At 69.3% G+C, this 42,870-nt stretch carries 31 protein-coding genes and 1 pseudogene; 16 read left to right on the forward strand and 16 right to left on the reverse strand.

Annotation, left to right across the window (positions count from 1 at the left end):
• Window positions 1-211: 211 nt before the first annotated feature.
• From ACGFY9_RS48030 to ACGFY9_RS48040, 3 genes are all read left to right on the forward strand, one after another.
• Window positions 212-2,965, forward strand: coding sequence for an ABC transporter substrate-binding protein (locus ACGFY9_RS48030; protein ID WP_393765361.1), 2,754 nt, complete (start codon window positions 212-214; stop codon window positions 2,963-2,965).
• Between the two features lie 110 nt (window positions 2,966-3,075).
• Window positions 3,076-4,068, forward strand: coding sequence for a porphobilinogen synthase (gene hemB, locus ACGFY9_RS48035; RefSeq protein WP_393765363.1), 993 nt, complete (start codon window positions 3,076-3,078; stop codon window positions 4,066-4,068).
• 273 nt (window positions 4,069-4,341) lie between these two features.
• Window positions 4,342-4,710: a DUF805 domain-containing protein gene (locus ACGFY9_RS48040; RefSeq protein WP_393765365.1), complete on the forward strand. Its 369-nt coding sequence runs from the start codon at window positions 4,342-4,344 to the stop codon at window positions 4,708-4,710.
• A 22-nt stretch (window positions 4,711-4,732) separates the two neighbouring features.
• On the opposite strand, the gene ACGFY9_RS48045 is transcribed toward ACGFY9_RS48040, so the two are convergent.
• Complete coding sequence (locus tag ACGFY9_RS48045; protein WP_393765367.1) at window positions 4,733-4,900, reverse strand: hypothetical protein; 168 nt, start codon at window positions 4,898-4,900, stop codon at window positions 4,733-4,735.
• Window positions 4,901-5,171: 271 nt separating this feature from the next.
• Between ACGFY9_RS48045 and ACGFY9_RS48050 the strand changes: the two genes are divergently transcribed.
• From ACGFY9_RS48050 to ACGFY9_RS48065, 4 genes are all read left to right on the forward strand, one after another.
• Entirely contained in the window at window positions 5,172-6,074 is a 903-nt protein-coding gene (locus tag ACGFY9_RS48050; protein WP_393765369.1) for an SAM-dependent methyltransferase, read from the forward strand.
• A 104-nt stretch (window positions 6,075-6,178) separates the two neighbouring features.
• On the forward strand, window positions 6,179-7,390 hold the full coding sequence (locus ACGFY9_RS48055; RefSeq protein WP_393765371.1) for a PLP-dependent aminotransferase family protein: 1,212 nt from the start codon (window positions 6,179-6,181) through the stop codon (window positions 7,388-7,390).
• 128 nt (window positions 7,391-7,518) lie between these two features.
• Entirely contained in the window at window positions 7,519-9,423 is a 1,905-nt protein-coding gene (locus ACGFY9_RS48060) for an FHA domain-containing protein (protein WP_393765373.1), read from the forward strand.
• Between the two features lie 41 nt (window positions 9,424-9,464).
• Window positions 9,465-10,307, forward strand: a complete 843-nt coding sequence (locus ACGFY9_RS48065) for an arylamine N-acetyltransferase (protein ID WP_393765375.1) — start codon at window positions 9,465-9,467, stop codon at window positions 10,305-10,307.
• 24 nt (window positions 10,308-10,331) lie between these two features.
• Here ACGFY9_RS48065 and ACGFY9_RS48070 read toward each other — a convergent pair whose 3' ends face one another.
• Entirely contained in the window at window positions 10,332-11,225 is an 894-nt protein-coding gene (locus ACGFY9_RS48070; RefSeq protein ID WP_393765377.1) for a DUF4253 domain-containing protein, read from the reverse strand.
• A 268-nt stretch (window positions 11,226-11,493) separates the two neighbouring features.
• Window positions 11,494-12,087 carry a TetR/AcrR family transcriptional regulator gene (locus ACGFY9_RS48075; protein WP_393765379.1) on the reverse strand — a complete coding sequence of 198 codons (594 nt, stop codon included), beginning with the start codon at window positions 12,085-12,087 and terminating at the stop codon, window positions 11,494-11,496.
• A gap of 107 nt (window positions 12,088-12,194) precedes the next feature.
• Between ACGFY9_RS48075 and ACGFY9_RS48080 the strand changes: the two genes are divergently transcribed.
• The gene (locus ACGFY9_RS48080) at window positions 12,195-13,010 is read left to right on the forward strand and encodes a class I SAM-dependent methyltransferase (RefSeq protein ID WP_393765381.1); all 816 of its coding nucleotides are present in this window, start codon (window positions 12,195-12,197) and stop codon (window positions 13,008-13,010) included.
• Here the strand turns inward: ACGFY9_RS48080 and ACGFY9_RS48085 are convergent.
• Both ACGFY9_RS48085 and ACGFY9_RS48090 read right to left on the reverse strand, forming a co-directional pair.
• A complete protein-coding gene (locus ACGFY9_RS48085; RefSeq protein ID WP_393765383.1) occupies window positions 12,985-13,233 on the reverse strand; it encodes a DUF397 domain-containing protein in 249 nt (82 codons plus the stop codon). The genes ACGFY9_RS48080 and ACGFY9_RS48085 overlap by 26 nt on opposite strands.
• Window positions 13,230-14,042 (reverse strand): Scr1 family TA system antitoxin-like transcriptional regulator, encoded by an 813-nt coding sequence (locus tag ACGFY9_RS48090; RefSeq protein WP_393765385.1) that lies wholly within the window; start codon window positions 14,040-14,042, stop codon window positions 13,230-13,232. The genes ACGFY9_RS48085 and ACGFY9_RS48090 overlap by 4 nt, the downstream gene beginning before the upstream one ends.
• Before the next feature lie 122 nt (window positions 14,043-14,164).
• Here ACGFY9_RS48090 and ACGFY9_RS48095 point away from each other — a divergent pair, with 122 nt between their 5' ends.
• Window positions 14,165-14,587 carry an ATP-binding protein gene (locus ACGFY9_RS48095; protein ID WP_393765387.1) on the forward strand — a complete coding sequence of 141 codons (423 nt, stop codon included), beginning with the start codon at window positions 14,165-14,167 and terminating at the stop codon, window positions 14,585-14,587.
• Window positions 14,588-14,664: 77 nt separating this feature from the next.
• On the opposite strand, the gene ACGFY9_RS48100 is transcribed toward ACGFY9_RS48095, so the two are convergent.
• Window positions 14,665-18,219, reverse strand: a complete 3,555-nt coding sequence (locus ACGFY9_RS48100; protein ID WP_393765389.1) for an FG-GAP repeat domain-containing protein — start codon at window positions 18,217-18,219, stop codon at window positions 14,665-14,667.
• A gap of 394 nt (window positions 18,220-18,613) precedes the next feature.
• Between ACGFY9_RS48100 and ACGFY9_RS48105 the strand changes: the two genes are divergently transcribed.
• The 3 genes from ACGFY9_RS48105 (at window position 18,614) to ACGFY9_RS48115 (ending at window position 27,315) form a co-directional block, all read left to right on the forward strand.
• Window positions 18,614-26,200, forward strand: coding sequence for a ricin-type beta-trefoil lectin domain protein (locus ACGFY9_RS48105; protein ID WP_393765391.1), 7,587 nt, complete (start codon window positions 18,614-18,616; stop codon window positions 26,198-26,200).
• A 75-nt stretch (window positions 26,201-26,275) separates the two neighbouring features.
• The gene (locus ACGFY9_RS48110) at window positions 26,276-26,605 is read left to right on the forward strand and encodes a hypothetical protein (protein ID WP_393765393.1); all 330 of its coding nucleotides are present in this window, start codon (window positions 26,276-26,278) and stop codon (window positions 26,603-26,605) included.
• A 374-nt stretch (window positions 26,606-26,979) separates the two neighbouring features.
• Window positions 26,980-27,315 (forward strand): DUF2283 domain-containing protein, encoded by a 336-nt coding sequence (locus ACGFY9_RS48115; RefSeq protein ID WP_393765395.1) that lies wholly within the window; start codon window positions 26,980-26,982, stop codon window positions 27,313-27,315.
• A gap of 102 nt (window positions 27,316-27,417) precedes the next feature.
• Here ACGFY9_RS48115 and ACGFY9_RS48120 read toward each other — a convergent pair whose 3' ends face one another.
• From ACGFY9_RS48120 to ACGFY9_RS48140, 5 genes are all read right to left on the reverse strand, one after another.
• On the reverse strand, window positions 27,418-28,131 hold the full coding sequence (locus tag ACGFY9_RS48120; RefSeq protein ID WP_393765397.1) for a hypothetical protein: 714 nt from the start codon (window positions 28,129-28,131) through the stop codon (window positions 27,418-27,420).
• Window positions 28,128-28,676, reverse strand: coding sequence for a SigE family RNA polymerase sigma factor (locus tag ACGFY9_RS48125; protein WP_393765399.1), 549 nt, complete (start codon window positions 28,674-28,676; stop codon window positions 28,128-28,130). The genes ACGFY9_RS48120 and ACGFY9_RS48125 overlap by 4 nt, the downstream gene beginning before the upstream one ends.
• 132 nt (window positions 28,677-28,808) lie before the next feature.
• On the reverse strand, window positions 28,809-30,743 hold the full coding sequence (locus ACGFY9_RS48130) for a glycosyltransferase family 2 protein (RefSeq protein ID WP_393765401.1): 1,935 nt from the start codon (window positions 30,741-30,743) through the stop codon (window positions 28,809-28,811).
• 17 nt (window positions 30,744-30,760) lie between these two features.
• On the reverse strand, window positions 30,761-31,606 hold the full coding sequence (locus tag ACGFY9_RS48135; RefSeq protein ID WP_393765403.1) for a helix-turn-helix domain-containing protein: 846 nt from the start codon (window positions 31,604-31,606) through the stop codon (window positions 30,761-30,763).
• Entirely contained in the window at window positions 31,603-32,406 is an 804-nt protein-coding gene (locus ACGFY9_RS48140) for a peptidoglycan-binding protein (protein WP_393765405.1), read from the reverse strand. The genes ACGFY9_RS48135 and ACGFY9_RS48140 overlap by 4 nt, the downstream gene beginning before the upstream one ends.
• A 294-nt stretch (window positions 32,407-32,700) precedes the next feature.
• Between ACGFY9_RS48140 and ACGFY9_RS48145 the strand changes: the two genes are divergently transcribed.
• Window positions 32,701-33,153 (forward strand): peptidoglycan-binding protein, encoded by a 453-nt coding sequence (locus ACGFY9_RS48145; RefSeq protein ID WP_393765407.1) that lies wholly within the window; start codon window positions 32,701-32,703, stop codon window positions 33,151-33,153.
• A 106-nt stretch (window positions 33,154-33,259) separates the two neighbouring features.
• Window positions 33,260-33,709, forward strand: coding sequence for a peptidoglycan-binding protein (locus tag ACGFY9_RS48150; RefSeq protein WP_393765409.1), 450 nt, complete (start codon window positions 33,260-33,262; stop codon window positions 33,707-33,709).
• A gap of 28 nt (window positions 33,710-33,737) precedes the next feature.
• On the opposite strand, the gene argS is transcribed toward ACGFY9_RS48150, so the two are convergent.
• Window positions 33,738-35,507, reverse strand: a complete 1,770-nt coding sequence (argS, locus tag ACGFY9_RS48155; RefSeq protein ID WP_393765411.1) for an arginine--tRNA ligase — start codon at window positions 35,505-35,507, stop codon at window positions 33,738-33,740.
• A gap of 347 nt (window positions 35,508-35,854) precedes the next feature.
• Here argS and lysS point away from each other — a divergent pair, with 347 nt between their 5' ends.
• Complete coding sequence (lysS, locus tag ACGFY9_RS48160; protein WP_393765413.1) at window positions 35,855-37,603, forward strand: lysine--tRNA ligase; 1,749 nt, start codon at window positions 35,855-35,857, stop codon at window positions 37,601-37,603.
• A gap of 103 nt (window positions 37,604-37,706) precedes the next feature.
• Here lysS and ACGFY9_RS48165 read toward each other — a convergent pair whose 3' ends face one another.
• From ACGFY9_RS48165 to ACGFY9_RS48175, 3 genes are all read right to left on the reverse strand, one after another.
• Window positions 37,707-39,038 (reverse strand): DUF2637 domain-containing protein, encoded by a 1,332-nt coding sequence (locus ACGFY9_RS48165; protein WP_393765419.1) that lies wholly within the window; start codon window positions 39,036-39,038, stop codon window positions 37,707-37,709.
• Between the two features lie 199 nt (window positions 39,039-39,237).
• Window positions 39,238-40,185 carry a DUF3558 domain-containing protein gene (locus tag ACGFY9_RS48170; RefSeq protein ID WP_393765415.1) on the reverse strand — a complete coding sequence of 316 codons (948 nt, stop codon included), beginning with the start codon at window positions 40,183-40,185 and terminating at the stop codon, window positions 39,238-39,240.
• 133 nt (window positions 40,186-40,318) lie between these two features.
• Window positions 40,319-41,185, reverse strand: a complete 867-nt coding sequence (locus tag ACGFY9_RS48175) for a DUF3558 domain-containing protein (protein ID WP_393765417.1) — start codon at window positions 41,183-41,185, stop codon at window positions 40,319-40,321.
• A 250-nt stretch (window positions 41,186-41,435) separates the two neighbouring features.
• On the opposite strand from ACGFY9_RS48175, the gene ACGFY9_RS48180 reads away from it, so the two are divergent.
• Window positions 41,436-42,629 carry an RtcB family protein gene (locus ACGFY9_RS48180; protein WP_393765421.1) on the forward strand — a complete coding sequence of 398 codons (1,194 nt, stop codon included), beginning with the start codon at window positions 41,436-41,438 and terminating at the stop codon, window positions 42,627-42,629.
• A 155-nt stretch (window positions 42,630-42,784) separates the two neighbouring features.
• On the opposite strand, the pseudogene ACGFY9_RS48185 reads toward ACGFY9_RS48180, so the two are convergent.
• Window positions 42,785-42,870: pseudogene (locus ACGFY9_RS48185) on the reverse strand (IS5/IS1182 family transposase); the annotation flags it as partial.

Consider the following 42,870-nt stretch of genomic DNA (forward strand, 5'->3'; position numbering starts at 1 on the left):
CCATGCTCAAACACCGCGCCGCCTACCAGCCGACACACGAACAAGCCGCCTGACCAAGCCCGCAGACCTTGACCGAACAGATAAGAGCACCCCCCGGGCGTGTAAAGGCTTTGTGACCCTCGCCAAAGCGATGTCCCCGGTCACTAGGGTGATGCCCCAATTCCGGTGACTACGGACGCACCGGGCGATCACCAGGTCATGGGGGAGCTCCGTGGAACCCGTCTTCGAACACGGCGACAGACTCTTCGGCTTATTGGGCCGACTCGTATCCAGGCCGAGGAAGGGCGAGGCGCCCGGCGAGGTGCCCGGGCGGGACGGCCTTCCCATACTCAGCCTGCTCGGCGATCACCAGGACGGCCTCGCCGAGCAGGTCGGACAGGCACTGCGGGCGGCCCTGCCCCGGTCCGTCCCCCACGAATCCGTCGACATGGACAGGATCTGGGACAAGGTCGTCGCCGAGCGGGGAGATCCGTCCGCTCCGAACCTGCTGCCTCCCGAGTGGCAACGTGCCGAAATGTACCGGCGCATTCTCGTCGAGCTGGCCGCGGAGTTCTCCTCCGCGCGCTATGGGCACGACCGGAGCGTGCGGTTCAAACGGCTGGGGCTCGTCAACTGGCTGCTGGAGATGACGGACACGGCGGAGCAGCCGAACAGCCAGCACGGGCAGATCGTGCTGCGGCGTCTGCGTGACCGCGAACTTGAGCGCAGATGGCTGTTCGGGTTCATGCGCAGCCCCAGCACCGAGGTCGCGCTCCAGGGACACGTGCCCTGGTGGGGGTATCTCCTCGGACTGCACCTGCTGCCGGTCATCTGGTTCCGGGTCTGGCGCGGTGTGGGCAGCGAATACCGCTGGCTGCTGCGCCAGCCGTACATGGCGCCGGGAGATCCGGGCACCTTCATCGGGTTCGCCGTACGGCTCACCCAGCCCCGGTGGGGGCGTGAAGACCCGCGGCAGATCAGCAAGTTGATGATCAACGCCTTTCTGGAGGATCTGCGGGTCGCCTACCGGCGCCGGCCGTGGCGGCGCCGCGCCCACCGGCGTACGGCCTACTGCGTGGCGCTCCTGAAAGGAGTGAGCGAGCCCAACGGAGGACAGGAACTGGTCCGGCTCCTCGCCGAAGTGCGCAACGACCAGGGTGCCTTCGATCCGCTGCTTCTGGTGACGAGCCGCCGCGAGGATCTGCTCGAACCCGTGCGGGTCCGTCAGCTGACGAGCGACCCCGGCCCCTACGACGCCTGGTGCCAGCGGTTGCGGGACGCCGGAGGCGATCGGGACGCCGAGTTCTGGTACCTGCCGGTGCGGGTTCCGGCACCGCTCCGGGACGATCACCCCGATCTGGACACACAGAGCGAACGCACCTCTATAGCGCGCCGTTTGACGGTGCCCAGCACGCCCGTCTGGGCGGGGCGCGCCATGACCGTCGTGGTCGCGGGCACCACTCTCGCGCTGCTCGCCGCCGGGGTCGCCGTCGGGGTCGCCAACGAGTGGGACTGGCAGCGGCAGCACTGCGGACTGAGCCGTTCCGACCCCGACGCGCGGACCGTGCGGTGGCAGTCGGCCGCGCAGCAGTGTGTCGGTGTCGCCCCGCACGGTTTCGCGTTCGGCTCCACCGATCCGAGCGTCCGGAAAACCCTCGCCACCATCGCGCGGCAGAACGAACAGGCCGAACGGCAGCACGCCGCGGACCCCTCCCGGCCGCTCGTGACGCTCGTCCACCTCTCCGCCCTGCTCAGCACCCGCAAAGGGCAGTCGTCCGACACACTGTCGTACGCGCGCGAGCAGTTGCAGGGCGCGGCGAGCGCGCAGTACCGGCAGCTCAAGAAGAACGGGGAGGACAACGCACCCCTGCTGCGCGTCTTCCCGGCCAGCGCCGGTATCGGCATGGGATCCGGAGCCGATGTCGCGCGCCTGATCAAGGGCATGATGCGGACCGACCCGACCATTGTCGGGGTCACCGGACTCGACCAGAGCCGCAAGGCCACGATCACGACGATCCACGAACTCACCCGGGCCGGGCTGCCGATGGTCGCCACGACCCTGTCCGCGGACGCCCTCCCCGACGAGTCGGCGCTGTACTACCAGGTCTCGCCGCAGAACCGGCGCGAGGCGACGGTCGCCGCCGCGTACGCGGACCACCTCGCCGACGTGCGAAAGCTGAAGCAGCGCACCGTACGGGTCGTGTACTCCCTGGACCGGAGCGACGAGTACAGCGCGAACCTGCGCGCGGACGCCGTCGCGTCGTTCAAGGCGGCGGGCTTCGGAGTGGAGGCGCGGGGCTACATGCCCGACTCGGCGCTCTCCGGGACCTCTTCGGGCACCGGTGCGCGCACCATCGGCGAAGAGGCGTGCGGCTACCAGGGGATGATCTTCTTCGCGGGGCGCAGCGAGGACTTCGAGACGGTCCTGGGAGCCACCAACGACACCTGCGGCTCGAACCCGCCCTGGTTCCTGGGCGGCGACGACGTGGCCCGCCTCGGCGCCGACCCGGACCGGCGCAAGGCGTACCCCCGCGTCCCCTACGAGTTCCTCGACTTCACCGTCGGCCCGGCCTCCTGCGACGGCCGCAGCGATCTGTACAGCACGATGAAGGAGTTGTTCCGCGACGAGTGCCGGCAGGTCGAGGACACCTCGCTGGACGGGCACGCCTCCCTTGCCTTCGACGCGGTGAACCTCTACCTCAAGGCCATCGCCCGCCTCCAGGACACCGCCCCCGACATTCCCCTGACCCCGGCGGCCGTCTGGTACGCCCTCAGCGGTATCCACGGCGCCGCCGCGCTGGACGGGGAGAGCGGCCGTATCGACTTCGGTGGAACGGTGGACCGGCAGGTCCCGCTCGACAAGCTCATCTCCGTCCAGCGGGTGGAGGGGGCGGCCCGGCCGGAGCAGATGGGGTTGTGCGGGCGTCATGGAAGCGGCGAGGGGGCGGCGTGGTGCCCGCCGTCGGAGGCCGGGGCGGCGGGGTGACGTCCGATACGGGCCTCGTCCTCGTACGCCGGACAGGTTGGTTCCGTGCGCCCTGATCACCGACTCACCGTCGGCAAAGGTGTCCCTGAGGCGGGCGTAGCGTAGATGGCATGACGACGTACGGATCCTTTCCCGGCTCCCGGCCCCGGCGGCTTCGGACCAGCCCCGTCATGCGGCGGATGGTTGCCGAGACGCGGTTGCACCCGGCTGACTTCATTCTTCCGGCGTTTGTGCGGGAGGGCGTCAGTGAGCCGGTGCCGATCGGGGCGATGCCTGGGGTGGTGCAGCACACTCGGGACAGTCTGAAGAAGGCTGCCGCTGAGGCTGTTGCCGCCGGGATCTCCGGGATCATGCTCTTCGGGGTGCCTGAGGAGTCCAAGAAGGACGCCCTGGGGACGGCTGGGACCGATCCTGACGGGATTCTGCAGGTCGCGCTGCGGGATGTGCGGGCCGAGGTCGGGGACGAGTTGCTCGTCATGTCCGATCTGTGTCTGGACGAGACCACCGACCATGGGCACTGCGGCGTGCTCGACGAGCACGGGCGCGTCGACAATGACGCGACCCTTGAGCGGTATGCCGAGATGGCTCAGGTACAGGCCGATGCCGGGGCCCATGTCGTCGGGCCCAGCGGGATGATGGACGGGCAGATCGGGGTCGTCCGGGACGCGCTCGACCAGATCGGGCGGGAGGATGTCGCCATCCTCGCCTACACCGTCAAGTACGCGTCCGCGTTCTTCGGGCCGTTCCGTGAGGCCGTGGGTTCCTCGCTCAAGGGGGACCGCAAGACGTACCAGCAGGACCCGGCCAACGCACGGGAGTCCATGCGGGAGTTGGCGCTCGACCTGGAGGAGGGTGCCGACATGGTGATGGTCAAGCCGGCGGGGCCCTACCTCGACATCCTGGCCAAGGTCGCCGAGGTCTCGGACGTGCCCGTCGCCGCCTATCAGATCTCCGGCGAGTACTCGATGATCGAGGCCGCCGCCGAGAAGGGCTGGATCGACCGGGACAAGGCGATCTTCGAGGCGCTCACCGGGATCAAGCGGGCCGGGGCGCAGAACATCCTTACGTACTGGGCGGTGGAGGCGGCGCAGAAGCTGCGCTGACCCGACCGTCGAACGTCCTGACCGTCGAACGCCCGCTGAACATCCGTCAATTGGCAACGCTTGGAGATCGTTCCGGCGTCGGGGCGATCTCGGTCAGGCGGCGGGGGGATGTCCTGGCGTGAAATCGACGGCCGTTGTGGGTGGATGTGACCCCAAATAAGCTTCGGTGTCCCGCACTTATGCGGATTTGACGCGTCCGCATCAGTGTCCTTACCTTCTGCGCCTGGCCTGATCCGTTCCGGACGGTCTGGACGTCGATCCCTGGGGGACACCATGAGCTGGTTCATCGAGGTACTGAAGAAGTACGCGGTATTCAGTGGGCGCGCGCGTCGCAAGGAGTACTGGATGTACGCGCTGTTCGTCGGGATCATCTACGTCGTGCTGGCCGCCATCGCCGTCGGCACCAAGGCGCCGGCCCTCTTCGCCGTCCTGGGCATCTTCTACGTCGGGATCCTGCTGCCCAGCCTGGCTGTCGGCGTCCGCCGGCTGCACGACACGGGCCGCTCCGGCTGGTGGCTGCTCTTCGGTATCGTGCCGCTCGCCGGCCCCATCACCCTGCTGGTCTTCGCCTGCACGGACAGCCAGCCGGGTGCGAACGAGTACGGCCCGAACCCGAAGGAAGCGGTTCCGGCGTACGTCTGATCGCACGCGGTGCGAGGGCCCGTCAGGGCGTGGACCCCGTCGACATCGACGACGTGGGGCTCACGCCGGACGGGCCTTCGTCGCGTACGCCCATGCCGTCCTTGCACCCCGAGAGCAGCAGCGCCGCGGTGAGCACGGCCGTCGCGGTGACCAGGACACGGATGCGGGTGTGGATGGTGCGGGCGGGCATTGGTCCCCCTGTGGAAGCGAAGCGTCATCGGACGCAGCTTGGGTGGTCGCGCGGGGCCCGGTCTACGGCTGCCGCCGGATTCGGGACGCCGGGACCGTCCCGCCCGCTCTGACCTGCGGGGATGTCGGCGACGTCGGGCACGTTGCGGGACGCGGAGAAGGGCACGGGCGCCCGTCCAGCGGACTGGGCACCATCAAGTCCCGGCGGGAGTTAGGTTGTTGACCACTGCTCTGGTTGTCCGTTGAATGACCCACTCTCCTGGGAGACGCGCATGCCCGGTGACGCCCTCAGCCAAGACCCCGCCGAGCTGAGAAGGAGGATCGACACCAGCAAGGCCCACCCGGCCCGCGTCTACGACGTCTTCCTCGGCGGCAAGGACAACTACCCCGTCGACCGCGAGGCCGCCGCCGCCGCGCTCGCCGCCAACCCGCGCGGGTATCTCGACGTACGGCACAACCGGGACTTCATGCGCCGTGCCGTGACCCGGCTGTCGCAGGAGCACGGGGTGCGCCAGTTCCTCGACATCGGGACCGGGCTGCCCACCGCGGAGAACGTGCACCAGATCGCCCAGGGCGTCGAGCCCGAGTCGCGGATCGTCTACGTCGACAACGACCCGGTGGTGCTCGCGCACGCCCGCGCGCTGCTCACCAGCAGTCCCGAGGGCCGTACCGACTACATCGACGCCGATCTGCGCCGCCCGGCCGACATCCTCGAACAGGCCGCCAAGACTCTCGACTTCAACGAGCCGATCGCCCTGATGCTGGTGGCGATCCTGCACTTCGTGGAGGACGAGGAGGCGTATCCGCTGGTGCGCGAGCTGGTGGATGTGCTGCCGTCCGGCAGTCATCTGGTGCTCAGTCACCTCACCGACGAGATGCATCCCATTCCGGCCCGCGCCGTCCAACGGACGTACACGGAACGGGGGTTCACCTTCGTGTTCCGGTCCAAGGACGAGGTCGAGCGGTTCTTCACCGAGACCCCGGGCGTCACCCTGGACGAGCCCGGTGTGGTCCCCGCGCACAAGTGGCACCCCGGTCCGGCGCCCGCGCCGCCGGTGGTGGAGCAGGCGTACTTCGAGAGTCTCGACGACATCGAGAAGATCACCTACCGGGACATCAACGACGTGACGGACGACGACATCAATGTGTACGGGGCCACGGGTAAGAAGGCCTGACACCCCCGGCTGACGCCATTGGCTCCGGCCGCCCGCACGCCCGTCTCCGTCCGGATCGCGGAAACCTGCTTGTAGGCGGCACGTACCTTTCTACGCTGTCCGGCATGACCGTCACCGAGCCCGTCCCTGTCCCCGCTCCTGCTGCCCTGCCGCCCCTCGCCGCGCGCGCCCGTGCGATCGGGGGGTCGCCGGTGCGGGACATCCTCGCCGTCACCGCCCGCCCCGAGGTGATCAACTTCGCGGGCGGGCTCCCGGCGCCCGAACTCTTCGACGCGACCGGTATCGCGGCCGCGTACCAGGCGGTGCTCGCCGAGACGCCCGCGCGGGCGCTGCAGTACGCGACGACCGAGGGCGAGCCGGTGCTCCGTAGCGCACTCGCCGCGCGGACCTCGGCGCGCGGGCTGCCGACCGATGCCGACGACCTCCTCGTCACCACCGGTTCGCAGCAGGCGCTGTCGCTGCTCGCGACCGCGTTGCTGGAGCCCGGGGACGTCGTCCTGGTCGAAAGTCCCTGTTACCTGGCGGCACTTCAGGTGTTCGCGTTCGCCGGTGCGCGGGTCGTCGCCGTGCCGGGGGACCGGGACGGGGTCGACCCCGAGGCGCTGGACGAACTCGTCGTGCGGGAGCGGCCCAAGCTGCTCTACACCGTGCCCACCTTCCAGAACCCCACCGGCCGCACCATGCCCGCCGACCGCCGGGCCGCCGTCGCCGCGGTCGCCGTGCGGCGCGGGCTGTGGATCGTGGAGGACGATCCGTACGGCGAACTCCGCTTCGAGGGCGAGCGGTTGCCGTGGATCGCGGCGCAGGAGGGCGCGGCGGACCGCACGGTGCTGCTCGGTTCCTTCTCCAAGGTGATGGCGCCGGGGCTGCGGCTCGGGTGGCTGCGCGCGCCGGCCGAGCTGCTGCGGGCCTGTGTCATCGCGAAGCAGGCCGCCGATCTGCACACCCCGACCGTCAACCAGCTTGCCGCCGCGCGGTACTTGGCGGACAACGACCTGGACGCGCATGTGGCGCGGGTGGCCGGTGTGTACCGGGAGCGGCGGGACGCCATGCTCCGGGGTCTTGCCAACGCCCTTCCCGAGGAGTCCAGTTGGGAGCGTCCCGAGGGCGGCATGTTCCTGTGGGCGCGGCTTCCGGAGTCGTACGACACGACGGAACTGCTGCCGCGGGTGGTGCGGCAGGACGTGGCCTACGTGCCGGGGGCGCCCTTCTACGCGGGGGAGCCCGAGCGGTCGACGATGCGGCTGTGCTTCGTGACGCAGACGCCGGAGGAGATCCGGGAGGGGCTCAGGAGGCTGGGGGAGGCGTTGCGGTGAACCACCTTGGAAACGCGGCGAGTTGAGCTGATAGTTGACCATGTCGACCGCTAGGAATACTTGATGGCGCAAGTATAGAGTTGATCGTCACAGCGCTGCTGATGTCATCACCCCTGGAAGGAAGTGTCATGGCACCGGTGCTCGTCGGACGTGAGGGTCTGCTGGCGGGAGAGCGCATCCCGATGGTCGACACACGCGTCACCTTCGGACGCAACGCGGGGAACACGGTCGTCATCGCCAGCCCGAGCGTCTCGCGTTTCCACGCGGAGATCGTCTTCGACCAGGACGAGGGCTACGTCCTGCGCGACTGCGGCAGCAGCAACGGCACGCAGGTCAACGGGGAGGAGGTGGAGTCCCGCCTGCTCCAGCCCGGTGACGAGATCACCATCGGGGACCAGGAGTTCCGCTTCGAGGTCGCCGACGCCATGCAGACCCTGATGGCGCTCAGCCTGCCCCGTTCCGTGACCCACCCGGAGGAGAGCGAGGAGGGGTCGCTGCTGCGGGTCACCGTCGTGGGCGGGGGTCCCGTCGGCCTGTCCATGGCCCTGCTGCTTGAGCACTTCCTCGGCGCGCAGGTGAAGATCACGGTCTACGAGGGCCGGTGGCGCAAGGACGGCCGCCGCGTCGTCTGGAAGAGCGAGGCCGAGGGCAATGTGCGGCGCCAACAGGTGGTGACCGTGCAGAGCCGGCAGTACCTCGCGTGGCCGCAGTACGTCCAGGAGCGGCTCTTCGACCCCGAGCACTACACCGAGATGTGGCCGTCGGGCCCGGACTCGATCGGCGACCACCATCCGCGCAACATGCGGATCGCCTATATCGAGGACCAGTTGCTGGAGCTGGCGAACGAGAAGCGGGACCGAATCCGGCTCATACCGGCCAAGTTCGACCCGGCGGAACAGCGCGACGAACTCGCCTCGCAGCATGTGCTCGCGATCTGCGACGGCGGGCGGTCGCGCACCCGGGAGCACTTCGCGGCGAGGTTCGGCAAGGCCGACGAGTCGATCTACTCCCTCGACGGTGTCCATCTGCGGGACGTGGTCCTCGGGCTGAGGGTGAAGTCGGAGCTGCCCGACCCCATGGCGATCTTGCTGACGGTCGCTCAGAACCGGTTCCTGCTGAACTCGTTGCGTGGCGAGGGCTTCCTCAACATGCGGCTCACCGACGCCGAGTTGGGGGAGGTCATCGGCATCGACCCGGTCCGCCGGGTCTTCGAGGAGTGCATCGCCTCCCGCCCGTGCCTGATGAACCGCGACGAGCACGGCGACTTCCAGTGCGCCACCCACGGCACGCTGTTCCTGCCCGCGCTCATCAAGGGGTCACCTTTGTGGAAGCGTGTGCACGAGGGCCTACGGCTCTTCGACGTCCAGTCCCAGGACCTGAGCGCGGTCACCAGCTTCCGCCTGGACATGGTGCAACGCCCGCGTTTCTCCGCAGAGTTGCTGCCCCCGACCGTCAACTCGCCCGGCACGTACGGCTTCCTGCTCGGCGACGCGGCCAATGCCATCCACTTCTGGCCGGGCCGGGGCCTCAACAGCGGTCTGGCGTCGGCGATTTCACTCGCCCGGTCCCTCAACAGCGCCTGGAACGGGCGTCCGTTCCGCGACGCGGACTTCCTGCGGCACGAAGCCGCGATGTCGATGCTCCAGTACCGGCACAAGAGCCGCGCCTGGAAGGCCATGGTCACCACCGACGACCAGGGCGTCACCTGGGCGATCAAGGACATCATCGACCACGGCATCGACGGCATCGCGGAGGAACCAGACCGTGAGGCGGATACGGCCACTCTGTTGGCGCGCATGGGTGCCATCCGCGACCGGCTCGCCTCCCGCCTGCCCGGCATGCCGGACGACGAGGCGATCCTCGAACGCCTCCAGACCCTGGAGTCCAGGACCCTGCGCATGCTCGTCCTCAGCGGCGCGTGGGACACCTTGACGATGGGCGGCGAGGAGGTCGACATCGACATCTTCTACGGCCAGGACTCGACGGCGGCGGCCGCGGCGGTGGAGGCGCTGGAGTCGGCGACGCAGCAGTGAGCTGTAGAGGGGCGGGGCGGGTGATTTCGTAGGGTGGGGGCATGGCTGACAGCGGCGCCTTCGACCTGGATCAATACCTCACGCACATCGGTTGGGAGGGTGAGCGGCGGCCCGACCTGGGGACGCTGCGGGGCGTGCATCTCGCGCACATGCGGGGCATCCCGTTCGAGAACCTGGACGCGCTCCGGCGTACGGCTCCCTCGCTCGAACTGCCGGACCTGATGGCCAAGTTGGTGCACAGTCGGCGCGGAGGCTACTGCTACGAGCAGAACACCCTGCTCACCGCCGCGCTGAGGGCGCTGGGCTTCGGGGTGACCCTGCTGGCGGCCCGGGTGGTCGTGGGGGCGGACCGGATCGAGAGCCGCCCGCGCACCCACATGGCGCTGCTGGTGGAGGTGCCGGGTGACCCGCGGCCGTATCTCGCCGATGTCGGGTTCGGGGCGATCGGGGCGCTGCTGGAGCCGGTTCCGGTGGTGGTCGGTGGTGAGTTCGAGGGCGCGGGGCGCCGGCACCGGCTGGTCCAGGTGCCGCGCCGGGGGCCGTTGGAGCTCCTGGTCCTCCAGGCGTACGACGGCGGCGGCGACGATGGGAACGGTGCCTGGCAGCCGCAGTACGCCTTCACCCTGGAGCCCTTCGAGCACGTCGACTTCGACGTCATCAACTGGCACATCGCGACGAACCCGCGCTCCCCCTTCACCCAGCGGCTCTTCGTCCAGCGCGTCACCGCTGACCGCCATCTCCTGTTCCATGGCCGCGTGTTGACCGAGACGAGGGCCGACGGCGGGGTGAGCGAGCGGGAGTTGACGGACGAGGGGGAGGTGCGGCGGCTGCTGGACGAGGAGTTCGGGATCGAGGCGCCGGACGGGATGAAGCTGCTCAGCTGATCCGGGGTGGGTGTGCCGGGCCGGTCAGTCCCACCAGAAGGACCACACCCGCTGGTTGAGGACTTCGTGCTCGGCGTATGCGCGCAGGGTCTCGTGATGGCCCTGGGTGATGTTGTCGGGGCAGAAGGCGAAGTGCTCGGCGGCGATCGCCTCGGCCTCCTCCTGGGTGGCGGGCGGGGCCGCGACCGACAGCACCAACTGGTCGGCGGTGAGCGCCACGACGCGTATGCCGAAGCGGTCCTCCCAGGAGCGCAGTACGGCACAGAGCCGGGCCACGTCCCCTTCGTAGTTCATCTGGCCCGACCAGCCGATCGCCGCCGGGATGTCGGCGCTGCGGCGGGCCGGTACGAGGGCGAGGCGCGGGTCCTTGAGCCAACTGCCGCTGTCCGCAAGGGAGTCGGCGACCTCGGCGGCCCGCGCGTCCGGATCGGCGACCAGGGTGAGCGGTTCGGCGAGGCCGGGCCACTCGGGGCCGTACGGGGCGATCATCTCGTCGAACGTGGCCTGCTCGCCGAAGTTCTCGACGACGGCCTCGGCGAAGGAGTCCGTGCCGGGATGGTCGGCGTCCGGGGCGAGTTCGTCCGCCGCGTACTCCTCCCAGAACTCCTCCAGGACCTCTTCGGCGTCGTGGTCCCCGGGGTACGACGCCTCGTCGGGCAGCAAGTGCCACTCGTCCAGGGCGCCTTGGTCGCCGCCCAGGTCCAACAGCACGGGGAGCAGCCCGGCGGCCCGGCGCGCGGGCTGGAGGGCGTCGTAGTCTCCGGGCCTCGCCTGCTCGTCCGCACACCACAACAGCGGTTCGTCCGCCGGGCCTTCGGCGGTCACGTCGATCAGACTCCCGGCGAGGAGTTCAAGCCCGAGCGAGCTGCCGCTCGGGTCTGCCGCCAGCGTCGGCAGCGGGTTGGGAAGGGTCGCCATGCCGAAACTGTAGAGGCGGCCACTGACAACGGGCCCCGGCCCCTGCCCCTCCCCGACGCGCCTCGCCGGTGGCCTACGTCTCCCGCAGTGAGCCTGCGACGACTGCTGTCATCGTCCGGCGGACAGTGTCGTGTTGCGGGGTCCGGCCTCGCGGTCGGCGAACAGGAGGTCTGCGGCGTCGAGAGGGGGCGAGGAGGACAACGGGTCCCGACTCCTGACCCTCTCCACGCTCCTCGCCCCTGCCTCTCCCCACACGCCCCGCCGACGCCTACCCCTCCCGCAGCACACCCGCGACGACCGCCGTCACCGTCCGGTGGACCGTCTCGCGTTCCGGGGGTCCCGCCTCCCGGTCGGCGAACAGCAGGTGCCCGGCGCCGAGGAGGGTGGGGGCGAGGACGGTGATGTCGGCGTCGGGGGCGAGGCGGCCGAGGTCGCGTTCGGCGGTGAGGTAGGTGGCGAGCATCGCCGATGCCTCGTCCATGACCGGGATGCCGGTCGAGCCGGCCGCGCGCAGCCGTGCCCGCAGCTCGTCCCGGGAGATCACGAGGCCCACGATCGCGACCCCGACCGGGTCGAACACGTCGATCAGCGCGTCGGTGAGGTGACCGACGACCGAGCCCGTGCCGACAGCGGCGCGCAGGGTGCCGGCACGGGTGCCGAGCCGTCCGACCCGGTCGAGCACGAGGTCGACGAGGAAGGCGTCGAAGTCGGCGAAGTGGCGGTGCAGGACGCCCTTCGCGCAGCCCGCCTGAGCCGTCACGGCCCTGCTGGTCAGCGCGTTCGGCCCGTCGCGCACGAGGATCCGCTCGGCGGCGTCGAAGAGCTGTCGGCGGGGGTCTTGCATGGCCACGCCTGTGGGCATACCGGGTCCGTCTCCTCGTGGTGGGACAGCGAGTGAGCGTCATGTCGAGACAGCGAGTGGGCGCCTGCCCATTGACGAGTGGGCGCCCGCCCATTCAAAGTGGGCGCATGGTCACTCTACCGTCTTCCGCAGGTCAGCCCCATGGGCGCCGGGACATCGCCGAATCCTTCGGCGCGGACGCCGAGCGCTACGACCGGGCCCGCCCGCGTTACCCGGACGCCCTGATCGAGCGCATCGCCGCCGACCCGGGCACCGCCGTCCTCGACGTCGGCTGCGGCACCGGAATCGCCGCACGGCAGCTCCGCGCGGCCGGATGTCAGGTGCTCGGCGTGGAACCGGACGCCAGGATGGCCGGCCTCGCGCGGCGCTTCGGCGTCGAGGTCGAGGTGTCCACCTTCGAGCAATGGGAGCCGCGGGGACGGGAGTTCGACGCGGTCGTCGCCGGGACGGCCTGGCACTGGGTCGACCCCGTCGCCGGGGCGGAGAAGGCGGCGCGGGTGCTGCGGCCGGGCGGCCTCCTGGCCCCCTTCTGGAACGTCGGCCAACTCCCGCCGGACCTCGCCGAGGTCGTCGCCGACGCGTGTGAACGCGCCCTGCCCGACGTCCCGTTCGACCTCCGGGCCGCCGTCACGCGGTCGGCCGTCGAGGGGTACCAGACGCTGCTCGACAAGGCGGCGGACGGGATGCGGGCGGCGGGCGGGCGGTTCGGGGAACCCGAACAGTGGCGCTACGACTGGGAGTTCACGTACACGCGGGACGCCTGGCTGGACGTCATGCCGACGCAGGGCACGTTCACGAACTTCCCGGCGGATCGGCTCGCGCCGGTGCTGGAAGCGGTGGGCGCCGCGATCGACGAGCGGGGCGGGTCCTTCGTGATGCCCTACGCGACGCTGGCGGTCACCGGGAGGCGCAGTCGGCGGTGAACGCCGCCCAGGCGGTGGGGGTGAGTTGGAGCGTGGGCCCGCTGGCTGCCGGGTTCTTGGAGTCGCGGATGTGGATGGTGTGGGGGCAGGCGGCGACCTCTACGCACTGGCCGCCCTCGCTGCTGCTGTAGCTGGACTTGCGCCAGGTGTAGGCGACTTCGAGGCACTGGCCGCCCTCGCCGCTGCTGTAGCTCGACTTGAACCACTGAAGTCCGGTGCTCATTGATCTCCTAGCAGACGGTCCAGCAGGCTTCGTGACTCCTCGATAGTGAGGGCCTGCGTCCGCAGCATCGCATATTTGCGCGTCAGGATGGACACCTCATCCGGGTCGGAAACCCACTGACTGCCGCGCTGCGACTCCGTGTAGGCAAGGTGCTGGTGATCAGGTGTCTCCAGCAGCGTGAAGGAGCCTGCCTCCCCTGCATGAGAGGTTCGATTCAGTGGAAAGATCTGGAAGGACAGGCCCGGGAGTTCCGAGTACTCGCGCAGCGCGCGCAGTTGGTTGCGGTGCGTCTCGCGGCCGCCGTTGGGCCACAGCAGTGCGGGCTCCCAGACGACGAAGCTCATCGTCGGGGGGATCCTGCGCTGCAGGATCTCCTGGCGGCTGATGCGGCCTGCCAGGAGCGTCTCCAACTCGTCCTCGTCGTACGCCGGAAGGCGACTGCTCATCAGCGCGCGGGCGTACGCCTCCGTCTGGAGGAGGCCGGGGACGACCAGCGCGTCGTACCAGGACAGGGCGATGGCATCCCGCTCGTGCAGCATGTACTCCTCTGCGAACAACGGGAATTGGTCGATCTCCGGCAGATTGTCGACCCCCGCCTCGAACGTCCCCTTCGTGTCGAGGATCCTGTCCAGCGACCTCGCCAGCGACGGCATCAGCCGGCGCCTGCCCTGCTCGACCGACGCGATGGTCTCCTCGTCGACCATCGCCAGTTCGGCGAGCTGGCGTTGGGTGTAACCGGCCGCCATCCGGGCCGCTTTCACTTGTGCGCCCAGCAGCCGCATCGTCGAGCGGTTCTTCTTGGAGTTCATGCTGTGGTGCTCCCCACATCCACCCGTTCCGGACCCCGCACGAACCCGTACTCCGCCCGTACAAAAAGGAGTCCAGGGCTCACGCCCTGTCAACACTAGTGACGCTACGCAACTCTTGTCCCGTGAACCTGAGTCAGAAGTTCTTCCGGCGCGAACGCCGGTCCGTTCCCGCCGCGAGGCAGTTCGCTCACGCGTACCTGGCCGAGTGGGGACTCGCGGGGACCGAGCGCGGCGCCGATGTGCTGGTGTGTGTCAGCGAGTTGGCGACCAACGCGCTGGTGCACGGGGTGCCGCCGGGGCGTCAGTTCCGGCTGTTGCTGCGGTGCGACGGGTATTCGCTGCGGGTCGAGGTGCACGACAGCGGTGGGGGGATCCCGCGCGTCGACACCCACCCCGACGCCACCGACGAGGGCGGGCGCGGGCTGCTGCTCGTGTCGGCGCTCGCCGACAAGTGGGGTGTGGGGGAACGGGACTTCGGCAAGGTGGTGTGGGCGGAGTTCGGATGCGAGGGCGACATCGCTGAACGGCGCCCCACGGAGCCATGAACTCCGCGGCGGGTTCTCACCACGTGCCCGGTGAGAACCCGCCGCTTCGTCGATCCGCCTTCATCGATCCGTCCCGGTCAGCCGAACGCCAGCTTCCCCGTCCAGCTGCCGACCACCGTCGTGTAGCCGCCGATCGCCGCCTTGCCGCCGGAGTAGAGGCGGACGCTGCCGTCGCTCATGTGGGCCCAGATGTCGGGGACCGAGTCGCCGGTGACGTCCGGGATGGCGAAGAAGCGGGGTACGGCGGTAGCGGTCCAGCCGCTGGCCGCGTACTCGGTGTCGGCACCGCCCGAGCCCGCCGCGGAGTTGGCGAGCGAGAGGATGTCGACGCCGGTGCCCGCCGCGTTGGCCTTGCCCTTGCGCAGGATCAGCCGGCCGGAGTCGGTGGTGCGGTAGAGCATGTCGGCGATGCCGTCGCCGCTGATGTCGGAGACCGCGACCAGGTCACGGGTCGTCCAGGCACTGCCGGTGTTCAGCAGCGTGGCACTGGCGAACGAGCCGCCGGTGTAGCCGGTGAACGCCCAGTACTGGGTGCCGGAGGTCATGAAGAGTTCCGGCCGGCCGTCTCCCGTGATGTCCCCGGCGGCGAGGATCTGGTCGAAGGCGGACGCGGCCGGGACGGTGACGTTCGCCCCGCTGGTGTCCGTGCCCGTGGTGGGCAGCAGGACCGGCATCCGGGCGCAGGTGTTGAAGCCGCCGAAGCCGTCGCCCGGGTAGACGTAGAGCGTGCCGTCGTTCATGCGGGCGACCAGGTCCTGGAGGCCGTCACCGGGGTAGTAGTCGCCCCCGTGCGTGATGAGCGCGTCCTTCCAGTCCACGGGGGTGGTCGTGCAGCCGTCGGCGTACGCGGTGTTCTTGTTGGTCTCGCCGTAGGACGGGCTCATGCCGACGAACAGGTCGCCCTTGGTGCCCGAGGGGTAGTCGCGCAGGCCGTAGCTGGTGACGCCGTCGTCGTCCGTGGCCGTGGTGATGGTCAGCAGGTCCGGCTTGTCGTCGCCGGTGAGGTCGGCCGTCGCCTCGTCGCGGTCCTTGGGGCTGACGAAGATCTTGTACGCGTTCGGGGTCACCGACTCGTTGCCGGCCGCGTCGAGCGCCTTGACGTAGAGGATCGCCGGTCCGGCGAGCGGCGGGGTGACGGAGACGACCGACGTGAACGAGTTGCCGGTGATCACCTCGCCCGACTTGGTGGTGCAGCTGTTCAGGTCGCTGAGCTTGGTCGACTTGTCGTACGCCGTGCTGTTCCAGCTGTACTCGTACGAACTGACCTTGTCCCACGGTGAGTTGAAGAACCTCATGCATCCGGACTGGCCGAAGGTGGCCTTGGACCACTGGTCCTCGCCGCTGTCGTTGTCGTCGTCCGACTCGTCGAAGTCCGCGGAGGTCACGAACGGGGTCTTCGGCGCCACGGTGTCGAGCTTGAAGTAGCAGGTGTAGCTGGTGGGGGACTGCGTCGGATAGTCGTCCTTGACGTACATGTTCCAGTGGTACGTGCCGTCCTTGAGGCCGCCGCTGTCGAAGACGACACTGGCCGTGGTCTTGCCGGAAGCGCTCGCCTCACGGTTGTAGTACGTGCCCGTCGTGTCGTTCTTCAGGTACAGGTGCACGACGTCCAGGTCGTCCTTGCCGTCCGGGTCCGAGACGGACGCGGAGAACGTGATCTGGTCGTTGGCGCCGATGGTGACGTAGGGCGCGCTGGTCGTGCACTTGCCCGGGCTCATCTTGAGCTTGGTGGGCTTGTTCGGCTTGGTGTTGTAGGTGACGTCGACATTGGGACCCGCGTTGTCGTTCGTCGCCTGGAACTTCTTCCAGGCGTACTGCTCGTCCTCGTCGGTGGCCCGCACGCCCAGCGTCCAGTGGTTCAGGCTGTTGTCGGCCGCGTACTGGGCGGCCTCCTTCACGTCGAAGACCGTGTTCCCGGCCGCACAGCTCTTCTTGTAGCCCTTGGCGTACGACTTGGTGTCCTGGCGGGTGTTCCAGCTGGGCTGCGTCTTCCAGCTGGTCTTCTTGTCGATGTCACCGGTGCGCCAGACCTGCACCTCCTTCTTGGTGCAGGACCAGGAGTACGTCTCCTTCATGTTGAGCGTGGCCTCCTTGATGGAGGTCGTGCGCACCGCGTTCGGCCAGGCCATGGTGAAGAAGGAACGGCTGGTGCCGAAGGTGTCCGACTCGTAGCCGGCGCGGGCCTCGTTGGTGCCCTTGTTGAAGCCGCGCCCGTTGAAGAAGGTGGCGTCCGCCCAGCTGCCGCGCTTGTAGGCGGTGGTCCAGTTGCCCGCGTCGGTGTTGGTGCTGGGGTCGATGAAGACGGGGTACGTGGTGCCCGGCCCGGTCAGCAGGTCCTGGTCCGGGGTGATGGTGATCGTGCCGTCGGCAGCCAGCTCCGGGTCCATGCGGGAGCTGTGGGTGCCGGGCTGGGGGCCGTTCAGGCCCGGGAACTCGCCGTCGATGGCGGTGGTTCCGGGGGTGACCACGGCGTCCTCGTCGCCCGCGGGCTGGGTCGCGACGGGGTCCGCGGAAGCGGCCGCCGGGCTCGCGGTCGCGTCGCCGTCGGTCTCGGTCGTGGCGGTGGGCGCGGCGGACGCCGTACCGAAGTCGGTGTCGGCGTTCTGGTCCTCGGCGCCACGGTCGCGGGCGGCGTCGTCGGAGTCCGCGGGCTCCGGTGCCTCGCTCGCGGTGTCCGTGGCGGTGGGCGTCGGGTCGGGGTCGTCCGCGCCGCCGTCCCCGTGGGTGAGGTTGTCGGTGGTGGCCTCCTTGCCGGCCGAGTCCCACATCATGAGGGTCGGCGTGGCCGCCACGTCGTTGCCGTCGGCGTCGTAGGCGTGGACGGAGCCGCTGCGCGCGTCCAGCTTCATCGTCAGGTCCGGCGAGGACAGGCCGTAGGAGATGGTCTTCAGCGCCGGATTCGCCGCCGCCTGGGCCGACTTGACGACCAGGACCTCGGAGAAGCCGCCGTCGTTCGCCGCGAGGACGAGGTCGACGCCGGGCAGCACCTCGCGGTACAGGGCCTCGTTGCTCTCGACCTCGGGGGCGGGGAGGGTGCCGGGCCAGGTGAGGTCGATCGTGTGGCCGGCGGTGGTGAGGGTGACGAGGGTGGTGGCGGTGTCGTCTCCGGCGGTCTCTGTGTCGGCGTTCGCGCGGTAACTCGCTGGACGTACGTAACCCGCCGGACGTACATAACTCGCCTTGCCCGCCGTCGACTTGGGCTTGGTCCCGGTGTGCTTGCTGCCGCCCGAGAACACCACCGGCGTCGTCGTGGCCTTCGTGGTCCAGTCGCCGTCGGCGGTGCGGCGCAGCGTCGGGTCGATGGCCCGCCAGGTGCCGCCGACCTTGGTGCGCACCGGTGAGACATGGATGCGGGTGGTCAGCGTGTGGCCGGGGTCGGCCCAGGTGGTGGTCGTCGCGGTGCGGGCCGTGACGATCTCGACGCGCTTGCCGGAACTCCTGGCCAGGGCGCGTGCCTCGGTCTCCGTGCGGGGGTGGGGTTTCGCGCCGCCGCCCTTCGCCGCGGAGCCGCCGGAATCGTGGTCCGGCAGCAGCACCCAGGCAGTCCCGGCGGCCAGGATCAGCGCCAACAGCCCCGCGAGCAGGCGTGTTTGACGTGGGCTCAGCCTGTGCGGCCAAGAAGCGGAGGACACCGAACCGTTTCCCCTCTGACGGTGGCGACATGACGTGCCCGCATGCGGACGGCCCTCCGCCGGCCCACCCGGTGGTCGATGCCGGGGTGTGGGGAGGACGTGCAGATCATGGAGCGCCGGTGTGCGCCGGGCAAGCCCCTTGTGGTCGGGCGCGGTCGGCGGAACGTCCCCTTCCGGCTGTAACACCCGTTATTCCGCCCGGAGTTGGGACACCTTGTCATGCTCTGGTCAGTGATCAAGCCCACATAAAGTCAAATGATCTAGCGCCGACGGCAAAGGACGGCCAATAATCCGGGCTGTTTTCCTCCTTCTTTTCTCCATCACGTCTTCCTTTTCTCCATCGCGTCTTCACGGCCGGGGTGACCGCCGGCCGGGCTCACCGGGGGGTCCTTCCGTGTTCCGTCGCTCACGTCCGAGCGCGCATCCGCGCCGCAGAGCCTGGCGCCGCAGAGCCGTGCCCGGTGTCGTCCTGCTGCTGTCCCTCGCGCTGTCGGTCGGGGCCCTGGAGGGCCAGGCCTTCGCCGAGCCGCCGCCGGACGACGACGTCGCCGCGATGGTGGACGTGCCCGCCACCGACCCGGTGGACGGCGCCGACCAGTCCCTGTCCGGGTACGCGCGCCAGTACGCGATCGACCCGGCCCAGGACGACACCGACCCGCCGGACGGCAGCACCGCGATACCGGCCGCCGGTCCCGACGGCACCGCCGACATCACCCCGGAGAAGCTCGCCGCCGCCGAGGACGGGCTCGTCCAGGTCGGCGGCGGAGTGCCGGTGAAGATCGGCGCCGCCTCCGACGACACCACCCAACAGCCCGTCGGGACCTGGGCAGTTGACGTACTGAGCCAGACCGACACCGCCGCCGCCGGGGTCAACGGCCTGCTCATGCAGGTCACCACCAGCGACACCACCCCGGCCCCGGCCCGACTCCAGGTCGACTACACCGACTTCAAGAACTACTTCGGCGCCCAGTGGTCCGACCGGCTCCAACTGGTCCGCTACCCGGAGTGCTTCCTCACCGCCCCGGACAACGAGGCGTGCGCCACCCCCGAGCCGCTGGACAACTCGGCCGACCTGCGCGCCGACACCACGACCACGGACACCGACGGCAACGAGACCACCGACCTGGGCGCCACCAAGGTCGAGGCCACCGTCGACCTGTCCACCCCGATGGACGCCGACACCACGACCGGCACCACCACCGCCGACGCGACCGCCGCACTCGACAAGGGCAGTGCGCAGTCCGCCGTTTACCACGGCACGGCCACCAACGCCGTTACGACAGCCGCCACTTCGGGAGCCGGCGGCGTCCTCGGCGTGACCGACTCCGGCAACGGCGCCGGCGGCTCCTTCCGGGCCACCCCCCTTTCCTCGGCGGGCAGTTGGGACGCCGGATCGTCCTCGGGCGGCTTCGCGTACTCGTACGCCGTCGACACCCCGCCGGTCTCCGCGGGGCCCACGCCGAGCATCGCCTTCTCGTACAACTCCCAGGCGGTGGACGGCAAGACGTCCACGGCCAACCCGCAGACCTCCTGGATCGGCGAGGGCTGGTCCTACGACACCGGGCACATCGAGCGCTCGTACCGGGGCTGCGGCCAGGACCAGGACGGCGACGACGCCAACAACAAGGGCAAGAAAAAGAAGACCGGCGACCTGTGCTGGGCCTCCCAGAACGCGGTGATGTCCCTCGGCGGCACCACCGTCGAACTGGTCCGTGACGACACCAGCGGTGAATGGCACCCGCGCTCCGACGACGGCACCAAGGTCGAGCACAAGACCGGCGCCGACAACGGCGACGGCGGCGACACCGACGACAAGGGCGAGTACTGGATCGCCACCACCCGCGACGGCACCAAGTACTACTTCGGCCTGGACAAGGTCGGCAACGGCCACGCGGACACCGACTCCGTCTCCACCGTCCCCGTCTTCGGCAACGACCCGAAGGAACCGTGCCACGCGGACGCCTTCAAGGACTCCTCCTGCACCCAGGCCTGGTCCTGGCAGCTCGACGAGGTCGTCGACCTGCACGGCAACGCCATGGTGATCAACTACCGGCAGGAGGACAACTACTACGCCAAGAACAAGTCGACCAAGACGAACGTCAAGTACCAGCGCGGTTCCTACCCGCTGAGCATCGAGTACGGCCTGAACAAGGACGACCTCGGCGCGGTCCCCGCGGCCAAGGTGCAGTTCCAGACCGACGAGCGCTGCCTCGCCGCGTCCGCCAGCAAGTGCGACGCCGACAACTTCACGTCCGGCGACCCGGAGAAGTACCGCGTCTGGTACGACACCCCGGCCACCCTCAACTGCAAGTCGGACACCGCCAAGCAGTGCCCGACGTTCCCCTCCTTCTGGACCCGCAAGCGCCTGGAGAAGGTCGTCACCTGGGCCCACCGGGACGGCACGAGCACCCTGTACCCGATCGACGAGTGGACCCTCAACCAGGCCTTCAACTCCGGCTGGTACCAGACCTCACCCGGCCTGTGGCTGTCCTCCGTCCAGCACGGCGCCTACGACACCGACACCACCGACCCGGACGACGCCCCGGGCCAGACCCTGCCGGCCGTCGTCTTCGACGGCACCGCCTACCCCAACCGGGTCCGCGCCAACAGCGCCGACATCGAGCTGACGTACTGGCACCCGCGCATCACCGGGATCACGGACGAGAACGGCAAGAAGACCGTCGTCGACTACAACAAGGGCTGCACCTACGCTCCGGCGACCACCGACATCTCCGACAACACGGCCGCCTGCTATCCCGTGCACTGGTCGCCCGACGAGAGCCTTGAGAACCCGCCGCTGGCCTGGTTCAACAAGTACACCGTCGCCCGCGTGACCGAGCAGGACACGGTCGTCACCACGACCGCGCTCGCCTCACCCGACATCGTCACCACGTACGACTACGGGGGCGGCGGCTACTGGGCCAAGACCGACGCCGAGTTCACCAAGCCCTCGCAGCGCACCCACAGCGACTGGCGCGGCTACGCCTCCGTCACCACCAGGGTCGGCAGCCCCGGCGGCCCCGCCGCCACCCGCTCCAGGACGACCACGTACTACCTGCGCGGCTCCGGGACCACCCTCAAGGACGACACCGGCGCCACCCTCTCCGCCGACGACGCCGAGGAGAACGCGGGCCAGGCCGCCGAGACCGTCACCTACGTCTCCGACGAGAGCGCGGCGGCGGCACACAGCCGGGTCATCACCCTGCCCGGCACCAGCACGGTCACCGCCACCCGCAAGCGCACCGGCGACAGCGACCTCGTGGCGAAACGGACGTACGTCAAGCGCGTCGACGACCTGACCGCCTACAACGGCAAGTGGCGCGGCACCCGCACCACCACCGCCATGGACGACGACGGCCTGCCCAAGCTGAGCGAGGTCGCGGTCGTCACCCTGGCGAGCCCCGGCGACACCACCCCCACCGTCGGCGACAAGACCTGCACCCTCACGACCTTCGACAACCGGACGTCGACGAACCTCTACGGCCTGCCCAAGCGGGCGCTGACCACCGCGACCGACTGCGACGCCGTGTCCAGCGCGGCCACCGCCGCGGTCGTCTCCGACGTCACCACCGGCTACAACGACGCCGGCGACGCCACCAGCGAGAAGTCCCTCAACGGTGAGGGCACCGGCACGATCACCGGCTCCCTCACCGAGTACGACGTCTACGGCCGCGCCAACAAGGTCACCGACGCCGGCAAGAACGTCACCAGGACCACCTACAACCCCGGCAGCAGCCCGTACGTCATCACCGGTACCACCATCACCAACGCCAAGCAGCAGGCGACGATCACCACGATCGACCCGGCCCGCGGCCTGACCACGCTCACCACCGACCCCAACGGCAACAAGACCCGCTACGAGTACGACCTCCTCGGCCGCCTGGTCAAGGGCTGGCAGCCCGGCGACGCCGACGCCCTGCCCTCCACCCAGATCAGCTACGCGCTGGGCACCCGCACCCCGACCCGGGTCATCACCAAGAGCCTGAAGGACAACGGGAGTTACACCCAGTCCGTCACCTTCTACGACGGCATGGGCCGCACCGTGCAGACCCAGGCACCGGACGCCACCGGCCTCGGCCGCCTGGTCACCTCGGTCCGCTACGACGACCACGGCGCCCCCGTCCGCACCGACAACGGCTACTACGTCCTCGGCCTGCCGGCCACCACGCCGTACATCCCCACCAGCCAGCAGTCGATCCCCAACTCGACCAGGGCCACCTACGACGGCCTCGGCCGCCCGCTCACGTCGACGACCCTGCACCACAACGCGGACTTCGCCACCGCCACCAACACCTACAGCGACACCGACGCCTCCGTCACCAACGTCCCGCCCACCGGCGCCACCGCCACGAAGACCATCGGCGACGCCCTGGGCCGCGCGGTCAAGGCGATCACGTACACCAACGCCGACCGCAGCGCGAACACGTACACCGAGACCAGCTACGACGCGCTCGGCAACCGCACCCAGGTCAAGGACAAGGCCGGCCACCTCTGGACGTGGACGTACGACTCCCGGCACCGCGTGCGCCTCAGCACCGACCCGGACTCCGGTACCAGCCAGACCTGGTACGACGACGCCGACCACGTCATCCAGACCAAGGACGCCACCGGCAAGGTCCTGCACTACGGCTACGACCCGCTCGGCCGCAAGACCACCCTCACCGTCGGCTCCGACACCTTCCCCGCCGACGAGTGGATCTACGACACGGCGGCCAAGGGCATCGGCCTGCCCGCCAAGTCCATCCGGCACACCGTGCCGGGCTCCACCACCGGTGACATCGTCAGCGAGGCCACCGGCTACACCGAGGACGGGCAGCTGACCGGCAAGACGGTCACGGTCCCGGCGGTCAGCGGCAGCACGGACAACCTCTCGGGCTCGTACCACTGGTCGTACACCTACACCCGCACCGGCAAGCCGCTCACCACCACACTCCCCGCCACCCCCGGCGGCATGACCACGGCCGAGAAGGTCATCACCCGCTACAACACCCAGGACCTGCCCGTCTCCACCTCCGGCTGGGACTGGTACACCACCGGCGCGGTCTACAACCCGTACGGCCAGATCACCCGCTCCACCAGCGGCAAGAACCCCTACCGGGTGTGGACCAGCTCCCTCTACGACGACTCCACCGGCCTGCTGCTCCACTCGTACGCGGCCACCCAGACGGCGAACGGCCTGGTCTCCCAGACGGCCTACGCCTACGACCAGGCCGGCAACACCAGCCTGGTGGCGACGGGTTCGACCGCGTCGGCCACGACCACCTGGGACAACCAGTGCTTCACCTACGACGCCCGCGGCCAGCTCGTCGAGGCCTGGACCGGCGCGACGGCGAAGTCCTGCACGGACTCCTCGGGCACGACCTGGAAGGCGTCGGACTCCTCGGCCACCGCCTCGGGCTCGGTGGGCGGCACCCCGTCCACCTCGACGATCGCCACGGGCACGGCGGCCTACGGCAGCCTCCCGTACTGGCAGTCGTACCGCTACGACGACCTCGGCAACCGCTCCACCCTCACCGACCACAGCACCCAGCGCACCTCCACCGGCGCCCTCAACACCGCGCTGGACGGCTCGACTTCGTACGCCTACGGGGACCCCGGCCAGCCTGACACCCTGACGGGCTGGACGCAGAAGACGGTCACGGCGGCGGACTCCGGCACGAAGACCGTCACCGAGGCCAACGCGGCGACCTTCGACGACGCCGGCCGCACCCAGACCCGCACCATCAACGGCGACAGCCAGTCCTTCGTCTACGACGGTGAGGGCCTGCTGAAGTCCGTCTCCGGATTCGGTGCCGGATCGGGCGCGATCACCGGACCCGGCGGGCTGTGCATGGACGACGGCGGCGGCCACACCGCCGACGGAACCGTCATCCAGATCTACACCTGCAACGGCACGGCCGGGCAGCGGTTCAGCACGAGCGGCGGCAAGCTCACGGTCCTGGGCAAGTGCGCCACGGCATCCGGAACGACGACCGGCTCGACGATCACGCTGAAGACCTGCGTACCGGACGCCACGACTCAGTCCTTCGTTCTCCGCACGGACGGCACCTTCTACAACACGGCCTCGAAGCTCTGCCTGAACGTGCCGAGCGCCACCGTCAGCGCCGACCTGACCCTGGCCGCGTGCACGGCGAGCGCCGACACCCAGAAGTTCACCCTCGCCGCGAGCACGTCGTACCTCTACGACGCGGACGGCACCCGGATCGCCAAGACGACCGGCGGCTGGACCACCCTCTACCTCGGCGAGACCGAGGTCATGGGCTCCCAGACCTCCACCGCCACCAGGGCCATGCGCAGCTACGCGCAGGCCGGCGCCCCCACGGTCGTCCGCTACACCTCCAGCGCCACCAGCGCACACACCCTGGTCGCCCAGGTCACCAACACCCAGGGCACGGCCACCGTCCAGATCAAACTGGCCTCCGGAATGGCGGTCCAGACCCGGTCCTACGACGCCTGGGGCAACCTGCGCGGCGACCTCGAAACATCGCTGACGGGCTGGGCGGGCTCCCGCGCGTACATCGGCGGCGCGGACGAGTCGAGCACGGGCCTGATCCACCTGGGCGCGCGCGACTACGACCCTGTCACCGGGCGCTTCACGTCACTCGACCCGGTGATGGACTTCTCCGACCTGCTCCAACTGGGCGGCTACGCCTACGCGGACAACAGCCCGGTCACCAAGGAGGACCCCAACGGCCAGTTCTGGGGCTGGTCCCAGGTCAAGCACGCGGCCTGGTCCGCCACCAAGACGGTCGCGCACGTGGCGTACGAGTACTCGGGCCTCGCCGACATCGTCAGCTGCGCCACCCACCCGGCACTCGGCTCCTGCCTGATGGCGGCCGCCACCATCATCATCACCGTCGCGACCTTCGGCGAGGGCGGAGTGGCCCTGGCCGCCGCCCGCGGCGGAATGCGCTTCGGCGGCGGGGTGCTGGCGCGGGGCGCGGAACAGGCGGCGGTCAAGACGGCGGAGAAAACGGCCGTCAAAACCGCGACCAAGGCCGTCGAGAAGAAGGTCGTGAAGACGGCCGAGGAGAAGGCGGCCAAGGCGGTTGAGAAGAAGGCCGCGGCGAAGGCGACGGAGAAATCCGCCGCGAAGACGGCCGAGAAGGACGCCGGCAAGGCGTCCGACGCGGGCGAGGACGCCGTCGAGTCAGGCGGCAAGTGCAACAGCTTCACGCCCGACACGCGGGTGCTGCTGGCCAACGGCAAGACCAAGGCGATCAAGGACCTGCGCCCCGGCGACAAGGTGAAGTCGACGGACCCGGTCCTCGGCACAACGGCCGCCCGCACGGTCACCGCCACGATCGAAGGCCACGGCACCAAGCACCTCGTCCGCCTGACCCTGGCCAACGGCAAGTCGATCACCGCGACGGACGGCCATCCGATCTGGCTCCCGAAGCTGCACCGCTGGGCGAAGGCGAAGGAACTGCGGTCGGGAGACTGGCTGCAGACGTCGGCCGGGACGTACGTCCAGGTCAGCGCGGTACGGGCGTGGACCCAGACGGCTACGGTGAACAACCTGACGGTTTCCGGGACGCATACGTACTATGCGTTGGCGGGGGCTACTCCGGTCCTGGTTCACAATTGTGGCGAGGTGGCAGTCGACACGAATGCCGTGACGGATGCGCTGTCCGGAGCGAAGACCGCTGAAGTTGATACGGCACTGGCCGGGCGCGCACCCGTCCTTTCGCCCACTGCTCATCGTGAACTGCTTGAGGGCGGCCATTCGCCGGAGGCCATCAGTGACTGGCTGTCGTCGCGAGGAGGTCGAATGGGGGCTGATGCCACCAGCGATGGTGTTGCTTCCCTCCAGGCGCGCCTACGGGGTATGTGGAAGGGGAAGTCGTTCAACCCGATGATTGCCGATGATGATGCCGCGGTCTTGCATTCGGCTGTACAGGACGGGTTGTCCATAATTACAAACGACAAGAGGTTCTTCAAGAATATTGAGAGGCTCGGATATTCGAGCGAGCGATATTAGGACGTAATTAGGCCGAGGGTGGTCCGCATGATCTCTTGCGGGCCACCCTTGGGTGCGCTGGTGGAAGGTGTCTGCATGGGTGAAGGTGAGCTCGAAGAGATCGATGAGCTGTGTTCTGCGGCTACTCCTGGTCCCTGGTTCGTCAGGACCCTGGACGATGACCATGCGATGAATCTTGTGGCTGTGAGTACCGTTCCCGATACTGGTCGCTCCGAGAGATGGCCGGATTTTGATCACCGGGAAATCGTTGCCGCAACGCTGGTGCAGCATCCGCGCTATGTTGACGCGGGTGATGAACGCTGGGACGAGAATGCAGCCTTCATCGCGATGGCGCGAGAGGCTGTGCCGCGCCTGGTGGATGAAGTGAGACGACTTCGTGACGCGCTTGCCGAAAAAGGCACGTGAAGACGGGAACCTTGGGTGGCCGTCGAGTCGCTGGCGACCGCCGACGTCAACCGGGGTAGCAGGCCGGCCTCCCGGCCGAACCCTCCGCCGCCCCGTCCGGGCGGCGCGGGCGCTACCCGTGATGAGAGGGCTCACTGTTCGCCGTATCTCGTCCGCCCTCGAAGTTGAGGCCATTTCGCAGAAGTACGGCATCTGCGAGGACCTTGACTACATTTTCCTGCTCGACTCCCCGAGCGGAGAAGGGCTCCTCGCATCGGGCAACCCCTCGTGGGCGATGGCTGAGGCTCCTGTCGAAACACCATCCTTCTTCTCCCGGATGGGAGAGGCGGACCGATAATCAGGTGCGGTGTGGGTGTAGGTGGCATGGGGTTTTCGTGGGGAAATCGATCGATAGCAGTATCAATGCGGTGATGGAGGATGTCCAGGCCGGATATATCGCCCGGCCGAAATCTGCGAAGGGGTCAACGGATATGGTGGATGTGCGGGTTACGTATGACCCGGTGGTCAATGCGGCCTATGTCTACTTCATGGAGCCGCAGGTGACCGTCCCGTCCGCGCACACGTATCCGTGCGATCCGATCGATGTGGACGGGATGATCAACTTGGATTTCGATGCGGAAGGGCGAGTCATCGGCATCGAAATCCTGGCGGCCGACACAAAACTTCCCCGATACATGCTGGACCGCGCGGAGCGTTTGGAGCGGCCATGAACCGACCACGCCAGATCCGGTCCTAAATCAGGCGGAGGGTGGCCCGCAGGATTTCTTGCGGCCACCCTTGCCGTTGGACGCGGAGGTCACACCGTGTGCGGGTCAGCTGCCGGTATTCAGCCGGAGGGCGAGGTCGTGGGCGGTGGCGCTGGTGAGGTCCCCGATGAAGGCCCCGACGATTTCGAGCCGGCCGCCGGTGAGCGAAGAGGTCACGCTGGGGTTGCCCCAGAGCTTGCCGTCGATGACGATGGCGAATTCGTTGCGCGGGGCCGGGGCCCCGGCGATGGAGCCGGTGAGGGCGGCGAAACGGGTCCGGTCGGTGGAACCGAGGGTCACCTCGACCTGCCAGGTGCCGTCGGTCGTGCTTCTGCCGGCCTTCGCGGAGGTGACACGGACGTCGGTCATGCCCCTGGCCCGGTCGGCGTGGACGCAGAACGCCGGGTGGGTCGCGCTCGCGCGCACGGTGTAGCCGCCGCTGCCGTGGGCGCAGGCGGCCTCCGTGGACGAGGTGACCGGCAGGATGGAGATCAGGGCCGCCTTCCCGGTGTTCCCCGTGACCCCCGCGGCGGGCCGGACCCCGTGCGCGTGCGGGGACGTGCCGTCCGCGACGGCGACCGCGCAGGCGGCGACCACGGCGACGACGGCGGCGGCGCCTGCGCGGGCCAGCCGCTGCCGCCGCCGGGCGACCCGCAACGCGTCGTCGGCCAGGCCGGCCAGGCAGGGACCGGCGGCATCGGCACCGGTCTCCAGGACGTGGGTGTGCAAGGCATCGTGCAGCGACGTTGCGCGCAGCGGGTGTTCGGTCGAGTCGTTCATGCGATGACGCCCCTTCCGGAGGCAGGGGCGGAGGTGGTGGCCGATCGCTCCGCTTCCGCGAAGGCGGCGCGGAGGGAGGCGAGGGCCTTGTGGGTCTGGCTGCGGACCGTCCCCTGGGCGATGCCCAGGATCGCGGCGATCTCCTGGTCGGGCCGGTCCTCGAAGTAGCGCAGCACGATCACCGCGCGCTGGCGCCTGGGCAGCCGCCGCAGCGCGGCCATGATGTCCTGCCGCTGGACCACGGTGTCGGCCAGGTCGGCGGTCTGCGCGGACGAGTCCGGCAGCTTGTCGGTGACCGTCTCCTTTCCCCAGCTGAGCAGTCGGAAGCGGTCCACATGGGCGTGGTACAACGCCCGGCGCACATAGGTCTCCGGCTGCTGCCGGTCGCGCAGCCGCGACCAGCGCCGGGCGGTGGACGCGAGTGCGGTCTGGAGCAGGTCGCGGCCCTGCTCCCAGTCCCCGGTCAGCAGATAGGCCGAGTGCAGCAGTGATCTCGACCGCGCGGCCACGAACTCGCGGAACTCACGTTCCTCGTCGGCGTTCAAGCGCCCTCCCTCGTTCCCCCGTATAGACGGGTGGGGAAGGGAGTTCGACTGCCCTGCCGGTCAGACTTTCTCGTTCACGCTTTCGCGTGCACCTTTCGGTCCACGAAGCTGCCGGGCTTCTCGCGCGGAGCGTCAGAGCCCCAACCACCGCCGTACCCGCCGCACTTGACGGTTGTCCGCCAGCGAGTCGAGGAACCGCCGCCCGCCCCCGGCCTCGTACGCCGGGCCCTCCAGGCGGAGCACCGTGCCGTCGCGGACGACGGCGTACGCGAGGGGCCTGGCTGTCTTGGGGAGGTTGACCGGGTGGCGGCCGGCGGGCAGCTTCAGGCGCGCGGGGAGGCGGAGTCGGGCCCTGTCGGTGCCGGGGGCCGGGAGCAGTTCGGCCTGTACTCCGAGCGTGCCCACGGTGACCTTCACGCGGACGGGTGCGCTGTCGGCCGTCGCCGCGATGTACGGGAGCGGGAGTGAACTGCCTTCGCTCCGGCCGGTGTTGCTCGCCGCCACCGAAGACGTGTCCTGGCCCAGCTTGCGCTGGCGCTGGTCCACGTCCAGGGCGAGCTGGCCGCTGCCCGTCCAGTAGGGGAGGGACAGTCGGCCGCCGGTCAGGGCCGGGCCCGTCGCCGGGGTGCCCGGCGTGCCCTCGCCCGTCACGCGCACCAGGCGGTCCACGCCCAGCAGCTGGACGTACGCCCACACGTCGTGCACACCCCGCTCCAGCGGCCGCCCGCCCGCCAACCGCTCGGGGTCCAGGGACAGTTGCCCGGAGGCGATCACCTGTGTACGGCCGTCCCCGAGGGGCTTCAGCCGTACCTCCAGGTCGCCCTCCGGATACCACCAGTCCTCGCGGTCCCGGTCCTTCACCACCAGCTCCGCGTACGCCAGCCGGAAGGGGTCGGGGACCTCCCAGCCGTCCTCCGTCCCCGGTACGCCGGCCAGCAACTCCGGGTCCAGGTACTGCTTTCCGTCCCGTTCGACGAGGATCAGCGGCTCGCCGTCGCCGCGCAGCAGGTCCAGCGTCACGTCGGCGACCAACCGGCCGTCCGCCCAGCGCGGTTCGCCGACCGCGCTGCGCGCCTTCACCTCGCGGACGCGCTCCGCGAGGGTCACCGCGCCGTCGAAGTCACCGGCCTCCAGCAGCGTGGCGCGCAGCCGGGACACCGCGGGCAGGCCGTCTCGTACGGCCGCCGGGAACTCCTCAAGGGCCACCTCCCGCGCCGCCTCGAAACGCTGCCGCTGCTCGGCCGGGTCCTCGCGGAGGATCTCGGGCTCGCGGGTGCGGGAGAGGATCTCCACGTGGTAGATGCGGTGGAGGAGGCGGTTCTGGAGTGCGTCGATGTCGTCGGACGCGGGCGTGCCGTCCTTCAACTGGCCGATGATCGTTCGGGTGTTGGACCAGAAACCGTGCTTCGGGTTGAAACGGTGCTGGGTGTTGTTGCCGCCGTCGTCCCGCTTCATCCAGTAGTAGACGGGATAGTCGGCGAGGATCGAGATGCGCTCCGCCTTCAGATAGGCGGCGCTGACGAAGGCCAGGTCCTCCAGGATCCACGGGCCCTCGGGGAAGCGCAGCCCGTGTTCCTCGACGAACGCGCGCCGGAACATCTTGTGCGGCGACATGCTCTGCATCAGTTCGTCGTTCTCGATGGTGCAGGCGTCCACCGTGTGCCGGAACAGTCGCCGGGGCCGCACCATCGTGCTGGACATCTTGCCGAGGACGACGTCCGCGTCGTTCCGCTTCGCGTGCTCGTACAGCCGCTCCAGGGCCTCGGGCCCGAGCGTGTCGTCGTGGTCGACGAACTGGATGTACTCGCCCCGGGCGTGCTTCATGCCGAGGTTGCGGGGCGCGCCCGGCCAGCCGGAGTTGGGCTGGGTGTGGACCTGGACGTTCGGGTGCCCGGCGGCGATCTTCTCCAGGCGGCTCAGCGTGTCGTCGGTCGAGCCGTCGTCGACGTAGACGACCTCGTACTCGTCGGCGGGCAGGCTCTGTCCCAGCAGGGACGGCGCGCACTCGTCGACGTACTTCCCGGTGTTGTGGACGGGAACGATCACGCTGACTTTGACTCTCGGCATTCAAGGACCCTACACAGCTACCTCACATGCCCGTCAAAGCATTCCCTTTTCCCTGCCACAGCCCCCGTTCTCGCCGCGGGCTCGAAGCAGAACCGGGCCACGGTCCCGGGGCGGGTCGCGGCCATGAAGGTGTAGATGTACGTGTTCGCCTCCGTGGAGTTCCTGACCTCCGCGCGGCGGACGGTGGCCGGCCGGCCGCTCACGGTCAGCTCGACCCGGTCCCCGATCCGGGCGCCCCACACCCGCAGCCAGCTCGCCCCGCACTCCCTGCTGTGCCGCAGCTGCAGCCAGGCTCCGGTGGCCGTCTCGTGCATGGCCAGGGTGACCGGATCGCCGGCGCAGTGCATGGTCTGCGGGTCCTTGCCCGCACAGGTCGACTCGTAGCACAGCGGCCCGACGCCCGTGGTCGAGGACGGGAGTGTGGACGCCGGCTCGGAGTGGTGGGGGAGCAGCAGCAGGGCGACCACCACACCGGCCACCACCAGGGCGCACACGGACCCGAGCGCGGCCAGGGCGGCCACGCCCCGGTGAGCGGATTCCGTGGCCTCCGGCTCCGGCTCCGGCACCGGGACGGGCGCCGACACCGGCACCGTCACCGGAGAGGCCGATGCCAGGGGCGGCGCCTCCGACGCGCCGCGTCCGCTCGTCTCCGCCTCCGCGATCTCCCACAGCGCGACGCACCGGCCCTCCGGCTCCCCCGCGAGCCGGCACAGCTCCTCCACCGCCTCCCTGGGCGGCAGGGTCCTGCCGTTGAGATACCGCTCCCACGACGACTTGCTGTACGGCGTCTTCGCGGCGAGCCCCGCCAGACTCAGCCCGGTGCGCGTCTTCAACTCCCGCAAAGAGGAGTCAAGTTGGTTCATCCCCGGAGGACTTTCCAGGTGTGCGGCCCGACCATCCCGTCCACCTGCAGTCCCGCGTGCTTCTGCAGCGCCTTGACCGCACCCAGTGTCAGCGGACCGAAATCCCCGTCGATGCCCCCCGGCGAGAAACCCGCCCGCCGCAGCAGACACTGCACCTCGGCCACCTCCACCCCGTTGTTGCCCACCACCACGGTGTCCTCCCGGGTGCGGCTGTTGCCCGCGTACCAGAGGCCGTCGACCCGCTTCAGACGGCAGGTGTACGACGGTTGCGGCGGCGCCGACGAGGAGCGGGCCGGAGCGGCGAGCAGGGCCGTCGGCTTCGGTGTCGCACCGCTGCTGCCGCCGCTGTCGTTCTCGTTCATGATCCGTACGGTGATGAGCACCGCCGAGGAGACGGCCAGCACCAGGGTCACCGCGCCCGCTATGAGGGCGATGAGCAGGGAATGCCTGGGCGGGGCAGGGTTCTCGGCTTTGGCCGAGAGGAGCTCCGTGTCCGGCTCGGGCTCCGGCTCCGGGTGTTGTTGCCGCGGGGATCCCCAGCCCTCCGCCGCGACCTCGTGGAGCGCGAGCAGCCGGGTCGGATCGCCGTCGCCGGCGATCCTGGCCAGGGCCTCGACGGCCTCCCGGGGCGGCAGGGTCCGGCCGCCCAGGTATCGCTCCCAGGACTTCGGGCTGTACCCCGTCTTCGTCGCGAGCTGACGGATACTCAGCCCGCTGTGGTCCTTCAGCCGGCGCAACCGGATCACCAACTGCCTTGCGCGCGGGTCGAGTTCAGCGGGCAACGCTTTCCAACGCGACATGTGTCCCCCACTCGCGTTCACTTCAGGGGCTGCGCGGTCAACGGCCCCTGTTCCCCGTGGCATTGTGCATGAGGCTCCACGGCATGCGGCGGCAAAAGGTTCCCTCGCGGGGTGGGAACCGGCCACCGCGCGCCCCAGCCGTCCCGCCGTGCCGTCCCGGCGGATCACGTCCCCGCAGGCCCAGGAGGGGGACGTCCCGCGAGGTCGTCACCTTCGCGGCAACTGTGGCCGCCCGTACCGGGCGCCGCGCAGTCTCGTGTCGTCAGTCGAAACAACGACTCGAAAGGCACACGCATGCGATCGAACGTTCTGGCCCGGACCCTGGTCGGCGTCACCGCCGTCGTGGGGCTCTCCGTGGGAAGCCTGGCGACCGCGGGCACGAGCTTCGCGGCATCGCAGACAGCCGCCAAGCCGGCGGTGAGCGCGCAGAACCTCAGCATCCTGACGACGAACAACCTTGGCCTGAACACGGCGAGGGCGAAGAACTGGCAGTGCTGGCTGCGCGACGCGGGCTACAGCCCCGGCACGATCGACGGGGTGCTCGGCACCAACAGCTGGAAGGCGGCGCAGCGCTTCTTCAACGCCCAGGACCTCGGCGCCGGCACCGTCGACGGAGACCCCGGAACCAACACGATCAAGGCGCTCCAGCGCTACCTGAACTTCTTCGGCTACGGCCTCGCGGTCGACGGGGACGCCGGCACGAACACCCGGGCCGCGTTCTGGGACTTCAACTCCACCGGCTGCTGATCCGGCCCGACACCATCGCACACATGCCGCGGCCCGTCTTCTTCCACGGGGGAGGAGGACGGGCCGCGGCCGCGTCAGTCGAAACAACGACTCGAAAGGCACCCGCATGCGATCGAACGTTCTGGCCCGGACCCTGGTCGGCGTCACCGCCGTCGTGGGGCTCTCCATAGGAACCCTGGCGAGCGCGGGCACGAGCTTCGCGGCATCCCGGACGGCCGCCGAGCCGGCGGTGAGCGCGCAGAACCTCAGCATCCTGACGACGGACAACCTTGGCCTGAACACGGCGAGGGCGAAGAACTGGCAGTGCCGACTGCGCGACAACGGCTACTATTCCGGCCCGATCAACGGGATTCTCGGCCCCGAGAGCTGGGAGGCGGCGCAGCGCATGTTCAACGACCTGGGCATCCGCACCGGCACCGTCGACGGAGAGCCCGCACACACGATCACGGCGCTGCAGCGCTACCTGAACCTCTTCGGCTACGACCTCGCTGTCGACGGGATCGCCGGACCGCAGACCAAGGCAGCGTTCTCGGACTTCAACTCCACCGGCTGCTGATCCGGCCCGGCACGGACCGGTACGGGCCTCAGAGGCGCTCGGGCGTCCTGATGCCCAGCAGGGCCATCCCCCGCTGCAACGTCCGAGCCGTCAAGTCCACCAGGAACAGGCGGTTCTCGACGACCTCCGGGGCGTTGTCCGGGGACAGCACGTGGCACTGGTCGTAGAACGTCGTGAGGGTGGACGCCAGTTGGTAGAGGTACGCCGTCAGCTTGTGGGGGGCGTACTCCTTGGCCGCTTCCGCCACCACCTCGCTGAACTGGTCCAGGTGGAGGCCCAACGACCGTTCCGCCGGGGCCAGTTCCAGCTTCGGGTGGGCGACCGGGCGGGCCTCGCCGGCCTTGCGGAGGATGGACTGGATGCGGGCGTAGGCGTACTGGAGGTAGACGGCCGTGTCGCCGTTCAGGGAGACCATCTGGTCCAGGTCGAACTTGTAGTCCCGGACGGCGGACGTCGACAGGTCGGCGTACTTCACCGCGCCGATGCCCACGTAGCGACCGTTGTCGACGATCTCCTGCTCGGTCAGGCCCACCTTCTCGGCCTTGTCCCGGACGACCGCCGTGGCGCGCTGGACCGCCTCGTCGAGGAGGTCCTCCAGCTTCACCGACACACCCTCACGCGTCTTGAACGGCTTGCCGTCCTTGCCGAGGATCGTGCCGAAGGCCAACTGGTAGGCCGTGACGTCGTCGTTGAGCCAGCCGGCCCGCCGCGCGGTCTCGAAGACCATCTTGAAGTGCAGGGACTGGCGTACGTCGACGACGTACAGGAGCGAGGTCGCCTTCAGGTTGAAGACACGGTCCCTGATCGCGGACAGGTCCGTCGCCGCGTAGCCGTAGCCGCCGTCGGACTTGCGGACGATCAGCGGGACGCGGTTGCCGTCCGGGCCCTTGATGTCGTCGAAGAACACGCAGAGCGCGCCGTCCGAGATCTCCGCGACCCCGGACTCCTCCAGCAGGCGGCACGTCTCGTCCAGCATGTCGTTGTAACCCGACTCGCCGACGATGTCCGCGTCCCGGATCTCCATGTCCAGCTTCTCGAAGACGGAGAAGAAGTAGATCTTCGACTCGTCCACGAACTTCTGCCACGCGGCGAGGGTCTGCGGGTCGCCCGCCTGGAGGTCCACCACCCGGCGCCGGGCCCGTGTCTTGAACTCCTCGTCGGAGTCGAAGAGTTTGCGCGCGGCCTTGTAGAGACGGTCGAGGTTCGACATCGCCTCCTCGCCGGTGACCTGCGCGTCGGCGTGGTCCAACTCGCCCGGGTGCTCGTCCAGATACTGGATCAGCATGCCGAACTGGGTTCCCCAGTCGCCGATGTGGTGCCGCCGGACCACCGACTCGCCGGTGAACTCCAGGAGTTGGACGACCGCGTCGCCGATCACCGCGGAACGGAGGTGACCGACGTGCATCTCCTTCGCCACGTTCGGCTGGGCGTAGTCGATGACGGTCGTGCCGGGGTGTGCGGCGAGGGGCACGCCGAGCCGGGCCGTGTCGTCGGCGTAGCGCGCGGCCAGGGTCTCGGTGATCGCCCGGTCGGTGATGGTGACGTTCAGGAAGCCGGGGCCGGAGACCTCGATGTCCTTGATCACGTCGCCGGTGGTCACGTTCGCCACGACCTGCGTCGCCAGGTCCCGGGGATTGGCCTTGGCCTTCTTGGCCAGGGCGAGGATGCCGTTCGCCTGGAAGTCCGCTCGGTCGCTCCGTCGCAGCAGGGGGTCCGCGTCGGCCTCCGGCAGGGTTGCCGTGAGGGCGTTCGCGAGGCGCTGGTGGACTAGGTCGGTGAGCGACGTGACCGAGGTCATGGGGTGGGAGCCGTTCTCCTGGTGGGTTTGCTAGACACGGTCAGTATCCCACGGGGGGTAAAGCGAGTTTTTCGGGTGCGGGCCCGGTGGGGGCTGGTCGCGCAGTTCCCCGCGCCCCTTGAAGGCGGCTGCGCCGCCGTCCGGGCCTTGGCCGGTCGCGGGTCGGTGGGGGTTGGTCGCGCCCACGCACCCGCACCCCGCACGCAACCGAAGCCACCCACCCCCAACCCGGCCCCACCCACAGTCACGGGCTTGGAAAAGGCGTTTTCGTGGATGCGGGCTTGCCTGGGACAATAGAACGGTCAGTCGTGCGACCGTACCGGCTGCCCCGTGTCAGAAAGAAGGACGTGCCGATCGTGGCTCAGAGCACCGAGACCACCGACTGGGTCTCCCGTTTCGCGGATGAGGTCATCGAGGAGTCGGAGCGTCGGGCCCCGGGCAAACCGGTCGTCGTCGCCTCCGGGCTGTCCCCCTCCGGGCCCATCCACCTCGGCAACCTGCGCGAGGTCATGACCCCGCACCTCGTCGCCGACGAGATCCGCCGCCGGGGCCACGAGGTCCGCCATCTCATCTCCTGGGACGACTACGACCGCTACCGCAAGGTGCCCAACGGGGTGGAGGGGACCGACGCCAGCTGGGCCGAGCACATCGGCAAGCCGCTGACCTCGGTGCCGGCCCCGGTCGGTTCCGCGTACCCGAACTGGGCCGAGCACTTCAAGGCCGCGATGGTCGCCTCGCTCGCCGAGCTGGGCGTGGAGTTCGACGGGATCAGCCAGACCGCGCAGTACACCTCCGGCGTGTACCGCGAGCAGATCCTGCACGCCATGAAGCACCGCGGCGACATCGACGCCATCCTGGAGCAGTACCGCACCAAGAAGGCCCCGGCCAAGAAGCAGCAGCAGTCGCAGAAGCCTGTCGACGCCGCCGAGCTGGAGGCCGAGGCCGGGTCCGGCGCGGCCGAGGAGGACGACGGCAGCTCCGGTTCCGCCGGGTACTTCCCGTACAAGCCCTTCTGCGGCGCCTGCGGCAAGGACCTCACCACCGTCACGGCGTACGACGACGACACCACCGAGCTGACGTACGTCTGCACCAAGGACGGCTTCACCGAGACCGTCCTGCTCAGCGAGTTCAACCGCGGGAAGCTGGTGTGGAAGGTCGACTGGCCCATGCGCTGGGCCTACGAGGGCGTCATCTTCGAGCCGAGCGGTGTCGACCACTCGTCCCCGGGGTCCTCGTTCCAGGTCGGCGGGCAGATCGTCGGGATCTTCGGCGGCGAGCGGCCCATCGGGCCCATGTACGCCTTCGTCGGCATCAGCGGCATGGCCAAGATGTCCAGCAGCAAGGGCGGCGTCCCCACCCCGGCCGACGCGCTCCAGATCATGGAACCGCAGCTCCTGCGCTGGCTCTACGCCCGCCGCCGCCCCAACCAGTCCTTCAAGATCGCCTTCGACCAGGAGATCCAGCGCCTCTACGACGAGTGGGACAAGCTGGACGGGAAGGTCGCGGAGGGGTCCGCCCTGCCGGCCGACCTCGCCGCGCACTCCCGCGCCGTCCGCACCGCCGCCGGTGAACTGCCCCGCACGCCCCGCCCGATGCCGTACCGGACCCTCGCGTCCGTCGCCGACATCACCGCCGGAGCCGAGGACCAGACGCTGCGCATCCTCAGCGAACTCGACCCGGCCGACCCCCTGTCCACCCTCGACGAGGTCCGCCCCCGGCTCGACAAGGCCGAGGCCTGGATCAACACGCACGTCCCCGCCGACCAGCGGACCATCGTGCGCGACGAACCCGACACCGAACTCCTCAAGTCCCTCGACGAGCCCTCCCAGCAGTCGCTACGACTCCTGCGCGACGGCCTCGCCGACCACTGGTCCCTGGACGGCCTGAGCCACCTCGTCTACGGCGTCCCCAAGGTCCAGGCCGGCTTCTCCGCCGACGCGACCGCCAAGGAACTCCCGCCGGAGATCAAGACCGCCCAGCGGACGTTCTTCGCCCTCCTCTACCACCTGCTGGTCGGCCGCGACACCGGCCCGCGTCTGCCCACGCTGCTCCTCGCGGTGGGCCAGGAGCAGGTGCGGAGGCTGCTCGGGGAGTAGAACCCCGGCCAGTCGGCTCTACGACGATGAGGGCGCCCCGAGCTCGACAGCTCGGGGCGCCCTCATCGTCGTAGGAGATCCAAGGGGACCTGCGGACAACCGCTTACGCGATGTGATCCTCCTGGAGTTCCGCCGTGTGGCGGTTGGTGAAGCGCTTGGCCATGCGGTCGGCGTCGCGGTGCGGGAGCGTGATGCCGTAGGTGGCCTCGACGTCGTCGCGGAACTGGCCGCCGGTCGGGTAGCTGCCGTCTATCGACTTCTTGAAGATGAGGTAGTAGTCGTCCTCGGTCGGCTCCGTGCCGCCGCCCGCGCCCAGTTCACGGGTACGGCCGGGGCCCGCCGGGATCGGGAACGTGCCGGTGTCCTCGGGCGAGGGCTCCGGCTCGGGGAGCGGCGGCTCCTCGAACTGCTGCTGGGGGAACGCCTGTTGCTGCGGGAACGGCTGCTGCTGTTGCTCGAATCGCTGCTGCTCCTCCTCGTACTGCTGGAACTGCTCGGCCTGCTGCTGCTCCGCGTACCACTGCCGGTAGGCCGAGTCCGGGTCGTACGTCGGGTCGTAGCCGCCCTGGTACGCCACCGTCTGCGGGTCCCGCGAGTGCAGCCACGGGTTCTGCGGCTCGGCCTGGTCCCGCGACTGCTCGTGCCGCTCGTTGCCCTCGGCGGCCGGGAGTTGCTCGCGGACCGGTGCCGGGTTGTTCTGGACGGCCGGTGAAGCCGGCTGCTCCTGCTCGCGGGCCGGCTCCAACTGCGGGGCCGGGGGCAGCAGTACGGGCTCGATGCCCGCCGCCGCGAGGCCCGAGGGGGCCGTCTCCGCGAGGGGGACGCCGTAGCGGGCCAGGCGCAGCGGCATCATCGACTCCACCGGGGCCTTGCGGCGCCAGGCGCGGCCGAAGCGGGAGTGCAGGCGGGCCTGGTAGACGAGGCGGTCCTGCTCCAGCTTGATGACCTGCTCGTAGGAGCGCAGCTCCCAGAGCTTCATCCGGCGCCAGAGCAGGAACGTCGGAATGGGCGAGAGCAGCCAGCGGGTGAGCCGGACGCCCTCCATGTGCTTGTCGGCCGTGATGTCGGCGATCCGGCCGATCGCGTGCCGGGCCGCCTCCACCGAGACCACGAACAGGATCGGGATCACCGCGTGCATGCCGACACCGAGCGGGTCGGGCCAGGCCGCGGCGCCGTTGAACGCGATCGTCGCGACCGTCAGCAGCCAGGCCGTCTGGCGCAGCAGCGGGAAGGGGATCCTGATCCAGGTCAGGAGCAGATCGAGGGCGAGCAGGACACAGATGCCCGCGTCGATGCCGATCGGGAAGACGTACGCGAAGTTCCCGAAGCCCTTCTTCAGGGCGAGCTCGCGCACAGCGGCGTACGAACCGGCGAAGCCGATCCCGGCGATGACGACCGCACCGGAGACGACCACACCGATGAGCACCCGGTGCATACGTGTGAGCTGAATGGGTGCGGACACCCGGACTCCCCTCCCCTTACATGTTGTTGCGCGCAACAGGGTGGCACATGTGTGCGGCGTCCTGGGTGCCGGTCCGTCAGGAGCCCGGTCCGCGAAGGGGCCGGGCTCCGTCAACGGCCTGTGCTGACCTGCGAGTTGAGGTCCGTGAACGAACCGGATGTGAAATGTGCGGTCAGCTCTTGTCGGCGGCGGAAGAGGCGGAAGAGGCGGAGGAGGAAGCGGTGGCCGCCGGGGCCTTCGCGTCCGACTTCGCCGCCGACTTGGAGGCGGACGGGGAGGCGGACTTGGCGGGGGCCTTGGAGGCCGACTTCGAGGGCGTGCTGCTCGCGCCGCCCGAGCCGGAGCCCGAACCCGCGCCCCCGCCCGCGCCGTTGGCCGACGTGACCGCCGCCACGGCCTCCTTCACGGCCTTCTCCGCCGCCTTCGTCAGCGTGTCCGCGCTCGGGGCCTTCTCGCCCGCGAGGCCCGCGCCGTTGTAGTCGATCGTGACGACCACGTTCTCGACCCGCGCCACCACCGTCTGCTGCTTGAAGGCGCCTTCCTTCTTCTTCAGGTCGTAGCGCACCGCCGTGGCCTCGTCGCCCGCGCCCGCGACCGGCTCCGACTTGGCGTTCTTCGCGCCGGTGACGGACTGCGCCTCCGACACCTGCTTCGTGTAGTACGCCTGCGCCAGCTTGTCGCCCTCGCCCTGCGTCTGCGAGGAGTCGAACCGCAGCAACGACACGTTCAGCCAGCGGAACTGCGAACCCTTGACCCCGTTGTTGTCCAGGCTCGTCCAGGAGCAACTCCCGCGCGACGCCGTGTCGCTGGAGGTGCCCTCCTTGCCCGACTTGGCGCCCTTCGGCACCAGCTCCGTCAACGTCTTCTTCGACAGCACCGCACACGGCTCGGGCAGCTTCTTGTACGCCGCCGCCTGCACCGTCGGAGCGGCGGTCGCGTCGGCCGACGTCGTCGCACCGGGGCCGGTCGTGTCCTTGCCCGCGCCGTCGTCGGAGCCGGAGTCCGAGGAGCAGCCGGCCGCGATCAGCATCACCGGGACGGCGGCCGCGCAGACAAGGAGGCGGCTCAGACGCTTCGCCCGCTGCTGGTCACTGTGCTCTCGCTGTGCTGGTTGATGCATGGTTCCTTCACTCATGACGCTCGTGGTTCCTGCCGTCGGATCGGGTCCGAGGGGCCACGGTACGCGGTGAGTCACCTGTGCGGTCTCCGTTCACGGGCTTTGCGCGACCCCTCGAACGGCACCCCGCGAGGCCCTAACCGTTGAGCGAGTCGGCCAGCTGCGCGGCCAGTTTCCGCGCCCTGTCCTGCATCTTCTGGCTGTCCGGCACGACACCGACCGTCGCCGGCTGCTCCTCGTACTCGATGGTCACAATGACGTTGGACGTGCGAAACACCACAGTCACCGTGCGCTGCTGAGCCGTCGATCCGGAACTGCTCAACGCGTCGTCGAGGAACGCCTCGTCACCGAGACCGGAGAGGGTTCGGGGTTCGAGACCGGTGGGGGAGGCGGTGACGGACGCCGAGGCGGACGTCGAGCTGGAGCCGGAGGCGGAGGACGAGGACGAAGGGGTGGCGGAGGGTGTCGTGGAGTCCGACGCCGATGCCGACGCCGAGTCGGACGCTGACGCTGAGTTCGACCCGGTGTCCGACGCCGTGGCGCTCGCCGTCGGCGCCGGGAGGTCCGCCGCCGTCTCCTTCGTCGCGAAGATCGTCTGCGCCTGGCTGTCGTCGCTCACGGCGTTGTCGTAGGACACCACCCGCTCGAAGTCGACCAGGAGATGGTCCGTCGCGTCCGTGGACTCGACCTTCCATCGGCAGCCGACCTTGCGGTCCGTGTCGTACGTCAGCGTCGCGTCGCCCGCGTACGCAGCCTCCCGCTGGTCCGCGTCGGTGATCTGCTGGATGCCGGGGAGCAGGGCGTCGAGGGTACTGTGACCGACCGCCCCGCAAGGCTCCGGGAGCGTGCGGTACTTGCCCGGCTGGGCCACCGCCGTCGCCGTACCGGCCTCGCCCGGGTTCGCGTCGTCCGTCGTACCGCTGTCGGCCGAGCCGCTCGTGCAGCCGGCCAGCAGCGCCACGAGGAGCGCGGCGGTGCCGGGTACGTACGCCTTCCGCTGCACGGTCGGGCTCCTCTCGACGGTGTGTCGGGTAGGGAGGTGTCGGGCGTCTTCGCTGCCCCTCGACCCCTTGAACGATCCAGGGTCTGCCAGTGTCCCCGCTGGTTAATCGCTTGCCGCACCCGGGGACCCCCTGGAGACAATGTCTATCGCACGCACAGCCGTGGACGCCGGTCCGCTGTCCCTTTCGTTGGCCTTGGCGCCGGTTTTGCGATGTATGACTTTTGCTGAACTTCGGGGGAATGAGGACGATATGTCGTACGTGGAGATGCCGGGCGCGAAGGTCCCGATCCGTATGTGGACCGACCCGGCGACGGTCGAGGAGGGCGCGCTCCAGCAGCTGCGCAACGTCGCGACCCTGCCGTGGATCAAGGGCCTGGCGGTCATGCCGGACGTGCACTACGGGAAGGGCGCGACGGTCGGTTCGGTCATCGCGATGCGGGGTGCGGTGTGCCCGGCGGCGGTGGGGGTCGACATCGGCTGCGGGATGTCCGCGGTGAAGACGTCACTCACGGCGAACGATCTTCCCGGCGATCTGTCGCGGCTGCGGTCGAAGATCGAGCAGGCGATTCCGGTGGGGCGGGGGATGCATGACAGCCCGGTGGAGCCGGGGCGGTTCTACGGGCTGGCTACTGGGGGGTGGGACGACTTCTGGGGGCGGTTCGAGGGGGTTGCCGATGCGGTGAAGTTCCGGGAGGAGCGGGCTGCGAAGCAGATGGGGACGCTTGGCGGAGGGAATCATCTAGTTGAAACTTGTACGGATACTGAGGGTGCGGTCTGGCTCATGCTGCACTCCGGGTCCCGGAACATCGGCAAAGAACTGGCCGAGCACCACATCGGCGTGGCCCAGAAGCTCCCTCACAACCAAGGCCTGGTTGACGGGGACTTGGCTGTGTTCATCTCGGACACTCCTCAGATGGCCGCCTACCGGAACGACCTCTACTGGGCTCAGGAGTACGCCAAGTACAACCGCGCGATCATGATGGCGCTCCTGAAGGACGTGATCCGGAAGGAGTTCAAGAAGGCGAAACCCACCTTCGAGCCGGAGATTTCCTGCCACCACAACTATGTGGCGGAGGAGAGGTACGAGGGCATGGACATGCTGGTCACTCGTAAGGGCGCGATCCGGGCGGGCTCCGGCGAGTTCGGGATCATCCCGGGCTCTATGGGCACCAGTTCGTACATCGTGAAGGGTCTCGGCAACGAGAAGGCCTTCAACTCGGCCTCGCACGGGGCGGGTCGGCGCATGAGCCGCAGCGCGGCGAAGCGGCACTTCACTGTGCGGGACCTGGAGGAGCAGACGCGAGGCGTCGAGTGCCGTAAGGATGCGGGGGTCTTGGACGAGATCCCGGGTGCCTACAAGAACATCGATCAGGTGATGGCGCAGCAGCGGGATCTTGTCGAAGTCGTGGCGAAACTGAAGCAGTTCATCTGTGTGAAGGGCTGATGTGTGAGGCCCCGGCCAGAGTCCGGGGCCTCGGTCAAGTAGTCATCGGTCGCTTGGCATTGGGACTTTTCCAGTCCGTAGGCGCCAGAGGCGGATATAGCAGCTCTTCTCGGTTCGGTTGAGCGCTGTGGCCGCTGCGGAGTCATTGAGCTTCTTCAGCGTTGTCTCTCCAGCGTGAGGATGGCCTTGGCGATTGACGTCATTCGATTCGGGCTGCACCGGGACCTGCGGAAGATGCGCC

Origin of the sequence: Streptomyces sp. NPDC048504, from assembly GCF_043200035.1 — a bacterium.
In the GTDB taxonomy this organism is placed as follows: domain Bacteria; phylum Actinomycetota; class Actinomycetes; order Streptomycetales; family Streptomycetaceae; genus Streptomyces.

Excerpts from the sequence above, each read along its gene's own strand:
- hemB (WP_393765363.1), top strand. The coding sequence starts at position 3,076 with ATGACGACGTACGGATCCTTTCCCGGCTCCCGGCCCCGGCGGCTTCGG.
- ACGFY9_RS48040 (WP_393765365.1), top strand. The coding sequence starts at position 4,342 with ATGAGCTGGTTCATCGAGGTACTGAAGAAGTACGCGGTATTCAGTGGG.
- ACGFY9_RS48045 (WP_393765367.1), bottom strand. The coding sequence starts at position 4,900 with ATGCCCGCCCGCACCATCCACACCCGCATCCGTGTCCTGGTCACCGCG.
- ACGFY9_RS48050 (WP_393765369.1), top strand. The coding sequence starts at position 5,172 with ATGCCCGGTGACGCCCTCAGCCAAGACCCCGCCGAGCTGAGAAGGAGG.
- ACGFY9_RS48055 (WP_393765371.1), top strand. The coding sequence starts at position 6,179 with ATGACCGTCACCGAGCCCGTCCCTGTCCCCGCTCCTGCTGCCCTGCCG.
- ACGFY9_RS48060 (WP_393765373.1), top strand. The coding sequence starts at position 7,519 with ATGGCACCGGTGCTCGTCGGACGTGAGGGTCTGCTGGCGGGAGAGCGC.
- ACGFY9_RS48065 (WP_393765375.1), top strand. The coding sequence starts at position 9,465 with ATGGCTGACAGCGGCGCCTTCGACCTGGATCAATACCTCACGCACATC.
- ACGFY9_RS48070 (WP_393765377.1), bottom strand. The coding sequence starts at position 11,225 with ATGGCGACCCTTCCCAACCCGCTGCCGACGCTGGCGGCAGACCCGAGC.
- ACGFY9_RS48075 (WP_393765379.1), bottom strand. The coding sequence starts at position 12,087 with ATGCCCACAGGCGTGGCCATGCAAGACCCCCGCCGACAGCTCTTCGAC.
- ACGFY9_RS48080 (WP_393765381.1), top strand. The coding sequence starts at position 12,195 with ATGGTCACTCTACCGTCTTCCGCAGGTCAGCCCCATGGGCGCCGGGAC.
- ACGFY9_RS48085 (WP_393765383.1), bottom strand. The coding sequence starts at position 13,233 with ATGAGCACCGGACTTCAGTGGTTCAAGTCGAGCTACAGCAGCGGCGAG.
- ACGFY9_RS48090 (WP_393765385.1), bottom strand. The coding sequence starts at position 14,042 with ATGAACTCCAAGAAGAACCGCTCGACGATGCGGCTGCTGGGCGCACAA.
- ACGFY9_RS48110 (WP_393765393.1), top strand. The coding sequence starts at position 26,276 with ATGGGTGAAGGTGAGCTCGAAGAGATCGATGAGCTGTGTTCTGCGGCT.
- ACGFY9_RS48120 (WP_393765397.1), bottom strand. The coding sequence starts at position 28,131 with ATGAACGACTCGACCGAACACCCGCTGCGCGCAACGTCGCTGCACGAT.
- ACGFY9_RS48130 (WP_393765401.1), bottom strand. The coding sequence starts at position 30,743 with ATGCCGAGAGTCAAAGTCAGCGTGATCGTTCCCGTCCACAACACCGGG.
- ACGFY9_RS48135 (WP_393765403.1), bottom strand. The coding sequence starts at position 31,606 with ATGAACCAACTTGACTCCTCTTTGCGGGAGTTGAAGACGCGCACCGGG.
- ACGFY9_RS48140 (WP_393765405.1), bottom strand. The coding sequence starts at position 32,406 with ATGTCGCGTTGGAAAGCGTTGCCCGCTGAACTCGACCCGCGCGCAAGG.
- ACGFY9_RS48145 (WP_393765407.1), top strand. The coding sequence starts at position 32,701 with ATGCGATCGAACGTTCTGGCCCGGACCCTGGTCGGCGTCACCGCCGTC.
- ACGFY9_RS48150 (WP_393765409.1), top strand. The coding sequence starts at position 33,260 with ATGCGATCGAACGTTCTGGCCCGGACCCTGGTCGGCGTCACCGCCGTC.
- argS (WP_393765411.1), bottom strand. The coding sequence starts at position 35,507 with ATGACCTCGGTCACGTCGCTCACCGACCTAGTCCACCAGCGCCTCGCG.
- ACGFY9_RS48165 (WP_393765419.1), bottom strand. The coding sequence starts at position 39,038 with ATGCACCGGGTGCTCATCGGTGTGGTCGTCTCCGGTGCGGTCGTCATC.
- ACGFY9_RS48170 (WP_393765415.1), bottom strand. The coding sequence starts at position 40,185 with ATGCATCAACCAGCACAGCGAGAGCACAGTGACCAGCAGCGGGCGAAG.
- ACGFY9_RS48180 (WP_393765421.1), top strand. The coding sequence starts at position 41,436 with ATGTCGTACGTGGAGATGCCGGGCGCGAAGGTCCCGATCCGTATGTGG.